The sequence below is a fragment of the Nonomuraea cavernae genome (assembly GCF_014646355.1).
Lineage (GTDB): Bacteria > Actinomycetota > Actinomycetes > Streptosporangiales > Streptosporangiaceae > Nonomuraea > Nonomuraea cavernae.
In genome coordinates, this window is sequence record NZ_BMNH01000025.1 from 1 (window position 1) to 56,892 (window position 56,892).

51 protein-coding genes and 1 riboswitch (1 of these 52 only partly in view) are annotated in these 56,892 nt (G+C 72.7%); of the genes, 32 read left to right on the plus strand and 19 right to left on the minus strand.

Features of this window, described 5'->3' with window-relative positions; translation table 11 throughout:
* The 10 genes from IEY82_RS29605 to IEY82_RS29650 all read left to right on the plus strand — a co-directional run.
* The coding region (locus IEY82_RS29605) for a CHAT domain-containing protein (RefSeq protein ID WP_189127544.1) at positions 1 to 1,456 on the plus strand (1,456 nt) is incomplete at its 5' end.
* 176 nt (positions 1,457 to 1,632) lie between these two features.
* A complete protein-coding gene (locus IEY82_RS29610; protein ID WP_189127545.1) occupies positions 1,633 to 2,484 on the plus strand; it encodes a terpene synthase family protein in 852 nt (283 codons plus the stop codon).
* 124 nt (positions 2,485 to 2,608) lie between these two features.
* Positions 2,609 to 2,814, plus strand: a riboswitch (cobalamin riboswitch).
* 128 nt (positions 2,815 to 2,942) lie between these two features.
* Entirely contained in the window at positions 2,943 to 5,336 is a 2,394-nt protein-coding gene (locus IEY82_RS29615; RefSeq protein WP_225263659.1) for a ribonucleoside-diphosphate reductase subunit alpha, read from the plus strand.
* Entirely contained in the window at positions 5,333 to 6,358 is a 1,026-nt protein-coding gene (locus IEY82_RS29620) for a ribonucleotide-diphosphate reductase subunit beta (RefSeq protein ID WP_225263662.1), read from the plus strand. Before IEY82_RS29615 ends, IEY82_RS29620 begins: the two co-directional genes overlap by 4 nt.
* 306 nt (positions 6,359 to 6,664) lie before the next feature.
* Positions 6,665 to 7,261 carry a GTP-binding protein gene (locus IEY82_RS29625; RefSeq protein WP_189127546.1) on the plus strand — a complete coding sequence of 199 codons (597 nt, stop codon included), beginning with the start codon at positions 6,665 to 6,667 and terminating at the stop codon, positions 7,259 to 7,261.
* A 23-nt stretch (positions 7,262 to 7,284) separates the two neighbouring features.
* Positions 7,285 to 7,761, plus strand: a complete 477-nt coding sequence (locus IEY82_RS29630) for an Lrp/AsnC family transcriptional regulator (protein WP_189127547.1) — start codon at positions 7,285 to 7,287, stop codon at positions 7,759 to 7,761.
* A 165-nt stretch (positions 7,762 to 7,926) separates the two neighbouring features.
* Positions 7,927 to 10,236 carry a HelD family protein gene (locus IEY82_RS29635; RefSeq protein WP_189127548.1) on the plus strand — a complete coding sequence of 770 codons (2,310 nt, stop codon included), beginning with the start codon at positions 7,927 to 7,929 and terminating at the stop codon, positions 10,234 to 10,236.
* A gap of 665 nt (positions 10,237 to 10,901) precedes the next feature.
* A complete protein-coding gene (lnt, locus tag IEY82_RS29640; RefSeq protein WP_225263664.1) occupies positions 10,902 to 12,581 on the plus strand; it encodes an apolipoprotein N-acyltransferase in 1,680 nt (559 codons plus the stop codon).
* A 2-nt stretch (positions 12,582 to 12,583) separates the two neighbouring features.
* Positions 12,584 to 13,327, plus strand: a complete 744-nt coding sequence (locus tag IEY82_RS29645; protein WP_189127549.1) for a polyprenol monophosphomannose synthase — start codon at positions 12,584 to 12,586, stop codon at positions 13,325 to 13,327.
* A 68-nt stretch (positions 13,328 to 13,395) separates the two neighbouring features.
* Positions 13,396 to 13,974 (plus strand): FxsA family protein, encoded by a 579-nt coding sequence (locus IEY82_RS29650; protein WP_189127550.1) that lies wholly within the window; start codon positions 13,396 to 13,398, stop codon positions 13,972 to 13,974.
* A gap of 82 nt (positions 13,975 to 14,056) precedes the next feature.
* Here the strand turns inward: IEY82_RS29650 and IEY82_RS29655 are convergent, their stop codons facing one another.
* From IEY82_RS29655 to IEY82_RS29700, 10 genes are all read right to left on the minus strand, one after another.
* Complete coding sequence (locus IEY82_RS29655; RefSeq protein ID WP_189127551.1) at positions 14,057 to 14,401, minus strand: RNA polymerase-binding protein RbpA; 345 nt, start codon at positions 14,399 to 14,401, stop codon at positions 14,057 to 14,059.
* A 172-nt stretch (positions 14,402 to 14,573) separates the two neighbouring features.
* Positions 14,574 to 15,173 (minus strand): hypothetical protein, encoded by a 600-nt coding sequence (locus IEY82_RS29660; RefSeq protein WP_189127552.1) that lies wholly within the window; start codon positions 15,171 to 15,173, stop codon positions 14,574 to 14,576.
* A 128-nt stretch (positions 15,174 to 15,301) separates the two neighbouring features.
* On the minus strand, positions 15,302 to 15,682 hold the full coding sequence (locus tag IEY82_RS29665; protein ID WP_189127553.1) for a winged helix-turn-helix transcriptional regulator: 381 nt from the start codon (positions 15,680 to 15,682) through the stop codon (positions 15,302 to 15,304).
* Positions 15,683 to 15,820: 138 nt separating this feature from the next.
* Positions 15,821 to 17,266 carry an MFS transporter gene (locus tag IEY82_RS29670; RefSeq protein ID WP_189127554.1) on the minus strand — a complete coding sequence of 482 codons (1,446 nt, stop codon included), beginning with the start codon at positions 17,264 to 17,266 and terminating at the stop codon, positions 15,821 to 15,823.
* Between the two features lie 15 nt (positions 17,267 to 17,281).
* Positions 17,282 to 18,082 carry a glycerophosphodiester phosphodiesterase family protein gene (locus IEY82_RS29675; RefSeq protein WP_189127555.1) on the minus strand — a complete coding sequence of 267 codons (801 nt, stop codon included), beginning with the start codon at positions 18,080 to 18,082 and terminating at the stop codon, positions 17,282 to 17,284.
* A gap of 36 nt (positions 18,083 to 18,118) precedes the next feature.
* The gene (locus IEY82_RS29680; protein ID WP_189127556.1) at positions 18,119 to 18,658 is read right to left on the minus strand and encodes a TrmH family RNA methyltransferase; all 540 of its coding nucleotides are present in this window, start codon (positions 18,656 to 18,658) and stop codon (positions 18,119 to 18,121) included.
* Positions 18,655 to 19,245, minus strand: a complete 591-nt coding sequence (locus IEY82_RS29685; protein WP_189127557.1) for a class I SAM-dependent methyltransferase — start codon at positions 19,243 to 19,245, stop codon at positions 18,655 to 18,657. The genes IEY82_RS29680 and IEY82_RS29685 overlap by 4 nt, the downstream gene beginning before the upstream one ends.
* Positions 19,246 to 19,256: 11 nt before the next feature.
* Positions 19,257 to 20,204 carry a VWA domain-containing protein gene (locus IEY82_RS29690; protein WP_189127558.1) on the minus strand — a complete coding sequence of 316 codons (948 nt, stop codon included), beginning with the start codon at positions 20,202 to 20,204 and terminating at the stop codon, positions 19,257 to 19,259.
* A 55-nt stretch (positions 20,205 to 20,259) separates the two neighbouring features.
* Complete coding sequence (locus tag IEY82_RS29695) at positions 20,260 to 21,195, minus strand: DUF58 domain-containing protein (RefSeq protein ID WP_225263665.1); 936 nt, start codon at positions 21,193 to 21,195, stop codon at positions 20,260 to 20,262.
* Positions 21,192 to 22,193 (minus strand): AAA family ATPase, encoded by a 1,002-nt coding sequence (locus IEY82_RS29700; protein ID WP_189127559.1) that lies wholly within the window; start codon positions 22,191 to 22,193, stop codon positions 21,192 to 21,194. Before IEY82_RS29700 ends, IEY82_RS29695 begins: the two co-directional genes overlap by 4 nt.
* A 56-nt stretch (positions 22,194 to 22,249) precedes the next feature.
* On the opposite strand from IEY82_RS29700, the gene IEY82_RS29705 reads away from it, so the two are divergent.
* The 7 genes from IEY82_RS29705 to IEY82_RS29735 all read left to right on the plus strand — a co-directional run bounded on the left by IEY82_RS29705 (position 22,250) and on the right by IEY82_RS29735 (position 27,086).
* Positions 22,250 to 23,020 carry a hypothetical protein gene (locus IEY82_RS29705; protein ID WP_189127560.1) on the plus strand — a complete coding sequence of 257 codons (771 nt, stop codon included), beginning with the start codon at positions 22,250 to 22,252 and terminating at the stop codon, positions 23,018 to 23,020.
* A 219-nt stretch (positions 23,021 to 23,239) separates the two neighbouring features.
* Complete coding sequence (locus IEY82_RS29710) at positions 23,240 to 23,752, plus strand: ClpP family protease (protein ID WP_229697726.1); 513 nt, start codon at positions 23,240 to 23,242, stop codon at positions 23,750 to 23,752.
* 1 nt (position 23,753) lies between these two features.
* A complete protein-coding gene (locus IEY82_RS29715) occupies positions 23,754 to 24,371 on the plus strand; it encodes an ATP-dependent Clp protease proteolytic subunit (protein WP_189127562.1) in 618 nt (205 codons plus the stop codon).
* A 154-nt stretch (positions 24,372 to 24,525) separates the two neighbouring features.
* Positions 24,526 to 25,497 (plus strand): helix-turn-helix transcriptional regulator, encoded by a 972-nt coding sequence (locus tag IEY82_RS29720; protein WP_189127563.1) that lies wholly within the window; start codon positions 24,526 to 24,528, stop codon positions 25,495 to 25,497.
* A 30-nt stretch (positions 25,498 to 25,527) separates the two neighbouring features.
* A complete protein-coding gene (locus IEY82_RS29725; protein ID WP_225263667.1) occupies positions 25,528 to 26,145 on the plus strand; it encodes a LysE family translocator in 618 nt (205 codons plus the stop codon).
* On the plus strand, positions 26,142 to 26,870 hold the full coding sequence (locus IEY82_RS29730) for an alpha/beta fold hydrolase (protein WP_189127565.1): 729 nt from the start codon (positions 26,142 to 26,144) through the stop codon (positions 26,868 to 26,870). The genes IEY82_RS29725 and IEY82_RS29730 overlap by 4 nt, the downstream gene beginning before the upstream one ends.
* Positions 26,871 to 26,873: 3 nt before the next feature.
* Positions 26,874 to 27,086, plus strand: a complete 213-nt coding sequence (locus IEY82_RS29735) for a hypothetical protein (protein WP_189127566.1) — start codon at positions 26,874 to 26,876, stop codon at positions 27,084 to 27,086.
* Between the two features lie 7 nt (positions 27,087 to 27,093).
* On the opposite strand, the gene IEY82_RS29740 is transcribed toward IEY82_RS29735, so the two are convergent.
* Both IEY82_RS29740 and IEY82_RS29745 read right to left on the minus strand, forming a co-directional pair.
* On the minus strand, positions 27,094 to 27,516 hold the full coding sequence (locus tag IEY82_RS29740) for an SRPBCC domain-containing protein (RefSeq protein WP_189127567.1): 423 nt from the start codon (positions 27,514 to 27,516) through the stop codon (positions 27,094 to 27,096).
* Positions 27,513 to 27,836 (minus strand): ArsR/SmtB family transcription factor, encoded by a 324-nt coding sequence (locus tag IEY82_RS29745; protein WP_189127568.1) that lies wholly within the window; start codon positions 27,834 to 27,836, stop codon positions 27,513 to 27,515. Before IEY82_RS29745 ends, IEY82_RS29740 begins: the two co-directional genes overlap by 4 nt.
* A 77-nt stretch (positions 27,837 to 27,913) precedes the next feature.
* On the opposite strand from IEY82_RS29745, the gene IEY82_RS29750 reads away from it, so the two are divergent.
* Positions 27,914 to 28,255, plus strand: coding sequence for a VOC family protein (locus IEY82_RS29750; RefSeq protein WP_189127569.1), 342 nt, complete (start codon positions 27,914 to 27,916; stop codon positions 28,253 to 28,255).
* A 59-nt stretch (positions 28,256 to 28,314) separates the two neighbouring features.
* Here the strand turns inward: IEY82_RS29750 and IEY82_RS29755 are convergent, their stop codons facing one another.
* Entirely contained in the window at positions 28,315 to 29,193 is an 879-nt protein-coding gene (locus tag IEY82_RS29755) for an SCO6745 family protein (RefSeq protein WP_189127570.1), read from the minus strand.
* Positions 29,194 to 29,305: 112 nt separating this feature from the next.
* Here IEY82_RS29755 and IEY82_RS29760 point away from each other — a divergent pair, with 112 nt between their 5' ends.
* The gene (locus IEY82_RS29760) at positions 29,306 to 29,806 is read left to right on the plus strand and encodes a CGNR zinc finger domain-containing protein (RefSeq protein ID WP_225263669.1); all 501 of its coding nucleotides are present in this window, start codon (positions 29,306 to 29,308) and stop codon (positions 29,804 to 29,806) included.
* Between the two features lie 9 nt (positions 29,807 to 29,815).
* Here the strand turns inward: IEY82_RS29760 and IEY82_RS29765 are convergent, their stop codons facing one another.
* From IEY82_RS29765 to IEY82_RS29775, 3 genes are all read right to left on the minus strand, one after another.
* Entirely contained in the window at positions 29,816 to 31,126 is a 1,311-nt protein-coding gene (locus IEY82_RS29765; RefSeq protein ID WP_189127571.1) for a sensor histidine kinase, read from the minus strand.
* 25 nt (positions 31,127 to 31,151) lie between these two features.
* Entirely contained in the window at positions 31,152 to 31,805 is a 654-nt protein-coding gene (locus IEY82_RS29770; RefSeq protein ID WP_189127572.1) for a response regulator transcription factor, read from the minus strand.
* A 317-nt stretch (positions 31,806 to 32,122) separates the two neighbouring features.
* Positions 32,123 to 33,160: a zinc-dependent alcohol dehydrogenase family protein gene (locus IEY82_RS29775; protein WP_189127573.1), complete on the minus strand. Its 1,038-nt coding sequence runs from the start codon at positions 33,158 to 33,160 to the stop codon at positions 32,123 to 32,125.
* Positions 33,161 to 33,444: 284 nt separating this feature from the next.
* On the opposite strand from IEY82_RS29775, the gene IEY82_RS29780 reads away from it, so the two are divergent.
* The 7 genes from IEY82_RS29780 (at position 33,445) to narI (ending at position 44,590) form a co-directional block, all read left to right on the plus strand.
* Positions 33,445 to 36,168: a multicopper oxidase domain-containing protein gene (locus tag IEY82_RS29780; RefSeq protein ID WP_189127574.1), complete on the plus strand. Its 2,724-nt coding sequence runs from the start codon at positions 33,445 to 33,447 to the stop codon at positions 36,166 to 36,168.
* Positions 36,165 to 36,599 (plus strand): hypothetical protein, encoded by a 435-nt coding sequence (locus tag IEY82_RS29785; protein WP_189127575.1) that lies wholly within the window; start codon positions 36,165 to 36,167, stop codon positions 36,597 to 36,599. Before IEY82_RS29780 ends, IEY82_RS29785 begins: the two co-directional genes overlap by 4 nt.
* Positions 36,600 to 36,747: 148 nt before the next feature.
* Positions 36,748 to 37,932 carry an MFS transporter gene (locus IEY82_RS29790; protein ID WP_189127576.1) on the plus strand — a complete coding sequence of 395 codons (1,185 nt, stop codon included), beginning with the start codon at positions 36,748 to 36,750 and terminating at the stop codon, positions 37,930 to 37,932.
* A gap of 28 nt (positions 37,933 to 37,960) precedes the next feature.
* A complete protein-coding gene (locus IEY82_RS29795) occupies positions 37,961 to 41,608 on the plus strand; it encodes a nitrate reductase subunit alpha (protein WP_189127577.1) in 3,648 nt (1,215 codons plus the stop codon).
* A complete protein-coding gene (gene narH / locus IEY82_RS29800; protein ID WP_189127578.1) occupies positions 41,608 to 43,260 on the plus strand; it encodes a nitrate reductase subunit beta in 1,653 nt (550 codons plus the stop codon). Before IEY82_RS29795 ends, narH begins: the two co-directional genes overlap by 1 nt.
* Entirely contained in the window at positions 43,257 to 43,865 is a 609-nt protein-coding gene (narJ, locus tag IEY82_RS29805) for a nitrate reductase molybdenum cofactor assembly chaperone (RefSeq protein ID WP_189127579.1), read from the plus strand. The genes narH and narJ overlap by 4 nt, the downstream gene beginning before the upstream one ends.
* The gene (gene narI / locus IEY82_RS29810) at positions 43,862 to 44,590 is read left to right on the plus strand and encodes a respiratory nitrate reductase subunit gamma (RefSeq protein ID WP_189127580.1); all 729 of its coding nucleotides are present in this window, start codon (positions 43,862 to 43,864) and stop codon (positions 44,588 to 44,590) included. The genes narJ and narI overlap by 4 nt, the downstream gene beginning before the upstream one ends.
* A 33-nt stretch (positions 44,591 to 44,623) precedes the next feature.
* On the opposite strand, the gene IEY82_RS29815 is transcribed toward narI, so the two are convergent.
* A complete protein-coding gene (locus IEY82_RS29815; protein WP_189127641.1) occupies positions 44,624 to 46,243 on the minus strand; it encodes a SulP family inorganic anion transporter in 1,620 nt (539 codons plus the stop codon).
* Positions 46,244 to 46,311: 68 nt separating this feature from the next.
* The gene (locus tag IEY82_RS29820; protein WP_189127581.1) at positions 46,312 to 46,653 is read right to left on the minus strand and encodes an ArsR/SmtB family transcription factor; all 342 of its coding nucleotides are present in this window, start codon (positions 46,651 to 46,653) and stop codon (positions 46,312 to 46,314) included.
* A gap of 172 nt (positions 46,654 to 46,825) precedes the next feature.
* Between IEY82_RS29820 and IEY82_RS29825 the strand changes: the two genes are divergently transcribed.
* The 4 genes from IEY82_RS29825 (at position 46,826) to IEY82_RS29840 (ending at position 51,358) form a co-directional block, all read left to right on the plus strand.
* Positions 46,826 to 47,692, plus strand: coding sequence for a universal stress protein (locus tag IEY82_RS29825; RefSeq protein WP_308016000.1), 867 nt, complete (start codon positions 46,826 to 46,828; stop codon positions 47,690 to 47,692).
* On the plus strand, positions 47,689 to 48,159 hold the full coding sequence (locus IEY82_RS29830) for a CBS domain-containing protein (protein ID WP_189127582.1): 471 nt from the start codon (positions 47,689 to 47,691) through the stop codon (positions 48,157 to 48,159). Before IEY82_RS29825 ends, IEY82_RS29830 begins: the two co-directional genes overlap by 4 nt.
* A 24-nt stretch (positions 48,160 to 48,183) precedes the next feature.
* Complete coding sequence (locus IEY82_RS29835; protein WP_189127583.1) at positions 48,184 to 48,699, plus strand: flavodoxin family protein; 516 nt, start codon at positions 48,184 to 48,186, stop codon at positions 48,697 to 48,699.
* Between the two features lie 202 nt (positions 48,700 to 48,901).
* Positions 48,902 to 51,358 (plus strand): cation-translocating P-type ATPase, encoded by a 2,457-nt coding sequence (locus IEY82_RS29840; RefSeq protein WP_189127584.1) that lies wholly within the window; start codon positions 48,902 to 48,904, stop codon positions 51,356 to 51,358.
* 16 nt (positions 51,359 to 51,374) lie between these two features.
* Here the strand turns inward: IEY82_RS29840 and IEY82_RS29845 are convergent, their stop codons facing one another.
* Complete coding sequence (locus tag IEY82_RS29845; protein WP_189127585.1) at positions 51,375 to 54,377, minus strand: pyridoxamine 5'-phosphate oxidase family protein; 3,003 nt, start codon at positions 54,375 to 54,377, stop codon at positions 51,375 to 51,377.
* 128 nt (positions 54,378 to 54,505) lie between these two features.
* Here IEY82_RS29845 and IEY82_RS29850 point away from each other — a divergent pair, with 128 nt between their 5' ends.
* Together IEY82_RS29850 and IEY82_RS29855 are read left to right on the plus strand one after the other, a co-directional pair.
* Positions 54,506 to 55,357: a universal stress protein gene (locus IEY82_RS29850; RefSeq protein WP_189127586.1), complete on the plus strand. Its 852-nt coding sequence runs from the start codon at positions 54,506 to 54,508 to the stop codon at positions 55,355 to 55,357.
* 100 nt (positions 55,358 to 55,457) lie between these two features.
* On the plus strand, positions 55,458 to 56,892 hold the 5' portion of the coding sequence (locus IEY82_RS29855; protein ID WP_189127587.1) for a sensor histidine kinase. It continues 254 nt past the right edge of the window; the window shows 1,435 of its 1,689 coding nt (coding positions 1-1,435); it begins with the start codon at positions 55,458 to 55,460; its stop codon lies off the right edge, out of view.

Consider the following 56,892-nt stretch of genomic DNA (forward strand, 5'->3'; position numbering starts at 1 on the left):
GGGCGTCGCCGCCAGGGCACGGCACCGCGGCCCCGCCGCGTCGCGGGCGGCCGGCTGGCTCGCCGAGGCGCTGCGCGCGCGGGCGGCGGGCCGGCCGCGGCGGCTGCTGCACGCCTGCCGCGCTGGGCTGGCGCTGATCGAGGAGCACCGGCTCACCTTCGGCTCCGCCGAGCTGCGGGCCCGGGCCACCGCGCAGGGCGCGGAGCTGGCCAGGCTCGCGCAGCGCCACTGGGTGCGCTCCGGCGGCGCCCGCGAGCTGCTCGCCTGGACCGAGCGGTGGCGGGCGACCGCGCTGGCGGTGCCGGCCGTCCGCCCGCCCGAGGATCCCGAACTGTTCGCCCGCCTGGCCGCGCTGCGCGAGACCGACCACCTGCTCGACCGGGCCCGCTCCGACGGCGCGGCGTCGGCGGCCACCCTCGAACGGGATCGCGAACGGCTGGAGGCGCAGGTCCGCGAGCTCACCCTGCGCGTGCGCGGCCCGTACGGCCGTGGCGCGGTCGCGCCGGACGCCGGCCTGATCCTGGCGGCGCTCGGCGACGGCCCGCGCGCCGGGGCGCGGCTCGTGGAGCTGGTCGTGGTCGACGGCGTCCTGCACGCGCTGCTGTGCGGCGGCGGCCGGGTCCGCAGGTTCGAGGTGGGCCCGGTGGCGGCGGCCGTCGCCGAGATCGAGTTCGCCCGGTCGAGGCTGCGCCGCCTGGCCTACCAGCGTGAGCCGGACCGGCAGGAGCTGGGCGAGCTGGGCCGCCGCCTCGACGCGAGCGTCCTGGGGCCGGTGGCCGCCCGGCTGGGCGACGGCCCGGTCGTCATCGTGCCGCCCGGCATCCTGCACGGCGCACCCTGGGCGCTGCTGTCGTCCCTGCGCCGCCGGGTGTTCGACGTCGCGCCGTCGGCCGCCGCCTGGTTGCGCGCGCGTGCGGCGGTCCCGCCCGAGGACGGCGCCGTCGTGCTGGTGCGCGGTCCCGGCATGGCCGCCGCCGACGGCGAGGTGCGCGCCATCGCCGCCCTGTACGACGAGGCCACGGTGCTGGGCGGTGGCTCGGCGACGGCCCGCGCCGTGCTGTCGGCCGTCGACGGCTGCCGGCTGGCCCACCTGGCCGCGCACGGGACGTTCCGCGCCGACAGCCCGCTGTTCTCCTCCCTGCTGGTCGACGACGGGCCGCTGACCGCGCACGACCTGGAGGGCCTGGGCCGGGCGCCGCACCGGCTGGTGCTGTCGAGCTGCGACTCCGGGCAGATGGCCCCCGTCGGGGCCGACGAGGTGCTCGGCCTGGCCACCGCGCTGCTCCGGCTGGGCACGGCCGGCATCGTGGCGAGCGTCGTCCCGGTCAACGACGAGGCCGCGGTACCGGTGATGGTGGGACTGCACGAGGGGCTGCGGCGGGGGCTCACCCTGGCCGAGGCGCTCGCGGCCGCCCGCGGAGACGACGTCTCCTTCGTCGCCATCGGGGCAGGCTGAGGTGTTCCCCTCCACCCCCAGAAGGGGAGGTCTCCGGCCTCGGCAGATTTGACGATGAGGCCGTCCAGCGCCTTGATCGGACGCCGTTGATCATGTGAGACTTCCCTACAATGGGACACTCATCCGGACAGTGGGGGTCGTCGCCCATGATCCGCGTGCCGATCGAGCGGCTCTAGATGCCGGACGACGAGCTGGACGTGGCGTTCGAGCTCGGCAGGACCTGCGCGCTGGCCGCCGAATGCGGCAGAGATCTGCGGCGTTGCGCCCAGATGTACACCGGGCTGTTCCCGGCGGCGGCCTTCGACACCGACTTCTACACCGGGATGTCCCTGGCCGGCGCGTTCACCTCGCCGTGGACCAGCGCCGAGGGGCTCAAGGTGGCCAACAGGGCCGCGATCTGGGTGCTGGCCGTCGACCGGCTGATCGACCACACCTTCACCAGGCGCGGCGAGGTCAACGCCCTGGTGCGCGAGTGCCTGGCGGTCGCCGACGGGGCGGTGCCCAGGGCGGCGGTCACCAGGTTCCTCGCCGACCTGCGCGACGAGCTCGACCGGGTCAAGGAGTTCGAGGACCTGAAGGAGCTCTGGCGAGACCAGCTGGACGCCATGCTGAGCGCGATGACCCGGGCGTGGGTCTGGCGCGACACCCGGCGGGCGCCCTCGCTGGAGGGCTACCTGGACAACGCCGACAGCCGCGGGTCGTGCTTCGTGGACCTGTCGCACTGGATCTACGCGGGTGACGACTGGGCCAGGCGGCACCTGACCGAGCTGCGCCCGGTGAGCGCGCACGTGCAGCGCTACCTGCACCTCCTCGGTGACCTCGCCTCCTACCGCAGGGACGTCTCCTGGGGCGACCTCAACGTGCTCATGCTCGGCGTCGACCGCGCGGAGGTGACCGACGCGATGGCGCGCCTGGAGCGCGAGTCGGCCGAGCTGATCGGGCCGCTGCGCGAACGGAGCCCGAGAGCGGCCGCCTACCTGCGGCGGCAGATCGGCTTCCACGCGGGCTACAACGGCGTCTCGGGCTAGCGGCCCGCCGCGCGCGGCTCTGGCCGGGGCGCCCGTCCGGCTTCGGCCTGGCGAGCCGGACGACTTCCCGTGAAGCCGGCCTCGGTACGACATGTTGGGTGTGACTTTTGATCGCCCCCTATATATGGTGTCTGCTGCAGCCGGTTCGGCCGCCTCTACAGGCGGCCGAGGCAAGAGGGAACCTGGTGAGAATCCGGGACTGCCCCGCAGCGGTGAGTGGGAACGACCGCCGTCAGACGCACTGGGCCACGAGGCCCGGGAAGCGACGGCCAGTAGGCGTGAGGGACGCGCCCACGAGTCCGAAGACCTGCCGGCGCGCCGTACACGATCATGCGTGTGCGGCTGCTCCGAGGCCGCGCGGGACGGCCGACGGCACCGGCGCCAGGGCTGTGCGGCGTCCCTGCCGCGGCCTCCCGCGCGTGTTCTCGGTTCATGACCGAGTTCGCGAGGAGAGAACAGTGACGGTCACCGGGGACGCATCGACCGACCTCACCGAGAGGGCGCCGGCGGACGGGGAGGGGCCCGCGCCGCGCAGTGTCCGGATGCGGGTGCGTAAACGCGATGGCAGGACCGAACCGGTCGATGTCAGCAAGATCGTGCGCGCGGTGGAGCGCTGGGCGGGCGATCTGACCGACGTCGACCCGCTGCGGGTCGCCACCAGGACCATCAGCGGCCTGTACGACGGTGCCACCACCGCCGAGCTGGACCGGCTGTCGATTCGGACCGCCGCCGAGATGATCGGGGAGGAACCGCAGTATTCACGCCTGGCGGCGCGGCTGCTGTCCGGCTCCATCGGCAAGGAGGTCCATGGGCAGGGGGTGGCCTCCTTCAGTCAGGCGATCCGCGTGGCCCACGCCGAAGGGCTCATCGGCGACGCCACGCTGGAGTTCGTCGACGCCAACGCCCGCAAACTCGACGACGCGATCGACCCGGCCGCGGACCTGAGGTTCGAGTACTTCGGGTTGCGCACGGTCTACGACCGCTACCTGCTGCGCCACCCGTCCACCCGGCTGACGCTGGAGACACCGCAGTACTGGCTGCTGCGCGTGGCGTGCGGACTGGCCCGGACACCCGCCGAGGCGATCGGGTTCTACCGGCTCATGTCGTCGCTGGCCTACCTGCCGAGCTCGCCGACGCTGTTCAACTCCGGCACCCGCCACACCCAGATGTCCTCGTGCTATCTGGTCGACTCGCCCCGCGACGAGCTGGGCTCCATCTATGAGCGCTACGCCCAGGTCGCCCGGCTGTCGAAGTTCGCCGGCGGGATCGGCATCGCCTGGTCGCGGGTGCGCTCACGCGGCGCCCTGATCCGTGGCACCAACGGACACTCCAACGGCATCGTCCCCTGGCTGCGGACCCTTGACGCCTCCGTGGCGGCCGTCAACCAGGGCGGTCGCCGCAAGGGCGCGGCCTGTGTCTACCTGGAGCCGTGGCATCCGGACGTCGAGGAGTTCCTGGAGCTTCGCGACAACACCGGCGAGGACGCCCGCCGCACGCACAATCTCAACCTGGCCAACTGGATCCCCGACGAGTTCATGCGCCGGGTCGAGGCCGACGGGATGTGGTCGCTGTTCGACCCCGACGAGTTGCCCGAGCTGCCCGATCTGTGGGGGGAGGCGTTCGACGAGGTCTACCGCGCCGCCGAGCGGGCGGGCCGGTACGTGCGCCAGGTCAGGGCGCGCGACCTGTACGCCAGGATGATGCGTACTCTCGCGCAGACCGGCAACGGCTGGATGACCTTCAAGGACGCCGCCAACCGCCTGTGCAACCAGGCGGCCGAGCCCGGCAACGTGGTGCATCTGTCCAACCTGTGCACGGAGATCATCGAGGTGTCCAGCGACGCCGAGACCGCCGTCTGCAACCTCGGCTCCGTCAACCTGTCCGCGCATGTGGCCGACGGGGGCATCGACTGGGAGCGGCTGCGCGCGACCGTGCGCACCGCGGTCACCTTCCTGGATCGCGTGATCGACGTCAACTACTACCCGAGTGAGCAGGCGGCGGCGAGCAACCCGCGCTGGCGGCCGGTCGGTCTGGGCGTGATGGGGCTGCAGGACGTGTTCTTCGCCCTGCGGCTGCCGTTCGACTCGGCCGAGGCCAAGGAGCTGTCCACCCGGATCGCCGAGGAGATCTACCTGTCGGCGCTGGAGACGTCGGCGGGTCTGGCCGAGCGCTTCGGCGCCCATCCCGCCTATGACCGGACCTGGGCGGCGCGGGGAAGGCTGCAGCACGACCTGTGGGGCGAAAGCGGCACCCAGGGCGAGCGCTGGGCCGAGCTGCGTGGGCGCATCGCGGCCCATGGCCTGCGCAACTCGCTGCTGATCGCGATCGCGCCCACCGCCACCATCGCGTCGATCGCCGGCTGCTACGAGTGCGTCGAGCCGCAGGTGTCCAACCTGTTCAAGCGCGAGACCCTCAGCGGCGAGTTCATGCAGGTCAACAGCGCGCTGGTGGCCGAGCTCAAGGCGCGCGGGCTGTGGACCGAACACATCAGGGCCGCCGTCAAGCAGGCCGAGGGCTCGGTGCAGGGCATCGCCGAGCTGCCGGAGGACGTGCGGAGGCTGTTCCGCACGGCCTGGGAGCTGCCCCAGCGGGCGCTGATCGACATGGCGGCCGCGCGCTCGCCGTACATCGACCAGAGCCAGTCGCTCAACCTGTTCATGAGCGCCCCGACCATCGACAAGCTCTCCTCGATGTACCTGTACGCCTGGAAGTCCGGGCTGAAGACCACCTACTACCTGCGCTCACGTCCGGCCACCCGCATCCAGCAGGCCACCGTCCCCGTCGTGAACACCTCCGAGGAGGCTCTCGCCTGCTCGCTGGAGAACCCCGAGTCCTGCGAGGCCTGCCAGTGAGCGGCACCGACCCCGAGGAGAACCTGATGTTGCTCGATCCGGGCATGAGCCTGACCCTGCGGCCCATGCGTTACCCGCTCTTCTTCGACCGCTACCGCGACGCGATCAAGAACACCTGGACCGTCGAGGAGGTGGACCTGCACTCCGACCTCAAGGACCTGCGGCGACTGTCGGAAGCCGAGCGTCATCTGATCAGCCGCCTGGTCGCCTTCTTCGCCACCGGCGACACGATCGTGGCCAACAACCTGGTGCTCAACCTCTACCAGCACGTCAACGCGCCCGAGGCGCGACTGTACCTGTCGCGGCAGCTGTTCGAGGAGGCCGTGCACGTCCAGTTCTACCTGAACCTGCTCGACACCTACGTGCCCGGCGAGCAGGAGCGCTTCGCGGCGTTCGCCGCCGTGGAGAACATCCCCTCCATCCGGCGCAAGGCGGAGTTCTGCTTCCGCTGGATCGACTCCCTGGGTGATCTTCGCCGGCTGGAGACCCGGGAGGACCGGCGGGCCTTCCTGCTCAACCTGATCTGCTTCGCCGCCTGCATCGAGGGCCTGTTCTTCTACGGCGCCTTCGCCTACGTCTACTTCCTGCGCTCGCGCGGCCTGCTCAACGGGCTGGCCTCGGGCACGAACTGGGTCTTCCGCGACGAGTCCATGCACATGGCCTTCGCCTTCGACGTGGTCGACGTCGTGCGGCAGGAGGAGCCGGACCTGTTCGACGAGGAGCTGGCCACCCAGGTCAGGGAGATGCTCGCCGAGGCCGTCGACTGTGAGGCGCGGTTCGCCGAGGACCTGCTCGGGCAGGGCGTGCCGGGCATGTCGATCGCGGACATGCGGACCTACCTGGAACACGTGGCCGACCGGCGGCTGGCCCAGCTCGGCATCGAGCCGCTGTACGGGGCGAAGAACCCGTTCGCCTTCATGGACCTGCAGGACGTCCAGGAACTGGCGAACTTCTTCGAACGCCGGGTCTCGGCCTATCAGGTGGGCGTGACCGGCTCGGTCAGCTTCGACGCCGACTTCTGATCCCGTGGTGCCCCGGGCCGCGGGCCCGGGGCACCGGCGCGCGGCGGCCCTGACAAGCCTCTTGACACTCGGGTGGGCGGCGGACGAACGGGAGGGGCGGAAGGCAACAATCGTGACATATTGAATCTTGCACTGCTTAGCGTCTTGAGTGGAATTTGTGGCATTGCTATGGTGTCTCGATGTCAGCCGTATAGATCGATCTCTTCCTGCGCCTTGACAGGTTCGCTGACCAAGGCCCTCAGGGCGGATGTGTGCACGCGTACGGGGCCGACGCCTCGCCGCGAAGCGATGTACAGGTGGTGCTCGATGGACTTTGGTCGTACTGATCTTCGATGGAGACTGCCGACCGCGATCAAGATCCTGATCGCGGGCGGATTCGGCGCGGGCAAGACCACCATGGTCGGCGCGGTCTCCGAGACCCGGCCGCTGCGCACCGAAGAGGCCCTGACCCACGTCGGCGCGCGCGTCGACGACCTGTCGGGCGTCGAGGCGAAACCCACCACGACCGTGGCCATGGACTTCGGCCGCATCACGATCCGCGACGACTACATGCTGTACCTGTTCGGCACGCCCGGCCAGGAGCGGTTCTGGTTCGTCTGGGACGACCTGACGCTGGGGGCCCTCGGCGCGGTCGTGCTGGCCGACAGTCGCCGCCTGGCCGACTGCTTTCCGGCCCTCGACTACTTCGAACGCCGCGACACGCCGTTCGTGGTGGCGCTCAACTGCTTCGACGGCGCGGGCCCCTTCACGGTCGGTGAGGTGCGGACGGCCCTCCAGTTGGAGCCCGAGATCCCGATCGTGCGCTGCGACGCGCGCAGGCGCGACTCGGGCAAGGAGGTGCTCATCACGCTCGTGGAGCATGCCATGCGCAGGGCCGCCACCCCGGTCGGGACCAGGTCGTGACCAAGAGCCGCTACTTTTGACCGATGGAGGAGATCGACCGCCGGATCGTGACACTGCTGGCCAGAGACGGCCGGATGAGCTTCACCGATCTGGCCAGGGAGACCGGGCTCTCGGTCTCGGCGGTGCACCAGCGGGTGCGCCGCCTGGAGAAGCGCGGAGTCATCCGGGGATACGCGGCGATCATCGACCACGACGCGGTCGGCCTGCCGCTCACCGCGTTCGTGTCGATCAAGCCGATCGACCCCGCCGCGCCCGACGACGCCCCCGACCGGCTGGCCCACCTGCGCGCGATCGAGGCGTGCCACAGCGTGGCGGGCGACGAGAGCTACATCCTCAAGGTGCGCGTCGCCTCACCGGTGGCGCTGGAGGACCTGCTGCAGCAGATCCGCGCCTCGGCCAACGTCTCGACCCGCACCACCGTGGTGCTGAGCACCCCCTACGAGCATCGGGCCCCCGACGTGGCCGGCGACGGCGACCTCGGCGGCCAGACCCCCGCCTGACCCGGGTTTGACCGGACCACTGCCGCCTCAAGAGGGAGGACGGGATGCGGGCGGGGGCGGCAGGCGCGAGGATGTGTGTGACTCGACCGGCATGCTAATGTCGTCGTTTGTCGCAACAACAAACAGAATGGCCCGGAGTGTCCCATTAATAACAATAATGGTCTGGTGTCAACGCGTCAAACAGAGCTCGTAAGGGAGCAGGAGTACGTCACCCGCCTCTACGAACGCCTTGACGTGCTGCGCGACCGCACCCAGCGCAGCCTCAAGGACGTGCTGGCCACCGGCGCCGTCGGCACGTTGCAGAACCGGTCCGAGCGTGACACCTTCGCCGAGATGTACGCCTCGCGGCTGGCCCGGCTGTGGGCCGTGGAGCGGGGCCTGGTGTTCGGCCGCCTCGACCACGTCGACGAGGGCCGGCTCTACATCGGCAAGCTCGGCCTCACCGACGACGAGCAGGACCGCCTGCTCATCGACTGGCGCGCACCGGTCGCGCAGCCGTTCTACCGCGCCACCCCGGCCGCGCCGATGGGCGTCACCCGTCGCCGCCACCTGCAGACCAAGGGCCGCGCGGTCATCGGCGTCGAGGACGACCTGCTCGACCTCGACGCGCTGAGCGACGACGACCGCGCCACCCTCAACGGCGAGGCCGCGCTGCTGGCGGCGCTCGACGAGCACCGCACCGGCCGGATGCGCGACATCGTCGCCACCATCCAGGCCGAGCAGGACCGCGTCATCCGCGCCGACCTGAACGGCGTGCTCGTGGTCCAGGGCGGCCCCGGCACCGGCAAGACCGTCGTGGCCCTGCACCGCGCCGCCTACCTCCTCTACACCCACAGGCAGCGGCTGGAGCGCCGAGGGGTGCTCATCCTCGGCCCCAACCCCATGTTCCTGCGCTACATCGAGCAGGTGCTGCCCTCCCTCGGCGAGACCGACGTGCTGCTGTCCACGGTCGGCGAGCTCTACCCCGGAGTGACCGCGACCGCCCGCGACCGGCCCGAGGTGGCCGCGCTCAAGGGAGACCCGCGGATGGCCGAGGTGCTCGCCCGGGCCGTCCGCGACCGGCAGCGGGTGCCGCGCAAGCCCATCGAGCTCGACCTGGGCGGCCACACCCTCACCCTCGACCGCAACCTGCTCGAAGCGGCCCGCAACAAGGCCGTGCGTACCCGCCGCCCGCACAACCAGGCGCGCGCGGTGTTCGTCAGATCCCTGCTGAACGCGCTGGCCCGGCAGGCCGCCAAGCGGCTCGGCAAGGGGCTCGTCGACGACGACGAGCTGGCCGACCTGCGCGAGGAGCTGCGCACCGAGCCCGTCGTCAAGTCCGCGCTCAACCGCCTGTGGCCCTACCTCACCCCGCAGCGCCTGCTGCTCGGCCTGTACGGCTCGCCCGAACGCCTCGGCCACGCCGCCTCCGCCCTGACCCCGGCCGAACGCGCCCTGCTCCGCCGCGACCCGGCGGCCCGCGGCGGTGAGTGGACCGAGTCCGACGTGCCGCTCCTCGACGAGGCCGCCGAGCTGCTCGGCGAGATCGACGAGCAGGTGCTGCGCGCCACGGCGCTGCAGGCGGAGGAGGAGCTGGCCGCCGCCAGGCAGGCGGAGGAGCGCGAGCGCGAGTCCGAGGTGGCCTACGCCCGCGAGGTCCTGGAGCTGACCGGCCTGTCCGACGTCATGGAGGCCGAACGGCTGGCCGAGCGCCAGCGGGGCGAGGGCCCCTACCTGACGACCGCCGAGCGGGCCGCGGCCGACCGCACCTGGGCCTACGGCCACGTCATCGTGGACGAGGCGCAGGAGCTGTCACCGATGGCCTGGCGCGCGGTCATGCGGCGGGTGCCCACCCGGTCGATGACGATCGTCGGCGACATCGCGCAGACCGGCTCGGCGGCGGGGGCGCGCTCCTGGAAGGAGGTGCTCGACCCCTACGTGGCCGGGCGCTGGCGGCAGGAGCGGCTGACCGTCAACTACCGCACGCCGGTGGAGCTGATGGCGGTCGCGGCCCGCGTGCTGGCCACCATCGACCCGTCGCTCGAGGCGCCCGCCTCGGTCCGCGAGACCGGCGCCGAGCCCTGGTCGGCGCCCATGGCCGCGCTGCCCGAGCTGGTCAAGGCCGAGATCGGCGAGGGCGGCAAGATCGCGGTCGTGGTGCCCGACGCGCTGCTGGAGCCGGTCGGCGAGACCGTCCGCGCCGCCGTGGCGGGCGCCGAGGTGATCGCGCCCGGCGCAGGTCGCGGCAGGGGCGCCGCGGCGCTCGACGCGCCCGTGGCGGTGCTTGGCGTCGCCGACGCCAAGGGGCTGGAGTTCGACTCGGTGATCGTCGCCGAGCCCGCCCTGATCGCCGCGCAGTCACCACGAGGCCGCAGCGACCTGTACGTCGCGCTGACCCGCGCCACCCAGCGGCTCGGCATCGTGTACGACCAGCCGCCGGGGGAGGCGCTGAGCGGCTTGCCAAGGCGCGGGCGGGAGGCGACTAATGGGCTATAACCGGCTTTGGACGAGGCGGCCCCGGCATGTCCTACCTGCGAAAACTTGATGTTTCTGCTGATCGGGACACGGTTGACATCTGAGGTGGAGTCGGTAGTTTGCTGCGCAGTCCAGCACGGGACTTGGCCGGTTGGCCGTCTCTGACATCGTCGGATCCTGCGTCCGTGACGGAGCGTGACTCCGTCCACACAGCCAGGTGCAGGGCCGTCGGTCCGTCGAGTCGGGGCACCCCAACCGGGCGGGGGGTTGGACCCGGGACGGGCCCGGGAGCCCAGTAGACAACGGAATTCCGCGCTCGCCGCCGACGAGACGGGTCCGGTCCGAAGGGTTTCCGGGCCCTCTTCCCGCTCTCGTGCGCCGGATCGCCATCAAGCGCCGGGTGGTCCCACGGCCTCGTCTACCGCGGGATCACCCAGTCGCCGGCCCGTCCGCCGCCCTTCACCGCGCCGCCGGGCCCCCCTGCGAAGCCCCAGAGGGCCCCCAGGCCCCGCTCGGCCGCATCCGGTCCCTGACGCTGACCCGGGCCCGCGAAGCCGTCAGAGACTCCTGTGAACGCCTGGGGCCCCTGTTTTCGATCTCGTCCCGCCGGGACGACCGATCGTCCGCCGGAGGGCGGTACCGTTTCGGCTAGCAGGCACGCGACGCGCTGAGGAGAGACCGGAGTGGTGCAGGACAGGACAGGCCTACCGTCGGGCGACGGTCGGCCTGCGCACGCCCCGGCCACTCCCGCCGCTCCCGGCCCCGCGCCGGACCCGGCCCGCCCCGGACACGGTGAGCGTGGTGGCGGGGCGCGCACGGTGGAGTCCGGCCGGGCGCTCGCCGCGCGCGTGGCGGCCGCCGTGGCCGGCGGGGCGACGCTGTTCCTGGCCTTCCCGCCGCTCGACTGGTGGGTGTGCGCGCCGCTCGGCATCGCGCTGATCGTCGCGGCTCTGCGCGGCTCCCGCCCGCGCCGTGCCGCCTGGCTCGGCTATCTGGCCGCCGCCGTGTTCCTGCTGCCCACGCTCGCCTGGGTGCGGACGATCGGCGTCGACGCCTGGATCATGCTGGTAGGCGTCGAGAGCCTGTTCTACGCGGCGCTGGCCGTGCTCGCCGCGCCGGTGTTCCGGCTGCGGCCGTGGCCGCTGTGGTTCGCCGGGCTCTGGGTGGCCATGGAGTGGGCGCGCGGCCTGGTGCCCATCGGCGGCTTTCCCTGGGCGCGGGCCGCCTTCAGCCAGGGCGAGTCGCCGTTCACCGGATACGCGGCGCTGGGCGGCGCCCCGCTGGTGTCGTTCGCCGTCGCCCTGTGCGGCGCCCTGATCGCCCGCGCGCTGCCGTGGGGACGGGCGGCCCTGGCGCCTCCGGCGCGACGGGCGGGGCCGGTGCCGGCGCGCCGGCTGGTCCCGCTCGCGCTCGCGCTGGCCGTTCCGGTGCTGGGCCTGGCCGTGCCGAGGCCGGGCGACGAGGGCCGCACCGTCAACATCGGCGTCGTGCAGGGCAACGTGCCCGGCCGTGGCATGTACATCCTGGGCGACGAGCCGGCCGTCGTCCTCAGAAACCACGCCAACGAGACCAAGAGGCTGGCGCAGGCCGTACGAGAGGGCAGGCTGCCCAAGCCCGACCTCGTGGTGCTGCCGGAGAACTCCACCGACATCGACCCCTACCGCGACGCCGGCGCGCGGGAGATCATCCACGAGTCCGTCAAGGACGTCGGCGTGCCCACGCTCGTCGGCGCCGTCGTGGCCATCGGCGACGAGCACCGCGCCACCCGCAGCCTGGTGTGGGACCCGGTGACCGGGCCCGGCGCCTACTACGACAAACGGCACCTGGTGCCGTTCGGCGAATACACCCCGTTCAAGGAGATCGTGCTGGCGCTGTGGGAGCGGGCCAACCTGGTCGGCAGGCAGTCCGTGGCGGGCACCAGGCCCGGCGACCTGAAGATGGGGCCCGTGACGATCGGCGCCGTCAACTGCTACGAGGTGGCCTACGACGGCACGGTGCGCGACACGGTGCGCACCGGCGCCACGCCGCTGGTGGTGCAGACCAACAACGCCAGCTACGCCGAGTCCAATCTGCCGCCGCAGCAACTGGCCATGTCCAAGCTGCGCGCGGTCGAGCACAACAGGGCGGTCGTGACGGCCGCCACCACGGGCATCTCCGCCTACGTCACGCCTGACGGTAAGGTCTCCTGGCAGACCCGCGAGCTCGTCGCGGACATGAACGTGGTCACGGTGCCGGTGCGCACCCAGACCACCGTCGCGACCAGGCTGGGCGCGCTGCCCGAGTGGGCCCTGGCCCTGATGGGAGTGGTGGCGGCCGGTGCCGCGTGGAGAGGCAGGCGGCAGGACGACCCGATGAGGAATGACTGATCATGGAGACTCTCGGCCGGGTGCTCGTCATCGTCCCGACCTACAACGAGCGTGACAACCTGCCGGCGATCGCCGAGCGGTTGCGGGCCGCGCTGCCGGAGGCCCACCTGCTGGTGGCCGACGACGCCAGCCCCGACGGCACCGGCGACGTCGCCGACGAGCTGGCCGCCAAGGACGACCACGTCCACGTGCTGCACCGGCCGGCCAAGCAGGGGCTGGGCGCCGCCTACATCGCGGGCTTCCGATGGGGCCTCGACGAGGGCTACACCGTGCTGGTGGAGATGGACGCCGACGGCTCCCACCAGCCCGAGGAGCTGCCCGGCCTGCTGCGGGCGCTGGAGGAGGGGGCCGACCTGGCGATCGGGTCGCGCTGGGTGCCCGGCGGCAAGGTGGTCAACTGGCCGGCCTCGCGCGAGCTGCTGTCCAGGGGCGCCAACATCTACACACGGATCATGCTCGGCCTGCCGGTGCGCGACGCGACCGCGGGTTTTCGCGCCTACCGGGCGGCGACCCTGGAGAAGGTGGGCCTGGCCGACGTCCAGTCGCAGGGTTACTGCTTCCAGGTCGACCTCACACTGCGCACCTCCCAGCACGGGTTGCGGGTGGTGGAGGTGCCGATCACGTTCGTGGAGCGGACGGTCGGCACCAGCAAGATGAACGGCCGCATCATGGCCGAGGCGTTCTGGCGGATCTTCGTGTGGGGGGTCACCGGACTGCCCGGCCGGTTGCGGGGCAGCAGGGCCTGATCCGGAACGGTTCGGCCGCGCCGGGCGTTGTTCCTGCTGTACGCACGTGTGCGGAATCGAGGGAAACGATGCGGCTGCTGCTCTTTCTGGCCTTCCTGGCCATCCCGGTGCTGGAGATCTGGCTGCTGATCCAGGTCGGCTCGGCCATCGGCGGCTGGACGACCGTGGCGGTGCTGATGGCCGTCGCCGCGTTGGGCGCGTGGCTGGTGCGCCGCGAGGGGCGCCGGGCGTGGCGGGTGCTGCAGGAGGCGCTGCAGACGGGCCGGATGCCGGACCGGGAGCTGTCCGAGGGCGGTCTCGTCCTGGTGGGCGGCATGCTGCTGATCCTGCCGGGCTTCCTCAGCGACCTCGTCGGGCTGGCGTTCGTGCTGCCGTTCACCCGGCCGGTGATGCGCCGCCTGGGCGCCTGGTTCTTCGAGCGCCGGGTCAAGCGGATGGCGGCCGCCTCGCCGTACACCCATCTGTTCCCGCCGCAGGGCGTCGGCGCGCCGGACCACGGGCCGCGCGGCGGCCGGGTGGTGCACGGTGAGGTGATCCGCGACGACCGTGGCCCCGGCGGTGACCCCGGTCGTGACTCCGGCCGCGAGGAGCGCGCCTCGGGACCGGCGGCGATCCGGTCCGACCACGGATCAGGCGACCCCCGGTAAGCGGGCGGAGCCTCGGTCGCGGCACTTCAGGCACAGCGAAACCCCCGGGCGACCGCCCGGGGGTTTCGTACCGTGAGATGTGTCAGGCGCTCTTGCGACGCTGGGCCCGCAGGACGGCCAGCCTCTCGTTGAGCACCTCTTCCAGGTCCTCGATGGACCTCCGCTCCAGGAGCATGTCCCAGTGTGTCCGCGGGGGCTTGGTCTTCTTCGACTCCGGTTGCTCGCCGTCGACGCGTACGGCGGTGACGCCGCACATCCGGCACTCCCAGGTCGAGGGAATCTCGGCCTCGGCGGCAAGCGGAACCTCGAAGCGATGGCCCTTAGGACAGGTGTAGGGCACCTCCTGGCGTGGGGCCAGATCCGTGTTACGGTCGTTCTCGTAGCTGGTTGCCCCGAGCCGGGTGCCACGAAGTGCGCGCTCGCCCATGTCTAAATGCCTCCTACAGGGCCCCCATGCGTAGGGGGTCTGTCTCCCACGGTGTCTAACGCTTGGTACCGTGATGGGATTCCCACCCGCGGCGTGATCCAATCGCTTCGGCCCCCAGGAGTTGACGCGGAAGCGGCGCCACCCTGGTAGGCGGGTCGCGAGCGCCGAAGGTTCAGGCGGCGCGTGAGCGCCACACCCCGTAGGCCAGCCACAGACCGCCGGCGGCGATCAGCGCGCCGTGCGCGATCCGCAGCGGATACGGCCCGAAGAACTGCGGGACGAACAGCACGAAGCCGAGCGCGAGCGGGGCCGCGCTCCACGCGGGCAGTACGCCGGAACGCCCGACCGCCACCGCGGCCATGACCGTCCCCACGCCGAGCAGCACGAGCCCGGCGGCGAACATGGACACGGCCACCGGCCCGTAGCGGAACTCCTGGGCCAGCTCCATCAGCGCCGGCGCGTCGTCGCGCAGGGACCGGCGGGCGATGACGCTGAGCCCGAAGTCCTCCGCGCCGTAGTAGGGCAGGGTCAGCCCCGCGCCGATCCAGGTGACCACGGCCGCCCGGAGGGACAGCCGGTCGCCGAGCAGCCCGTGCAGGCCCAGCAGGCCGAGGGCGAGCAGGATGAAACCGATCATGGCGGCCAGATGGCCGGTGATCCAGGCAGTGGAGGCCATGGCGGCGGCGTCGTCGCCGGAGGGCCGCACGGCCGGGTAGACGAGGAACAGCACGCCGCCGGCGGCGAGGGCCAGGGAGGTGAGTCGGGGGTTCATGGCGCTCCATCGGATGGAAATCATCGCTCTGATATGTGAGCAATGCTCTCGCCGGAGAGTGTCGATGTCAAGAGCGGTGCTCTCTCTTTAGAGCTGTGACCACTCGACCCCGGGCGTCCTCCGAGTCGTCAGGCGTCGAAGCGGCGGCGGGCGCCCTCGATGTGACCGAAGTGCTGGTGGGTCCAGTCGCAGATCAGATCGACCATCGCTCGCAGGGCTCGGCCCGGCTCGGTGAGGGTGTACTCGACCCGCGGCGGCACGGTGGGGTACACCTTTCGCTCGGCCAGACCGTTGCGCTCCAGCATGCGCAGGTTCTGGGTGAGCATCTTGTGGCTGATGCCCTCGACCTCGTTCCGCAGCTCACTGAAGCGCAGGGTGCGCTCACCGAGGACCTCGATGATCAGCAACGCCCACTTGTTGGCGACATCCGAGAAGATCTCCCGCGCCAGGGAGTCGGCGCGCCTCAGGTCCGCTTCGTCGGACGAGCCGGTGAACTGCTTGGTCGCCATCGCGTTCCCCCGTCACTGAAAGTGCGTTCTGCCACGTCAGCGAACACTCTTCTATGGTTTCTGAGTCACCACAAGAGAGTAGCGGTCTCTCCGGGGCCCGGCTCGGACAGTGCGCGGCCGGGCCCCTCCGGCGGTGAGTCAGATGCGCTCGGGCACCTCGTTGCCGGCGGCGCGGATCGCCTTGGGCAGATTGACCAGCGCCAGCAGCACGAACCCCAGGACGAAGAAAATGATCATCGAGACGATGGCGATGCGGTAGCTGTTGGTCAGCTGCAGCGCGATCGTCACCGTCAGCGCGCCGATGAAGGCCGAGCCCTTGTCGCTGATCTGCAGCAGGCTGAAGTACTCCGCCTCCCGGCCCTTCGGGATCACCTGCGAGAACAGCGAGCGCGACAGCGCCTGGGTGCCGCCCAGCACGATGGCGATCGCCAGCGCCAGCAGGTAGAACTGGACCGGCTCGCCCTCCTCGACGAACAGGGCGCTGACCACGATCACCGTCCACACGACCAGGCTGCCGAGCACGGTGCGCTTGGTGCCGAACCGGCGGGCCAGCAGGCCGAGCAGCAGCGCGCCGAAGAACGCCACGAACTGCACCATCAGGATCGCGCTGATCTGCACGGTCCGGTCCAGCTTGAGGGCCTCGGAGGCGAAGGCCGCGCTGTTGCCGATGACCGTCTGGATGCCGTCGTTGTAGACCAGGTACGCCACCAGGAACAGCAGCGTCAGCGGATAGCGGCGCAGCTCCCTCAGCGTGCGGCCGAGCTGGCGGAAGCTGCCGCCGACCGAGCGCAGCGCGGTGGTCTCGTGCGGCGGGACCGGCCGGTTGCGCAGGCGCAGCAGCGGGATCAGGGTGAACGTCGCCCACCACAGCCCGGCCGACATCATGCAGATCCGCACCGCCATGCCCTCGGACAGGCCCAGGCTCTCGTGCTGCAGGTAGAGCACCAGATTGAGGGCCAGCAGCAGCCCGCCGCCCAGATAGCCGATCGCCCATCCGCGCGAGGAGACGCCGTCGCGCTCGTCGGGCGTGGAGATCTGCGGCAGGAACGAGTCGTAGACCACGACCGAGGCCCCGTAGGCCAGGTTGGCCAGCACGAACAGCACGCCGCCCAGCAGGTAGCGGTCGCCCTCGACGAAGAACAGGCCGAGCGTGGCCAGCGCGCCGAGGTAGGCGAACCCGCCGAGCAGCTCGCGCTTGCGGCCGGTGTGGTCGGCCAGCGCGCCGACGATCGGCAGGAAGACGATCTGCAGGAACACCGCCACGGTCAGCGTGAGCCCGAAGAACGCGGCGGGCCGGATGTCGGCGCCGAGCACGTCGACGTAGCCGAGCCCCGGGTCGGCGGCGACCAGCGCGTCGAAGTCGTCCGCACAGGTGGCGGCGGCGACCGAGGGGAAGTCGGTGGCGCACGCGGAGGTCTTGGCCACGGCGATCAGGTAGGGGCCGAGGAAGACCGAGACGATCGTGGTGTAGAAGGCGGAGTTGGCCCAGTCGTAGAAGTACCAGGCCCGCTGCTCGCGCCTGCGGGCGACGGGGGAGTCGTGGGCGGGGTCGTCAGGAACCGCGGGGGGTGCGGGTACGGGCATGGTGTCCAGTCGCTCCTAGGCGGCCAGGTGGCCGGGATGCCACAGCCCGCGACGGTCGAGGACGTCGCGCAGGCCGGTGACGTTGTCGGTCATGATGCCGTCGACGCCGAGATCGAGCAGGTGCTCCATGCGGGTGGCGTCGTTGATGGTCCAGACGTGCACCTGCATGCCGATGGCGTGGGCGGTGCGGATCAGGCTGCGGGTGGTGACGCGCAGCCCGCGAAACCCCACCGGCACCTGCGCGCACGGGACGCCGGCGCGCGACAGGCGGGTGAGCAGCCGGCCGTAGCCGGAGGTGGAGGCGGCGGCGCGCAGCGTGGCGACGCCGCGCGGGCCGAGCGCGGAGCAGACCTCCCGGCCGACCGCGGCCCTGGCCAGCATCAGCCGCTCCTCGGAGAAGGAGGTCAGGCACACGCGGTCGTGGGCGCCCGTGCGCCTGATCGCGTCGGCCAGCGGGGCGATGGCGCCCGCCTCCTTCACGTCGATGTTGAAGCGGTGCTCCGGCCAGGTGCCGAGCAGGTCCTCCAGCAGCGGGATCTCGTGGACGCCGCCGATGCGGGCCCGCCTGACGGCGCTGTAGGGCAGCTCGGAGATCCGGCCGCGCCGGTCGGTGACGCGGTCGAGCGTGTGGTCGTGGAAGGCGAGCAGCACGCCGTCGGAGGTGGCGTGGGCGTCGGTCTCCAGGTAGCTGTAGCCCAGCCGCACGGATCGCTCGAAGGCCTCGGCGGAGTTCTCGGCGCCCTCGGCGGAGCCTCCGCGATGGGCGAAGGCCAGCGGGCCCGGATGGTCGAGGAACGCGAAGCGGCGGCTCAGCACGTCCTGAAGTATGCCTTTCGTGGATGCACGATGAGGTTACGAATCGGGGAGATTCTGCCATTCCTGGCGTCGGGCCTCGGCCAGCGCGATCGCGGCGGCCACCGAGACGTTGAACGAGCCGACCCGTCCGACCTGGGGGATGTAACAGACCCCGTCGGCCGCGTCGAGCAGGGCCGGTGAGCAGCCGTGGTCCTCGCTGCCGACCACCAGGCACACGTCACGGCCGAGGTCGGCCCGGTGCAGCGGCACCGCCTCGGAGGTCAGCTCGATGGCCAGCACGGTGTAGCCGTCGGCCTTGGCGGCCTTGACCGCCTCGCCGGCGGGCACCGCTTCGTGCCAGGTGACCAGGCGTTCGGTGCCGAGCGCGGTCTTGCCCGCCTTGGGATTGGTCGGCGGGGTGGCGTTGCCGGCCAGCCAGATCTGGTCGACGCCGAAGGCGGCGGCGGTGCGGAAGATCGAGCCCACGTTGAAGGGGCCGGTCACCGACTCCAGGATCAGGGCCAGCCGGTTGCCGGTCTGGCGGCGCCAGGTGCGGTTGAGGCGCTTGACATCGGTGGGGCGCAGCTGCCGTCTCATCGCTTCACTCTCAGAATCCGGTAGGCGGCCCGGGAGGCCTCGCGGGAGGCCTGCCAGCCCTGCTCGCCGAGCCAGCGCTGCAGGGAGTCGGAGCCGAGGTGTTTCTGCACGACCAGGTAGGCGACCCCGCCGGGCGCCAGCCGCGTCAGCCAGCGGGTGAGCATCTCGTGCAGCGCCGGCTTGCCGATGCGGATGGCCGGGTTGGACCAGATGGCGTCGAACGTCACATCGTCGGGGACCTCGTCGGCGTGCATCGCTCTTACTTTGTAAAGGCCCGCGGCCCGGGCGTTGCGCTCCGTGAGCTCCACGCTGCGCCGGTTGACGTCGACGGCCCACACGGTCGCCTCCGGAGCGCGCGAGGCCATGGTGAGGGCGATCGGGCCGTAGCCGCAGCCGAGGTCGAGCAGGTCGCCCTCGGCGGGCGGCGGCGGGACCGTCTCCAGCAGGACGCGGGTGCCGAGGTCGATCCGCTCGGGGCTGAACACGCCCCTGTCGGTCTCCAGCCGAAGGTGCAGGTCGGGCAGCACGAGGTCGACGACGCCCGGCCGGCTCGACGCCCCCGGTCGCTCGGAGAAGTAGTGGGCCACGGGCCGCAACGTTACGGGATCCGGGCACCGAACAGGACCGCGGCACCGGCCACCAGCAGCCCGCACAGGATCGCGGCCACGATGAACCACTGGGTGATCTCCTGGTCGACCAGCTTGAAACCGAGCGAGGTGCCGATCTGCTCGTAGACGTCGCGCAGCTCGTTGCCGGACTCCGCCGAGTAGGCCCGGCCGCTGGTGCCGTCGGACAGCGACTGCAGGGTCTGCTTGTTGACCGGCACGTTGACCGGGCGGCCGTCGATGGAGACCGTGCCCTCCTGCGTGCCGTACGCGATCGTGGAGACCGGCACCGCCGCCTGCTTGGCGGCGTCGATGGCCTCGTTGACCGAGCGGCCGGAGGTGTTGTCGCCGTCGGACAGCAGCACGATCGCCGCGGGCGGCGGGTCGGTGGCGGCGTCCTGGTCGAAGGAGCGCACCGAGTCGAGCGCGTTGAACACCGCCTCGCCGATCGCGGTGCCGGGGCGGGTCGACAGGTTGCCGATGGCGGTGACCACGGCCTGGTGGTCGGTCGTGGGGGAGATGACGACGTTGGCCGAGCGGGCGAAGGAGACCACGCCCACGTTGAACCGGTCGGGCAGCTCGCTGACGAACGCCTGGGCGGCGGCCTTGGCGGCGGTGATGCGGTCGGGCTGGACGTCGTCGGCGTCCATCGACAGCGACACGTCCAGCGCGACCATGATGGTGGCGCGGTCGCGCGGCACCTTGACCTGGTCGGCGGGTTTGGCCGCGCCGATGACCAGCAGCGCCATCATGGCCAGGAACAGCAGCGGGGCCACGTGCCGCCGCCAGCCGGGCCCGGCGGGGGCGACCAGGTCGAGCAGGGCCAGGTTGGTGAAGCGGACGGTGTAGCGGCGCCGCGCCAGCTGCGCGGCCACGTAGCCCGCGATCAGCAGGGCCAGCAGGAGGAACAACCACAGCCAGGCGGGGGCGAGGAACGTCATGACGCCTCCTTCGTGGCCACGTCGCCGGGTCCGGTGGTCGCCTCGGCGCCCTCGGTCACGTCACCCTCCGGCGGGCGAGGTGGCCGATGCGGCGCTGGCGTAGCACGAACTGTGCCACATCGAACACCCAGTCCCGGTCGGTGCGCAGCACGAGGTGCGCCACGCCGGCCCGGCGCAGCGCGGCCCTGGTGCCCTCCCGCTGCAGGGCGGCCGCCTCGGCGTAGTCACGGCGGACTTTGGGCGAAAGATGCACTTCGCGTACTTTCCCGGTCTCGGGGTCGGCGAACGCGACCCGGCCCACGTCCGGCAGTTCGAGCTCGCGGGGGTCGATCACCTCGACCGCCAGCACCTGGTGGCGGGACGCGAGCCGGCGGATCGGCCGCTCCCACGGGCGTTCGGCGTCGGGGTCGAGCTCCGGCCGGGCGTCGAGGAAGTCCGACACGATCACCCGCATGCCGCGCCTGCGCCGGGTCGCCGCCAGCACCTCGATGCCCTCGGCCAGGTCGGGAGGGTCGGGCACGGGCCGGCCGCGCGGCGCGTCCATCAACGAGTGGAGCAGCCCGTACAGCGCGGGACGGCCGGTGCGCGCGGGCATCCGGTGCAGGAACTCGTCGTGGATCACCAGCGCGCCGAACCGGTCGGCCATCCGGCTGGACAGGAACCCGATCGCGCCGACCGCCGACACCACCAGATCGCGCTTGTCGGTGTCGGCGGTGCCGAAGTCCATGCTCGGCGACAGGTCCGCCAGCGCCCACGTCTCCAGCTCCCGGTCGGCGATCAGATCCCGCACGTGCGGCACGGTCGTGCGCGCGGTCACCGCCCAGTCCATCCGGCGCACGTCGTCCTCGCCCGGCACGTACACGCGGCTGTCGCCCGACTCGCTGCCCGTCCCGGGCAGCAACCCCTGGTGCGCGCCGTGCAGCAGGCCGTCCAGCTTCCTGGTGACCAGCAGCTCCAGCCGGCGCAGCGCCTGCTCCGCGGTGGCCGTCAACGGCTCTGGTTCCAGACGACGAGAGGCGGCGGCACGGCCTGCAGGATCTGCCGGACGACCTGCTCGGGATCGACGCCGTCGGCCAGCGCGTCGAAGGTGAGCATCAGACGGTGCCCCATCACGTCGACGGCCACGTCCCGTACGTCGTCGGGCAGCAGGTAGTCGCGGCCGCGCAGCAGCGCCAGCGCCCGCCCGGCGGCGACCAGGCCGAGCGTCGCGCGCGGGCTGACGCCGATCTCGATGGTCTCGGCCAGGTCGGGCACGCCGTACTCGGCCGGGGCGCGGGTGGACATCACCAGCCGCACCACGTAGTCGGCGACCAGCGGGTGGATCGAGACCTGCTCGGCGGCCTCCTGCAGGGCCATCAACCGCTGCGGGTCGAGCACCCGCTCCGGCGAGGGCGGGGTGACGCTCATCCGGTGCAGGATCTCCAGCTCCTCGTGGGCGCTGGGATGCGGCACCCGGACGCGGAACAGGAACCGGTCGCGCTGCACCTCGGGCAGCGGGTAGACGCCCTCGGACTCGATCGGGTTCTGGGTGGCCAGCACGATGAACGGCCTGGGCAGCTCGTGCGTCACGCCCGCCAGCGTGACCTGGCGCTCGGCCATGACCTCCAGCAGCGCCGACTGCACCTTGGCCGGGGCGCGGTTGATCTCGTCGGCGAGCAGGAAGTTCACGAACACCGGGCCCAGCTCGACGTCGAACTTCTCGTTGGACGGGTGGAACACCCGGGTGCCGACGATGTCGCTCGGCACCAGATCGGGGGTGAACTGGATGCGGGCGAACGTGCCGCCCACCACGGTGGCCAGGGTGGAGGCGGCAAGGGTCTTGGCGACGCCCGGGACTCCCTCCAGCAGGCAGTGCCCGCGCGCGAGCAGGGCCACGATCAGCCTCTCGACCATGTGGTCCTGCCCGACGATGACCCGCCGGACCTCGTCGAGGGTCTGACGCAGCACGGCCGCGTCGGTTCCGCCTGGCAACTCTTCGGCGACGCTCATGACGCCCATTCCACCAAACGTGCCGCAAACGTGCACGACGCCACGTCTGTGCTTTCATGGCAAACGTGGCAGTTCCGCTGCAGTACGGCGATCCGCCCCGGCTGGGGCCCTTCCAGGTGCAGGCGCGTCTGCACACCGGCTCGGCCGGCTTCGTGTACCTCGCCCATGCGGCCGACGGGCGCGCGGTCTCGCTGGCGGTGCTCACCCGGGGGGCGGCGCTGGACGCGGCGGCGCGCGAGCGGTTCGTCACCGCGATCCGGGAGGCCACCGCGCACGGCGGCGTGCGGGGCTGGCTCGAACGGGCCACCCGGTCACGGGCCGCCGTGCTCGACGGGGCGCCCCAAGTGCTCGCCATGGACACCGGCCGGGCGCCCTGGGTGGCGGTGCCGTACGTGCCGGGCCGGCCGGGAGCCGAGCGGTTCCTGGAGCCGGTCATGGTCGGCGGGACGTTCATCGGCCTGGCGCACGGCCCCGACTTCGTCCCCTACTGGCTGACCGACCGCTCGCCCGCGCTGCCCGCCCCGCCGCCGGGCCGGCGCCCGCTGACCGAGACCGCGCGGCGGGTGCTGTTCGCCGCGCTGGCGCTCGCCGTGCTGGTGCTCCTGCTCGTGACGATCCTGCTGTTGCTGCTGCTGGGCCGGCAGGACGCCGACCCGATGCCCAGGCCGCTGCCGCCCACCAACTTCGAGCCGTCGCCGCCGCCGAGCCCCGCCAGCCCGGAGCCGCGCCAGCCTTCGCCCAGCCCCACGCCGTCGCCCACCGACAGCGGCGGGGGCACCCCCGGCCGCTCTCCCGGCGACGATCAGGGCGACGAGCCGCCGCTCTGACCCTCACCTTTTCGATGGGCGCCTTTCTCACATTCGTCTTCGCCTGTCGACGGTTATTCGCTCACGGAAGAATGCGCCTTTAGAGAAATGCGCCCCCAGCGAAAAGGCGGGGTCACGCGTACGGCCCGGGTCTAGCGTCGGAGAAATAGTCCGGGAGAAAGGCGATCCGTGAGCGAAACCACCCGCACCCAGTGGCCCGACCAGCTCAGTCAGCGGCTCATGAGGGAACGAATCCTCGTTCTCGGCCAGGAGGTCGACGACGACATTTGCAACCGGCTCTGCGGCGAGCTGCTATTGCTCGCGGCCGAGGATCCCAAGCGTGACATAACGCTTTACATCAATTCGCCGGGCGGTTCGGTGTCGGCCGGCCTGGCACTGTACGACATGATGCAGTTCATCCCGTGCGACGTGGCGACGGTGGCGATGGGCTTCGCCGCCTCCATGGGCCAGATGCTGCTGTGCGCCGGCGCGCCGGGCAAGCGCTACGCCCTGCCCAACTCCCGGATCGTCATGCACCAGCCGCTCGGCGGCATCGGCGGCTCGGCGGCCGACATCCAGATCCAGGCCGAGAATCTGCTCTACACCAAGCGCCGGCTGGCCGAGCTGATCGCCCGTCACACCGGCCAGCCGCTGGAGCGCATCCAGGCCGACTCCGACCGCGACCGCTGGTTCACCGCCCAGGAGGCGCTGGAGTACGGCTTCGTCGACCACATCGCCGAAGGGCTCAACTGAGATGAGCGGACGTTACGTGCTGCCCTCCTTCACGGAGCGCACCTCCTACGGGATCAAGGAGATGAACCCGTACAACAAGCTGTTCGAGGACCGGGTCATCTTCCTCGGCACCCCGATCGACGACACGTCCGCCAACGACGTGATGGCGCAGCTGCTCACGCTGGAGTCGATCGACCCCGACCAGGACATCAACATCTACATCAACTCGCCGGGCGGGTCGTTCACCGCGATGGCCGCTATCTACGACACCATGCAGTTCGTCCGGCCGGAGATCCACACCGTCTGCATCGGGGAGGCCGCCTCGGCGGCGGCGGTCCTGCTGGCGGCGGGCACCCCGGGCAAGCGGGCCGCGCTGCCGCACGCGCGGGTGCTGCTCCACCAGCCGGCCACCGAGGGCGCGCGCGGCCAGTCGAGCGACCTGGAGATCCACGCCCGCGAGATCCTGCGCATGCGCGACCAGCAGGAGGAGATCCTGGCCCGGCACACCGGGCGCACGACGCTGGAGATCAGGCACGACCTCGAGCGCGACCGCATCTTCACCGCCGAGCAGGCCCGCTCCTACCGGCTGATCGACGACATCTACGCGTCGAGAAAGCGCACCCTGGTCCCGGCCCGCTGACGACCTGAGGTGGCGCGCCGGGGTTCCACCGGCGCGCCACCGTCGGCCGTCCGCCTGACGGACGGATCCCCGCGGTCGCCGGCCGTTCGGCTGACGGACGGATCCCCGTGACCGCCGGCCGTTCGGTCGACCGCGGGATCCCTACAATGGCGGCATGCGCGCCAGCCGCCTGCTCTCGCTCCTGCTGCTCCTGCAGACGCGCGGTCGCATGACGGCACCCGACCTGGCCGAGGAGCTGGAGGTGTCGGTCCGCACCGTCTACCGCGACGTGGAGGCGCTGTCGGCGGCCGGGGTGCCCGTCTACGCCGACCGCGGTCCGGCCGGCGGCTACCGGCTGCTCGACGGCTACCGCACCCGGCTCAACGGGCTGACGGCCGAGGAGGCGTCCTCGCTGTTCCTGGCCGCGCTGCCCGGCCCGGCCGCCGAGCTGGGGCTGGCCGAGGTGGCGGCCAACGCCGAGCTGAAGCTGCTGGCCGCGTTGCCGCCCGAGCCGCGCTCCCACGTCTCCCGGCTGCGCGAGCGGTTCCTGCTGGACGTGCCGGGCTGGTATCGCGAGGCCGACGACGTGCCGCGCCTCGGCGAGGTCTCCGAGGCGGTGTGGGAGCGGCGGCCGCTCCGGATGACCTACCGCCGCTGGGGCGGCAAGGTGGTCGAGCGGGTGGTCCACCCCTACGGCCTGGTCCTCAAGGGCGGCTCGTGGTATCTGGTCGCCACGCCCGTGGGACAGAACCCGCGCACCTACCGGGTCTCGCGCGTCCTGACGCTCGAGACGCTGCCCGGCCGCTTCGACCGGCCCGAGGATTTCGACCTGGCCCGGTTCTGGCGCTCCTACTCCCAGGAGTTCCGCGAGCGCATGTACACCGCCGAGGCCGTCATCAGGCTGGCCCCCGGCCGCGACGGCCTGCTCGCCTACACCATGGGCAACGACGTGGTGGCCGCGGCTCTGGCCGCCGCCGGCGAGGCCGACGCCGAGGGGTGGCGCACGCTGACCGTGCCGATCGAGTCGGTCACCCACGCCCGCTGGCTGCTGCTGCGCATGGGGGCCGGCGTGGAGGTGCTCGGGCCGCCCGAGCTGCGCGAGGCGATGGCGGAGACGGTCGCCGAGCTCGGGAAAATGTACGGGTGATCGCGGCAGACTTCTGCCACCATGCCGGTCATGTACCTCATAGCGTTCATCGGTGCCTGTGTCCTGGTGGCCATGGCCCCGGGCGTGAGCACCGCGGTCATCCTGCGCCAGACCGTCCGGGCGGGCAGGGGATCCGGCATGGCGGCCACGCTCGGCAACGAGACCGGCATCCTGGCGTGGGCACTGGCGGCCGCCTTCGGTCTGTCCGCGATGGTGCTGGCCTCGCAGCTGGCCTACGACGTGATGCGGATCGCCGGCGCGGTCGTCCTGGTGGTGATGGGCGCGCAGTCGCTCTGGCAGTCCCGCCAGAGCGCGCCCCGGATCGAGCCGGCGGACGCGGGCGTCGACGGGTGGCGCCGCTCCTACCTCACCGGGCTCGGCACCTGCCTGGCCAACCCGAAAGCCGCGGTGTTCGCGATGTCCTTCCTGCCGCAGTTCGTGCCGCCTGGGCAGAACATTCCGCTGACGCTGGTCGTGCTCGCCGTCGTCTGGGTGCTGGTCGACACGCTCTGGTACGGCCTGCTCGTCTGGGCGGCCGGCGCGGCCAAGGCGTTCCTAGCGAGGCCACGGGTGCGGAGACGGCTGGAGCGGATCTCCGGCGTCGTCCTCATCGGCCTGGGCGTCCGGCTGGCGGTGGAGTCCCGATGACGATCTGGTACGAAGAGGCAGGCTCGGGCGATCCGGTGGTGCTGCTGGCGTCGAGCGCGGCCGACGCCGGCATGTGGGACGGCCAGTGGGAGGCGCTGGCCGGGCGGTTCCGGGTCATCCGGGCCGACTACCGGGGCTTCGGCCGCACCCCGTACGAGGCGGCGGAGCCGTACAGTGACGCGGGCGACGTGCGGGAGGTGCTCCGCCTGCTGGGCGTGCGCCGGGCGGCGCTGGTCGGCTCCTCCTACGGGTGCCGGGTCGCGCTGCGGCTGTCGAGTCTGGCCGACCGGCTGGTGCTGCTCAACCCCGGTTCGGACCTGCCGGCGACGCCCGACCTGAAGGAGTTCGGGGCGGAGGAGAACCGGCTGCTGGAGGCGGGTGACGTGGCCGCCGCCGCCGAGCTCAACGCCCGCACCTGGCTCGGGCCCGAGGCCGACGCGGCCACCCGGGAGCGGCTGGTGGCCATGCAGGCCCACGCGTTCGCGATGCAGCTGGCCGCCGACCCGGAGCCGTCGCAGTTCGCGCCCGACTACACCCTGGCCGCCGTCGAGGCGCCCGCGCTGGTCGTCGGCGGCGCGCACGACCTGCCGTACTTCCAGCGCAGCGCCCGCCACGTCGCCGCCGGACTGCCGCGGGCCGAGCTGCTGGAGCTCGGCTGGGCCGGGCACCTGCCGGCTCTCGAACGTCCGAGGGAGATCGCCGCCCTGCTGCTGGACTACCTTTGACCCATGACGAACGACCTGGCGACCCTCATGCGGCAGGCTCAGGACGACGATCCGCTGCGGGCTCTGGAGGCCACCACGGCGCTGCGCCGCGAGCTGGAGCGGATGGAGGCGGTGCAGGTGCGCCGGGCCCGGGTGGCGGGGCTGCCCTGGGCGCAGATCGCCCACGCCATCGGAGTGAGCAAGCAGGCCGTGCACAAGAAGTACGGGCGGGGCTGAGCGAGGCTCAGGACCACTGGCGGGCGTACCATCCGAGCGCGATGTTCCACGAGTAGCCGCGCCTGATCCGCCCGGCCACGCCGGGCGGCAGCGTGTCGAGGCCGCGGTGCTCCAGCAGCACCTCGGTGCCGTCGTCGACGGGCGAGAAGGCCACCTCGATCTCCATCCGGCCGGTCGGGTTGAGCAGGTCGGCCCAGACGAGGCGACGCGGCGGGTCCCAGATGAGGATCCGGCCGGTGTCGACGTGACCGCCGTCGGACCACAGCTCGCGCAGGTAGCCGTCCTGGAACCGGATGCCGGACGCGCGGGCGGGGTCGACCCAGCTGTGCGGTCCGCGCACGTACCAGCTGTCGATCTCATCGGTGAAGATCCGGAACGCGGTGGCGGGGTCGACCGGCACCGTGACGCCGGCCCGCACGGAGGAGCTCACCGGCCGCGCTCCACGTGGTTCTTGAACGAGCCGAGCTGCTCGGCCCAGAACGCCTGCACCTGGTCGAGCCAGGCCTGAAGGGCGGTGAACGGCTCGGGGCGCAGGGTGTAGAGCCGCAGGCGGGCGTCCTCGCCGCCCGCCTCGGCCTGGACCAGCCCGCCGGCCCTCAGCACCCGGAGGTGCCTGCTCAGCGCGGGCGGGCTCATCTGGACGGCCTGGGCCAGCTCGCCGGCCGGCCGGGGCCCGTCGCGCAGCAGGTCGATCACCTTGCGCCGGGTGGGGTCGGCGAGCGCGGCCAGTGTCGCGTCCACATCGTTCATGTTGGCGTTAATCTTTAACCGCTTTCGTTATACTCTGACTCGTTAACGATAGCGCTGATTATTGCGGAGGTTCGCCGATGGTTGTCCAGCTGGGTTACTACACGCTGTCCGTCCAGGACCTCGACCGGGCGGCCGCCTTTTACGGCGCGCTGTTCGGCTGGGAGTTCAGGCGCGAGCACAAGAGCTCCCTGCACGTCACCAACACCGCCGTGCCGATGGGCCTCACCTCGACCGGGCCGTCGTCGCAGCCCAACCTCTACTACCGCGTCGACGACATCGACGCCGCCGTCAAGCAGGTGCGCGAGCTGGGCGGCACGACCGGGGAGGTGATGGACAGCAAGTCGGGACGCAGCTGTGCCTGCGTCGACGACCAGGGCACCGAGCTGAGCCTGTGGGAGCCCGCTCCCGGCTTCGACTGACCGTGTTCGCCGAGGCCTGACCGTGGCGGTGCCGTCGCCTCCCTTCCGGCGGGCGCCTGTCAGTCGGGGGCCTTGACGGTGGCGATGCCGAGGGTGCTGGTCATCGGCAGCAGGCCCGCCTCGAAGACCGCGCCCATGAACGGCAGGACGAGCCGCGCCAGCAGCTCCGCGCGCTCCTCGCCGAGCTTCCGCCACGGCTCGGCGGCCAGCTCGTCGGTCATCCGCTCCACCTGGTCGCGCAGCTCGCGGCCCGCCTGTGTGGCCTGGCCGTCGGCGCCGACCAGGCCGCGCGAGGCCAGCCGGTCCCGGGCGGCCGCCCACTCCTGCTCGCTCCACTCGCGTCCGGCGAAGCTCGCCACCGGAGCGGCGCCGACGGCGGCGAACGACACCAGAGACTCGCACGGGTCGAGCCCCGCGGCCAGCAGCGCCGTCAGGTGCCCGTCGCCGCGGTGCTCGCGCAGCACGGTGGCGGCCTGCCAGAGCGCCAGGTGCGGCTCGTCGGGCCAGGGCAGGTCGAGGTTGGCGGCGGCGAACGGCCGGTGCGCCACGGTTACGCTCTCCGCGGCGCGCTTGGCGAGCTCGGCCGCCTCGCTCACCTCGGGGGCCGCCACCTTCTCCCCGAGCAGGTCACGATAGGTCCGGTCGACCGCCCGCGACCGGGCCGCCAGCACCTGCTCGGGGGAGGCGGTGTCCCAGATCGCCGGAATGTGCTCGGCGATCATTCCGGGCGCGAAGCTGTAGTAGGTGGCGGTGGCCAGGCGCGAGCCCACCGCGCCCAGCGGGGCGGTGCGGTAGGCGAAGTAGCTCGGCCAGCGTGACTCCACGTCGTAGCCGAGCGCCGCGGCCTCCTCGAACCCCTGGGGCGAGAAGTACAGCGCGGCGTGGATGGGCTCAAGGTGGTGCCACAGGTGACGGGCAAGCTTGCGATAGGTGGACATGTCGTCGAGATCCTCACTGCCTAGATAAGGTATGACGGTGACGATAGACCCATGGCGCATCACTGGTCAATCCCAAATAGACAGTTATGTCGGGCGGTGGGTGGAGTTCGCCGTGCTGCTGGTGAACACACTGGCCGTGGACCGTGCCCACGGCCGTCCCGTATCTCCGCCCGCGGACGGCGCCGACCGGCTCAGCCACCTGCTCGCCGCCCTCCCCCCACCCGCCGGGCCGGTGACCGCCGACGACGCCGACCGGCTGGCCGAGGTGGCGGCCGAGCTCCGGCCGCTGTTCGCCGACGGGCCGCCGCCGGTCACCGGCCTGAACGAGTCGCTGGTACGGCACGGCGCGGTCCCCACCCTGTACGGCGATCCGCCCAAGCTGGGCTTCCACCGGCCGGAGGCCGGCCTGGTCGACGCCTGGGCGGCCGACGCCGGCACGGCCCTGGCCATGGTGATCGGGGTGGGGCAGGGGACGCGGCTCCGGTCCTGCCAGGCGGACGGCTGTGACCTGGTGTTCTTCGACGTCACCCGCAACGCCTCGCGCAGGTTCTGCGGGCTGTCGTGCCAGAACCGCGCCAAGGCCAGCGCCTACCGAGCCCGCCGCCGCGGCTGACCCCCCGGGTCACAGGGTGACGGTCACCTCAAGGCCGCCCTCCGGGAGCGGACGGACGTTCAGAGCGCCGTCGTGGGCCTGGACGATGGCGGCCACGATCGACAGGCCCAGCCCCAGACCGTCGCCGTCGGCCCTGCGGCGCGTTTCCAGGCGCTGGAAGGGCTGCAGGAGCGTGCCGGCCCTGTCGGGCGGGATCACCGGGCCGCTGTTGGCGACCCTGAGAGTGGGACGGCCGGACCGCACGGCGGTCGACACCGAGATCCAGCCGCCGGGCACGTTGTGCCGCACGGCGTTGTCCAGCAGGTTCGAGACCAGCCGCTCCAGCAGGGCGCGATCTCCCGAGGCGGGGGCGGGGCCGAGTGCGCGCTCGACCCGCACCCGCCGCCCGCCGGGGCCGCCGACGCTCCGGCGCAGCCGTGGGTCCGGGTGGTCGTCGTGGGCTTCGTCCCGGTCTCCGCTCCCGGCTCTGCTCTGGGCTTCATCCGGGTAGTCGTCCTGGTCTCTGTTCGGGTCCTCGTTCGGGTCCTCGTTCCCGTCCTCGGGCGGGGGCTCCCGTTGATCGAGGGCCTGCGCTGTGATCAGTGCCAGGTCCAGGGGCTCCCGGTGCTGGAGGCCCTGCTGGCTCCGGGCCAGGGTGAGCAGCGCCTCGATCAGCCGTTCCTGGTGCCGCCCGGCGGCCAGCAGCCGTTCCAGGACGGCCCGCAGTGCTCCGGCGTCGGCCTCCGGATCGCCGAGCGCGACCTCGGCCATGGCCCGCTGCAACGTCAGCGGCGTGCGCAGCTCGTGGGAGGCGTTGGCGACGAACCGCCGCTGCGCCGTGAACGCGGCCTCCAGCCGGTCCAGCAGCTCGTCGAAGGTGTCGGCCAGCTCCTTCAGCTCGTCGTCCGGCCCCGGCGCGGCCAGCCGCCGGTCGAGCCGGTCGGCCGTGATGCGCCGTACGGTGGCGGTCATGTCGCCCAGCGGCCGCAGCACCCGCCCGGCCATCAGCCAGCCCAGGAGCATCGATGCGAAGGCCATGACCACCAGTGCGATCAGGGAGTTGACCAGCAGCCGGCGCAGGCTCGCGGCCTGCTCCGCCTCGATCCCCGGCGTCGTGACCGGAGGTTCGAGCCCGTCGGGCGGGCTGAGCGGGCTGAGCGGGCTGAGCGGGCTGGGCGGGCTGAGCGGGTCGGGCAGGTCGGGCGGGTCGGGGGCGGTCGGCGGGCCGGGGAAGGGGGAGTGCTCGACGAGGAGATAGATGAGGGCGACCAGCAGCGCCCCGGCGACCAGGAACAGCCCGCTGTAGAGCAGGGTCAGCCGCAGCCGGACCGTCCACCTCATGGAGACTCCTTGACCGGGGCGGGCATCAGATCCGGTATCCGGCCTGGGGGACCGTCTCGATCAGCGGCGGGTCGCCGAGTTTGCGGCGTAACCGGCTGACCGTCACCTTCACGGTCTGCGTGAACGGGTCGGCGAACTCGTCCCAGCCCCGTTCCAGGAGCTGTTCGGCGGAGACCACGGCCCCCCGGGCGGACAGCAGCAACTCCAGCACGGCGAACTCCTTGGGGCTCAACGGCAGCCGCTGCCCGTCGCGGGTGGCGATCCGGGTGGCCGGGTCGAGCCGCAGGTCGCCGTGGACCAGCACCGGAGGCAGGGCCGGCCGTGAGCGCCTGGCCAGCGCCCGGATCCGGGCGACCAGCTCGGCGAACGCGAACGGCTTGGGCAAGTAGTCGTCGGCGCCCAGGCCCAGCCCGGTCACCTTGTCGTCGATGGTCGCGGCGGCGGTGAGCATGAGCACCCGCGCCGGGTAGCCCGCCCTGGTCAGCGCCCCGCACACGTCGTCACCGTGCAGGCCCGGCAGGTCGCGGTCGAGGACGACGACGTCGTAGTCGTTGACCGCCGTGCGATCGAGCGCGGCCTCACCGTCCAGCGCCACGTCCACGGCCATGCCCTCGCGGCGCAGCCCCATGGCCACGGTCTGGGCCAGCTCCTCGTGGTCCTCGACCACCAGCACTCTCACGATCCCCCAGAATGCCCCGCGCCCGGTAACAGCGGGGTAACCACCGCCGTTCCCGCCCCGTAACCGGCTCCCGGCTTGTCTGGCTGCCACGACGACCTGTCGGCAGAGAAGGAGAATCACCATGGCAACCGGAAAGATCAGCAGGGCGATTCTCGCCGCCACGGTGCTCATCGTGGCGGTGGGGGCGGCCGGATCGGCGGATGTGCGGGCTCCGTCGCCCCCGGTGCCGCCCTCGGCTCCGGCGGCGCCTCCGGTTCCAGAGGCGCCCCCAGCTCCAGAGGCGCCCCCGGCCCCGGAGCTCCCTTCCTGACGCGCGGTCAGCGGGTCAGGACGACCTTGAGCGCGCCCGTCGCCTCCGGGGCGGAGAAGGTGTCATAGGCGGCGGACATCTCGTCCAGGGGGAAGCGGTGCGTGACGAACTTCCCCGGGTCCAGCCGCCTGGCGGTGATCATGTCGAGCAGCGCCGGCGTGGAGTAGGTGTCGACCAGGCCGGTGGTGATCGTGACGTTGCGGATCCACAGATCCTGCAGACGCAGGGGCACCGACTCGCCGTGCACGCCGACGTTGGCCACGTGGCCACCGGCCCGGATCAGCCGGGTGCACTGCTCGAAGGTCTCGGGCACGCCGACCGCCTCGATGGCGACGTCGGCGCCCAGCCCGCCGGTCAGCTCGGCCACCGCCGCGGACGCGTCGTCACCGGCGCCGACGACCACGTCCGCGCCGAACTGCTTGGCGGCCTCCAGCCGGGACTGCGCGAGGTCGACGGCCACGATGTGGCTCGGTGTGAACAGCTGCGCGGTGGCGATCGCGGCCAGGCCGATGGGGCCGGCGCCCACGACGACCACCGTGTCGCCGGGCCGCACCCGGCCGTTGAGCACGCCGACCTCGTAGGCGGTCGGCAGGATGTCGGCCAGCATCAGCGCGGCCTCGTCCTCCACCCCTTCGGGCAGCAGGTAGGTCGAGGTGTCGGCGAACGGCACGCGTACGTACTCGGCCTGGGTGCCGTCGATCAGGTGCCCCAGGATCCAGCCGCCGCCGCCCAGGCACTGCCCGTACATGCTCTCGCGGCAGTAGCGGCAGCGCCCGCACGCCGAGACGCACGAGACCAGCACCCGGTCGCCCTCCTTGACGGTGGTGACGGCGTCGCCGGTCGCCGTCACGGTGCCGACCGCCTCGTGGCCGAGGATCCGGCCCGGTGTCACGGCCGGCACGTCGCCCTTGAGGATGTGCAGGTCGGTGCCGCAGATGGTGACCGCGTCCACGCGAACGACCGCGTCCGTCGGCGCGGTGAGCCGCGGCTCGGGAACCTCTTCCCAGGAGCGTCGCCCCGGTCCGTGATAGATGAGTGCCTTCATCGTGGCCTCCTCGTGGTTCTCCTCCTTCCCACGCTGTCCGCTGCCGGCCGGGGCAGGGTAGGGGCGAAGGTCCCACCGCACGGGTACCTTCGCCTCGGGGCGGGCGGGCCCGAGCCGCGGCGACCGAGGACTTTGGTCCCACCGATCACGGACTTTGCGCCCCTGCGCGGGGCGGGAGGCGGGGCCTAGCCTGTCGTGGCCGTTCCGTCCATGAGCGGGCTGTCACATGCCCGCCGGACCAGCCAGGCCGGACGAGATTCGCCGGGCCGGAAGAGAGGCGCTGGATGCCACCCGTCGAGGTGAAGATCGGAGCCAGACCGGAGAACCGGCCGCCCGTCCCGCCCGCGCGTTCCCGTGCCTCGTGGCACGTCCGGGCGAACGCCGTCGTGCTCGCCTGGCTGGCCTTGACCATCGTGGCCGCGCTCGCCCAGGGCGAACTGCCCGCGCCCCGCTGGCTGGTGGTCCACGTCTTCCTGCTCGGCGCGATCAGCACCGCCATCCTCATCTGGAGCGAGCACTTCGCCACGGTGCTGCTCCGCGCCCGGACCCCGGAGCCACCGCGGGGCGGCGTCGCCCGGCTCGGCGCCCTCAACGCCGGGACCGTGGCCGTGCTGTACGGCGTGGCCGTGGGGCCGTGGCCGGTGGCGGCGGCCGGGGCCGCCCTGGTCGTGGCCGCCGTGACCTGGCACGCGGTCGTGCTCGCCGGAATGGTCAGGCGGGCACTGCCCGGCCGGTTCGGTCATGTCGTCGGCTGGTACCTCGCCGCGGCTGGCGCGCTGGTGGCGGGCGGCGTGCTGGGCGGCCTGCTCGCGGCGCAGCCCGGTGGCGGAGCCCTGCACGAGCGGGCGCAGGCCGCGCACGCCCAGGCGAACCTGCTCGGCTGGGTGGGGCTGACCGTGCTCGGCACGTTGTTCACGCTGTGGCCGACGGTGCTGCGCACGCGGATCTCCGAGTTGACCCGGCGCTGGTCGCGCGCCGCGCTGTGGCTGTCGGTGGCGGGGCTCGCGGTGACGGTGGCCGGACTCCTTCCCGGCCTGCGCTGGGTCGCCGTCGCCGGGCTCGTGACGTACGCCGTGGCCGTGGCCGTGGCGCTGGCCCCGCCGGTCGAGACCCTGCGGCGGCGCCGTCCGCACACGGCGGCGTCCTGGACGCTGGCGGCCGGCGTGGTCTGGTTCGAGGTCGCGCTCGTGGCCGAGGTGGTCGTGGTCGCCACGCGTCCCGTCGAGCGGGTGGCGGCCGGGCTGGAGCCGTTGCTGCCGCTGATCCTCGCCGGGTTCGCCGGCCAGGTGCTGGTCGGCTCGCTCACGCACCTGCTGCCGGCGGTGCTCGGCGGCGGGCCGCCCCGGTTCAAGCGCAACGCCGCCCTGGTCGAGCGCGGCTGGGCGTACCGGCTGGCGGCGACCAACCTCGGCGTCCCGCTGCTGGCGCTGCCGGTGCCCGGACCGCTCCGCCTGCTCGGCTGGGCGCTCGTCCTCGCCCCGGCGGCGGCCTTCGTCGTCCTGGCCGTGACCGCGCTCGCCAGAACCGTGTCGGCCGGTACGGGACCCGCCGGGACCGGACCCGCCGGTACGGGGCCGGCCGCGAGCGGAGCGGTCGGTACCGGGCCCGCCAGGGCCGCGGCGGTCGGTACGGGGCCGGCCGCGAGCGGAGCGGACGCGGGCCCGCCGAGCGACGGCCGCCGGTCGCGGGTGTCGCCCGCCCACGTCGGCGTGCTGATCGGATGCCTGCTGACCGCGCTGGCCGTGGTGGGCGCGATGTCCGGCGCGGGCGGCCCGGCCCGCACGCGGGTCGCGCCCGGCGCCGAGCAGACGGTGGAGGTCACGCTCAGGGGCATGCGCGTGCAACCCGGGGTGATCGAGGCCGAGCCGGGCACCGTGCTGACGCTGAAGGTCGTCAACGCCGACGCCCAGCGGCACGACCTGAGGCTGTCCACCGGAGAGCGCACCCCGGAGCTGGCGCCCGGCGAGAGCGCGGTGCTCAAGCTGGCCCCGCTCGCCGGGCCGGTGGACGGCTGGTGCACGCTCGCCGGGCACCGGGCCGCGGGCATGACCATGCGGATCGTGCCCACGACCGCGGCGGCGGCCGCGCATTCCGCACAGTCCTCGCCGCCCGGCGGCGACCACGCGCATACCCCGGGCGCGCGGCTGGATCCGGCCGCGCCGATGCCGTCCGGCTGGAAGCCGTTCGAGGCCGCCCTGGCACCCGCGCCCTCCGGGGCCGAGCACCACGTCGAGATCCGGGTGCAGGAGACCGACCTGGACGTGGCCCCCGGGGTCCGGCAGCGGATGTGGACGTTCAACGGCACGCTCCCCGGCCCGGTCCTGCGCGGCCGGGTGGGCGACCTGTTCGTGGTGACGTTCGTCAACGACGGGGCGATGGGGCACGGCGTCGACTTCCACGCGGGCGCCCTCGCTCCCGACGAGCCGATGCGCACGATCGACCCGGGGGAGCGGCTCACCTACCGCTTCCGCGCCGCCCACGCCGGAGCGTGGCTCTACCACTGCTCGACGATGCCGATGAGCCAGCACATCGCCAACGGCATGTACGGCGCGGTGATCATCGATCCGCCGGGCCTGCCGCCCGTGGACCGCGAGTACGTGCTCGTCCAGGGCGAGCTCTACCTCGGCACGCCGGACGCCAGGGCCGCCGCGGTCACCGAGGGCCGCCCGGACGGCTGGATGTTCAACGGCGCCGTGGCGGGCTACAGGCACGCCCCGCTCACCGCCGAGGCCGGTGAGCGGGCCCGGATCTGGGTGGTGACCGCCGGGCCGGGCACGGGCACCGCGTTCCACGTGGTGGGCGCCCCGTTCGACACCGTCTACAAGGAGGGCGCCTACCTGCTGCGCGAGGACGACCCGGGCGGCGCCCAGGTGCTGGACCTGGCGCCCGCGCAGGGCGGCTTCGCCGAGCTGGTGTTCCCCGAGGCCGGGCACTATCCGTTCGTGGACCACCACATGCGCAGAGCGGAGACGGGCGCCTCCGGGATCTTCAAGGTGAGCGCGCCATGACGTGGTGGTCGGTCGTCAGGTTCCTGCATGTGCTGTCGGCGGCCCTGTGGGTCGGCGGGCAGCTCACGGTGTCGCTCGTGGTGCTGCCGCTGGCCCGCCGGATGCTCGACACCGACCGGCGCGCGGACGTGCTGCGGGCGGTCGGCAGGCGGTTCGGCATGTTCACCGGCGCGGTGTTCCTGCCGGTGCAACTCGCCACCGGTGTCGCCATCGCCGTCCACAAGGGCGTCACCTGGGCGTCGCTGGCCGAGCCCGGCTACGGCCGGACCCTCGCCGCCAAGCTGCTGCTGTTCTGCGTGGTCATGGCCGCCGCCGCGCTGCACGGGTGGGCCACGGGGCGGCGGCCTGGCGTCGCCCGGGCACTGGCCGTGATCTCCCTGGTGGGGTCCGTGGGGATCGTCCTGCTGGCGACCGCTCTGCCCGCCACCTGAGCCCGATCTTCGGGCACCCGGCGGTTCAGGGCTCCGAGGGAACGGTTTAGGACCCAGAAAGAGGGGACCAAAGACCCTTAAAGGATCACCCTGATCCCCACAAAGCTGGCAGGGCCCCACGTACGGCACGAAGGGATAGGACCTGACGATGGCTGCCGTTCCCCTGACCCGCGAGCAGACCCGTGGCCGGACCACGGCACTCGCCCTGGCGACCGCGGCTTTCGCGGTGAACTTCTGGGCCTGGGCGCTGCTGAGCCCCCTGGGCCCGGTCTACAAGGAACTGCTGGGGTTGAGCGCGTTCGCCGTCTCCCTCCTGGTCGCGGTCCCGGTGATCGTCGGCTCGCTCGGCCGGATGGTGCTCGGCGCGCTGACCGACAGGTACGGCGGACGGCTGGTGTTCGGCGTCTGCAGCCTGATCGGCGTGCTGCCCGTGCTCTTCCTGGCCTTCGCCGAGAGCTACCCGGCGCTGCTGGCCGGCGGCCTGCTGCTGGGCATCACCGGCGCGACCTTCGCCATCGGCGTGCCGTACGTCAACGGCTGGTTCCCGCCGGAGCGGCGCGGCCTGGCGCTGGGCATCTTCGGGATGGGCAACATCGGCACGGCCGTCTCCGGGTTCGCCACCCCGTGGCTGGCCACCGAGTTCGGCCGGCCCGCCCCCTTCTTCGCGGTCGCGGTGGCCCTGGTGGCCGTCGGGCTGGCCTTCCTCACGATGGGCCGCAACGCCCCCGGCACGCAGGCGGCCACGGAGCCGTTCCTGACCAGGTTCACCGCCGCCGCCCGGCTGCGCGTCACCCGCGAACTGGCCGCGATGTACGCGCTGACCTTCGGCGGTTTCGTCGCGTTCGGCGTCTATCTGCCGTTGTATCTGGGCGCCGTCTACGACCTGACCGTCGCCGACGCGGCGGCAAGGACCGCCGGATTCGTGGTGCTGGCCACCCTGGCCCGCCCGGCCGGCGGCTGGCTGGCCGACCGGGTGGGCGGGCCGCTGGTGCTGAGCTGGGTGCTCGCCGCGGTCTTCGGCTGCGCGATCGTCGTCTCGTTCGCCCCGGGCATGCTCCTGGCCACGGTCGGCTTCCTGGCCATGGCCGCCGCGCTCGGCCTCGGCAACGGCGCGGTCTTCGCCATCCTGGGCCGGTCCGTGCCCGGCACGATGGTGGGCAGCGCCACCGGCGTGGTGGGAGCCGCCGGCGGCCTGGGCGGGTTCCTGCCGCCCATCGTGATGGGGCTCATCTTCCAGGCCACCGGCTCCTACTCCATCGGCCTGATGCTGCTGGCGGCCATGGCGCTCGGCGCCTTCGTTTACTGCTGGTTCGTCCTGCGCGCACGCGACTGAACCACCGATCGAGAAAGAAGGACCCCACATGTCGGGTATGGACGGACCGGTCAGTGACGCACTGCTCCAACTGGGCAGGCACCTGCGTCCCGGCCGGGTCTCGGACGACCTGCGCACCCTGCACCAGATCGGCGGCCGGCAGGGCGACGCTTTTTACCGCGACCGGTGGAGCCACGACAAGGTGGTGCGCTCCACCCACGGCGTCAACTGCACCGGCTCCTGCTCCTGGAAGGTGTACGTCAAGGACGGCGTGATCACCTGGGAGGCGCAGCAGACCGACTATCCCAGCGTGGGCGGTGACCGGCCGGAGTACGAGCCGCGCGGCTGCCCGCGAGGGGCCGCCTTCTCCTGGTACACCTACTCGCCCACCCGGGTGCGCTTCCCCTACGCGCGCGGCGTGCTGGTGGAGATGTACCGGGAGGCCAAGGCCAGGCTGGGTGACCCGGTCGCGGCCTGGGCGGAGATCACCTCCGACCCGGTCAGGCGGCGGCGCTACCAGTCGGCCCGAGGCAAGGGCGGGCTGGTCCGGATCACCTGGGACGAGGCGACCGAGATCATCGCGGCGGCGCACGTGCACACCATCAAGGAGTACGGGCCCGACCGGGTGGCGGGCTTCTCGCCGATCCCGGCCATGTCGATGGCCTCGCACGCCGCCGGCTCCCGCTTCGTCTCGCTGATCGGCGGGGCGATGCTGTCGTTCTACGACTGGTACGCCGACCTGCCGGTGGCCTCCCCGCAGGTGTTCGGCGACCAGACCGACGTCCCGGAGTCGGCCGACTGGTGGGACGCGTCCTACCTCATGCTGTGGGGCTCGAACGTGCCGGTCACCCGCACCCCCGACGCGCACTTCATGGCCGAGGCCCGCTACCGGGGTCAGAAGGTCGTGGTGCTCTCGCCCGACTACAGCGACGCGGCCAAGTTCGCCGACGAGTGGCTGGCCCCGCGTCCGGGCACCGACGGCGCGCTGGCCATGGCGATGGGCCAGGTGATCCTCAAGGAGTTCTTCACCGACCGCCCGACGCCCTACTTCACCGACTACGTCAAGCGTCACACCGACCTGCCGTTCCTGGTGCGGCTGCGCGAGCACGAGGGCGGCTCGTACCTGCCGGACAAGTTCCTCACCGCGGCCGACCTGGGGCAGGAGGGCAAGGAGGAGGCGTTCAAGACGGTCGTGCTGGACTCACGGACCGGCGAGGCGGCGGTGCCCAACGGCTCGCTCGGCTTCCGCTTCGCCGAGCAGGGGCAGGGCCGCTGGAACCTCGACCTGGGCGATCTCGACCCGGCCCTGACCGTCTACGGCGGCGAGGCCGTCACGGTCGCGCTGCCCCGCTTCGACACCGGCGACGACGGCGGCGTGCTGGAGCGCGGCGTCCCGGTCCGGCGGATCGGCGGCCACCTGGTCACCACCGTGTACGACCTGATGCTCGCCCAGTACGGCGTGGCCCGCGAGGGCCTGCCCGGCAGGTGGCCGGCCGGCTACGACGACGCGGACGAGCCGTACACTCCGGCCTGGCAGGAGCGCGTCACCTCGGTCCCGGCGGCCCAGGCGATCCGGGTCGCGCGCGAGTGGGCCCGCAACGCCGAGGAGTCCAACGGCCGCTCCATGATCATCATGGGGGCGGGGACCAACCACTGGTTCCACTCCGACACGATCTACCGCTCCTTCCTGGCGCTGACCACGCTGACCGGCTGCCAGGGCGTCAACGGCGGCGGCTGGGCCCACTACGTCGGCCAGGAGAAGTGCCGGCCGGTCACCGGCTGGGCGCAGCTGGCCGGCGGCCTCGACTGGTCGCGCCCGCCCCGGCAGATGATCGGCACCGCCTACTGGTACCTGCACACCGACCAGTGGCGCTACGACACCTACTCCGCCGACGTCGTCTCCTCCCCGCTCGGCGGCGGCGCGTTCGCCGGCAAGGCCACCGCGGACCTGCTGTCGCAGTCGGCGCGGATGGGCTGGATGCCGTCCTACCCCACGTTCGACCGCAACCCGCTCGACCTGGCCGACGAGGCCGCCGCCGCGGGGCGCGAGGTCGGGCCGTACATCACCGAGCAGGTCGCCTCCGGCGGCCTCGGCTGGGCCTGCGAGGATCCCGACGCGCCCGCCAACTGGCCGCGCGTGCTGACCGTGTGGCGGGCCAACCTGCTGGGCTCGTCGGCCAAGGGCAACGAGTACTTCCTGCGCCACCTGCTGGGCACCGACTCGTCGGTGCGGGCCGAGGAGGCGGGGCCGGAGCAGCGGCCCGAGAGCCTCGCCTGGCCGGAGGAGGCGCCGAGGGGCAAGCTCGACCTGCTGCTGTCACTGGACTTCCGGATGACCTCCACCACGCTGTTCTCCGACATCGTGCTGCCCGCCGCCACCTGGTACGAGAAGCACGACCTGTCGTCCACCGACATGCACCCGTTCGTGCACGCCTTCTCCCCGGCCATCGACCCGCCCTGGCAGACCCGCACCGACTTCGCCGCGTTCCACGCCATCGCCGCGGCCTTCAGCGCGCTGGCCGAGACGCACCTCGGCACCCGCACGGACGTCGTGGCCGTGCCGCTGCTGCACGACACGCCCGACGAGCTGGCCACCCCGCACGGGCGGGTGCGCGACTGGCGGACCATGGGCACGCGGCCGACCCCCGGCGTCGACTTCCCCAAGCTCGTCACCGTCGAACGCGACTACGGCGCCGTCGCGGCGAAGATGGCCTCGCTCGGGCCGCTGACCGAACGGCTCGGCGCCACCACCAAGGGCCTCACCTTCGACCTGGCCGCCGAGGTCGAACGGCTGGGCCGGACCAACGGCACGACGGCGGACGGGCGGCCGTCGCTGGCGACCGACATCGCGATGTGCGAGGCCATCCTGGCCCTGTCGGGCACCACGAACGGCCGGCTGGCCGCCCAGGGCTTCGCCACGCTGGGCCGCCGTACCGGGACGTCCTTCGACGGCCTGGCCGACGAGCACCGGCGCATCACGTTCGCCGACACCCAGGCGCGGCCGGTGCCGGTGATCACCTCGCCCGAGTGGTCGGGCAGCGAGACGGGCGGGCGGCGCTACTCGGCGTTCACCACCAACGTCGAGCATCGCAAACCCTGGCACACCCTCACCGGCCGCCAGCACTTCTACCTCGACCACGACTGGATGCAGGAGGCGGGTGAGGCGCTGCCGGTCTACCGGCCGCCGTTGAACATGACCGCGATGTTCGGCGAGCCGGGCGTCGGCGAGTCGGGGGTGGACGGGATCACGGTGCGCTACCTCACCCCGCACTCCAAGTGGTCCATCCACTCGGAGTACCAGGACAACCTGCTCATGCTCACCCTGTCACGCGGCGGGCCGACCATCTGGATGAGCCCGGCGGACGCGGCCAAGGCGGGCATCGACGACAACGACTGGATCGAGGCGGTCAACCGCAACGGGGTCGTCGTCGCCCGCGCCGTCGTCTCGCACCGCATGCCCGAGGGCACCGTGTACATGTACCACGCGCAGGAACGCGTGGTGGACGTGCCCAAGACCGAGGCGTCCGGGCGGCGCGGCGGCATCCACAACTCGCTCACCCGCCTGCTGGTCAAACCCACCCACCTGATCGGCGGCTACGCCCAGCTGTCGTTCGCCTTCAACTACCTCGGGCCCACGGGAAACCAGCGCGACGAGGTCACCGTCATCCGGCGCCGTTCCCAGGAGGTCGACTACTGATGAGAGTCATGGGCCAGCTGGCCATGGTGATGAACCTGGACAAGTGCATCGGCTGCCACACCTGCTCGGTCACCTGCAAGCAGGCCTGGACCAACCGGGCCGGCACCGAGTACGTCTGGTTCAACAACGTCGAGACCCGTCCCGGGCAGGGCTACCCCCGCACCTACCAGGACCAGAAGAAGTGGAAGGGCGGCTGGGAGCTGAACGGGCGCGGCCGGCTGAAGCTGCGCGCCGGAGGCCGGCTGCACAAGCTCCTCACCATCTTCGCCAACCCGCTCATGCCGTCCATCGGCGACTACTACGAGCCGTGGACCTACGACTACGACCGGCTCTTCTCCGCCCCCGCCACCGAGGACACGCCGGTCGCCCGGCCCAGATCGCTCATCAGCGGCCTGCCGACGAAGATCACCTGGAGTGCCAACTGGGACGACAACCTGGCCGGCTCCCCGCAGCTGGCCTCCGCCGACCCGGTGCTGCGCAAGCTGTCGGACCAGGTGAAGCTGGAGTTCGAGCAGGCGTTCATGTTCTACCTGCCGCGCATCTGCGAGCACTGCCTCAACCCGTCGTGCGTGGCCTCCTGCCCGTCCGGCGCGATGTACAAGCGCGCCGAGGACGGCATCGTGCTGGTCGACCAGGACCGCTGCCGGGGCTGGCGCATGTGCGTGACCGGCTGCCCGTACAAGAAGGTGTACTTCAACCACCGCACCGGCAAGGCCGAGAAGTGCACCTTCTGCTATCCCCGGGTCGAGGTGGGCATCCCGACCGTCTGCTCCGAGACGTGCGTGGGCCGGCTGCGCTACATCGGCCTGATCCTGTACGACGCCGACCGCGTCATGGACGCGGCCTCGGTGCCCGACGAGAAGGACCTGTACGAGGCGCAGAAGAGCGTGCTGCTGGACCCGGACGACCCCGAGGTGATCGCGGGCGCGCGCGCCTCCGGCATCCCCGAGGACTGGCTGGACGCGGCGCGCCGCTCGCCCATCCACAAACTGATCTTCGAGTACGGCGTCGCGCTCCCGCTGCATCCCGAATACCGCACGATGCCGATGGTCTGGTACATCCCGCCCCTGTCGCCGATGGTCGACGCGCTGGCCGGCACCGGCCACGACGGCGAGGACGCGGGCAACCTGTTCGGCGCGATCGACTCCCTGCGCATCCCGGTCGAGTACCTGGCCGAGCTGTTCACGGCCGGCGACCCCGAGCCGGTGCGGGCCTCGTTGCGCCGCCTGGCCGCCATGCGCTCCTACATGCGCCGCCTCAACCTCGGCCAGAGCCCCGACGAGAGCATCGCCGCGTCGGCCGGCCTGACCGGCGAGCAGGTCGAGGGCATGCACCGGCTGCTCGCCCTGGCCCCCTACGCCGAGCGTTACGTGATCCCCAAGGCACACGCCGAGCAGGCCGGGGAGCTGGAGGAGTCGTTCGCCGGGTGCAGCCTCGACTACGAGGGCGGCCCCGGCATGGGCGGCCCGTTCGGCGAGGCGAGCGGCGTGCCCGCGCCGGTGGCGGTGGAGAACTTCCACGCGCTCAAGGACCGCCAGGGGAGCGGCGCCCTGGTCGATCCGGCCGACCGTTCCGGCCGCGTCAACCTGCTCAACTGGGACGGCAAGGGGATGCCCGACGGCCTGTTCCCCAAGCGCGAGGAGAAGTCATGAGCGACCGCGCGGTGCACCTGACGGCCTCGGTGCTGCTCGGCTACCCCGACGAGCGGCTGGCCGGGGCGGTGCCGCTGCTGGCCGAGACCGTGGCCGGGCTGCCGGCGGGCGAGCCGGCCAGGCGCCTGACCGCCTTCCTCGACCACCTGGCCGTCACCCCGGTGGCCGAGCTGGCCGAGCACTACGTGGCGACGTTCGACCTCAAGCGCCGCTGCTGCCTGTACCTCAGCTATTACGCCTACGGCGACACCCGCAAGCGCGGGATGGCGCTGCTGCGGTTCAAGCACGCCTTCCGGGAGGCCGGGTTCGAGCTCGCCGACGGTGAGCTGCCCGACCACCTGGCCGCCGTCTGCGAGCTGTCCGGCCGGGGCGCGACCGAGCAGGCGACGCGGCTGCTCCGCGAGCACCGGGCGGGCCTGGAGACGCTGCTGGCCGCCCTGCGGGACGAACGCTCGCCCTACCAGGACGTGGTCGCCGCCGTCCTGGCCACCCTGCCGCCGCCGACCGCGCGCGAGCGCGCCGCCGTGGCCCGGCTGGCGGCCGAGGGGCCGCCGGTCGAAGAGGTCGGCCTGCAACCCTTCACGATCCCCGGAGACCCCCGATGAACGCGCTGGACCTGCTCCTGTGGGTGGCCGCCCCGTACGTGGCCCTCACCGTGTTCGTGCTCGGCCACGTGTGGCGCTACCGCTACGACAAGTTCGGCTGGACGACGCGCTCCTCCCAGATGTACGAGTCGCGGCTGCTGCGCGTCGGCAGCCCGTTGTTCCACTTCGGTCTCCTGGTGGTGATCCTCGGCCACGTCGGCGGCCTGGTGATCCCGAAGTCCTGGACGGAGGCGGTGGGCGTCACCGAGGAGGCCTACCATCTGGTGGCCGTCGTGCTCGGCACCGTCGCGGGCGTGTGCACGCTGGCCGGCCTCGCCATTCTCGTCTACCGCCGCCGCACCGTGGGCCCCGTCTTCACCGCCACCACCCGCAACGACAAGCTCATGTACGCCGTCCTGGTCCTGGTGATCGTGCTGGGCCTGGCCGCGACCGTCGCCGCCAACGTCATCGGCGGCGGCTACGACTACCGTTCCACCATCTCGCCCTGGTTCCGGTCGGTCTTCGCCTTCCAGCCGAAGGCGGAGCTCATGGCCGGGGCGCCGCCGCTCTTCCAGGCCCACGCGCTCAGCGCGCTCCTGCTCTTCGCGATCTGGCCGTTCACCCGGCTGGTGCACATGCTGACCGCGCCGATCGGCTACCTCACGCGCCCGTACATCGTCTACCGCTCCCGCGACGACCGGCCGGGCCGCCCGGCGCGAGGCTGGGAGCCGAGCAACCGGCCCTGAGCCCCGCCCCGCCCGCCGCACCCCGCCGCGCGGTCAGGCCCTTGCGGGCGCGGGCGGCAGCACCCCGGCCCGCCGCAGGTGCGCGCGGGCGTGCTCGATGGCCTCCGGGGTGCCGGGGTGCCTGCCGCCTGCCTGGTCCAGGGCGCCGACCGAGTCGAACACCGGCACCTGGCCGGGCCGCAGGCCGGAGACCAGCACGAGGATGCCCCGCCGGTGCAGCCGGTCGACGGCGTCCTTGAGCACGAGCGCCCCCGTGGCGTCCACGGTGGTCACCCGGGACATCCGCAGGATGACCACGCGCACGTCGGCGACCTCGGACAGCTCCAGCAGGAACCGGTGGGCGGCGGCGAAGAACAGCGGGCCGTCGATCCGGTAGGCGACGATGTGCTCGGCGAGCAGGGCGTGCTCCTCGTCGCCGTGCTCGCCGGGCAGGTCGGGCTTGAAGTCGACCTGGTCCAGCCGGGCCTGACGGGCCACGGCCCGCAGCGCGAGCGCCCCGGCGATGACGAGGCCGATGATGACCGCGTAGACCAGGTCGAGGACCACCGTGGCCACGGCGGTCAGCACCAGCACGAGAGCGTCTGAGCGGGTGGCTCGGACGATCGCGCGCAGCGAGCCGACCTCGACCATCCGGATCGCGGTGGCCAGCAGGACCCCCGCCAGCGCGGCCAGCGGGATGTGCGAGACCAGCGGCGCGGCGGTGTAGACGATGGCGGCCAGCACGGCGGCGTGGGTCAGCGAGGCCAGCCGGGAGGAGGCGCCGCTGCGGACGTTGACGGCGGTGCGGGCGATGGCCGCGGTCGCCGGAACGCCGCCGAACAGCGGCGCGGCGATGTTGGCCAGGCCCTGCCCGAACAGCTCGCGGTCGGGGTCGTGCCGTTCGCCCACGGTCATGCCGTCGGCCACCGACGCCGACAGCAGCGACTCCAGCGCGGCCAGCGCCGCCACCGCGATGGCGGGCGCCAGCAGCGAGCCGATCGCGGACAGGTCCAGGAAGGCCAGCGAGGGGGCGGCCAGACCCGCCGGCAGGGCGCCGATCGGGGTCGCGTCCAGGTCGAGCAGCCGCGCCGCGACGGTCGCCGCGACCACGGCGACGATGGAGAACGGGACGGTCGGCCGCAGCCGGGCTCCGCCCAGCATGATCACGGCCACTCCGGCGGCCAGCGCGATCGCCGTCCAGTCGGGCGCCGCGGCGAAGTCCAGCACGGCCTGCCAGGCCACGGCCACCGCCTTGTCGCCCTCGGGTGGGGGAACGCCCAGAGCGGAGGGGACCTGCTGCAGGGCGATCACGCAGGCGATGCCCAGGGTGAAGCCCTCCACCACGGGCGCGGGGACATAACGCATGTATCGCCCGACCCGGGCCACGGCCAGGGCCAGCAGGATGACGCCGGCCATCAGGCCGACCGTCAGCACGCCCCCGGGACCGTACTGGGCGACGATCGGCACCAGCACCACGGTCATGGCGCCGGTGGGGCCGGAGACCTGCAGGTTGGAGCCGCCGAACACGGCGGCGACGGCGCCCGCGACGACCGCGGTGGCCAGCCCCGCCTCCGCGCCCAGCCCCGAGGAGACGCCGAAACCGAGCGCCAGCGGCAGCGCCACGATCGCGACCGTGAGCCCGGCCAGCAGGTCGCGGCGCGGGTGGCGGCGCATCGCGGCCAGGTCGCTCCGGGCGGGCAGCAGCGAGCCGGCCGAGCCCCAGGCCCGGTGGAGCCACCGGCTCACGGGGTGCCGACGTCCGACGAGCGCAGCTCCTCGAGCAGGTCGTGCTGGTCGGTGAGCATGGCGGTCAGGATCCGGCGCGCGGCGCGCATCAGGTCGGCCACGTCGCCGCCGGCCAGCTGGTAGACCACGCTGGAGCCCTCGCGGGCCGACGTGACGATGCCCGAGCGCCGCAGCACCGCCAGATGCTGCGACAGGTTGGGCGGCTCGACGTCGATCGCCGCCAGCAGGTCGCGCACCGGCACCGGGCCGTCCTGCAGGAGCTCCAGCACGCGGATGCGGACCGGGTGCCCCAGCATCCGGAAGAACTCGGCTTTCGCCTGGTACAGGGGGACCGGCACGCCGTCTCCGCCTTCCGTGAGAGCCCGTCGCGGTCGGCCGGCCGGCTTCCCGCGAGCTGATGGCTCAACTATGTAGGCAATTGCGAATATTCGCAAATCCATAGGGACCAACGGCACCCGGATCGGGGACTTCGTCCTCCGGATTCCGGCCGTCCATTTCGGAAAGGTGGAGGTGGAAGGGCCCATCGTGGAGGAGAGCGTGATGGCCGGACGGATCGTGGTGGGGGTGGACGGCTCCGCGCCCGCGACGGCGGCGGTGGAGTGGGCCGCCGCCGACGCGCGGCACCGGGCGCTGGGACTGCGGATCGTGCACGTGTGCGAGCCCTGGCACGCCGACGGCGCGACCGAGCACTGCGCCCGCACCCTGGAGACGGCCGCCGCCCACGCCGGCGACCTGGCGCCGGACGTCGAGCTGAGCACCGAGTTGCTGCACGGGGGAGTGGCCGGCGCGCTCGTCGCCGAGTCCGCGACCGCCGACAGCGTGGTGCTCGGCAGCAGAGGACACGGCGGGTTCACCGGAATGGTGCTCGGGTCGATCGGCATGGCCGTCGCCGGGCACGCCGCGGGACCGGTCGTGATCGTGCGCGGACCCGCCGTGGTGACGCACGGCCGGATCGTCATCGGCTATGACGGGTCCGAGCCGTCCGTGGCGGCCATGGCGTACGCCATCGAGCAGACCCGCAGCCGCGACGCGCAACTGCACGTCGTCTACGCCTGGCAGCTGCCGGTCTACTCGCCGTACGCCGTCGCCTTCAGCGACCTGCTGCAGGAGGCCTTCCAGCAGCAGGCCCAGGCGGCCCGCGAACGGCTGATCCCCTGGCGGGAGGCGAACCCCGACGTCCTGATCACCGACGAACAGCTCTGCGAGCACCCCGTGTCCGCGCTCATCAAGGCCGCCGCGACCGCCGACCTCGTGGTGGTCGGCTCGCGTGGCCTGGGCGGGTTCGCCTCGGCGGTGCTCGGCTCGGTCAGCCACGGCGTGCTGCACCACGTGAGCCGCCCGGTCGCCGTGGTCCGGCCGCGAGAGGAGGCCTCATGAAGATCGAGACTTTGACCGCCCGGCACGTGATGAGCCGGGTCCTGGTGGCGATCAGGGCGGACGAGTCGCCGCTGATGGCCTGGGAGCTGATGCGCCGGTCCGGTGTCCACCACCTGCCGGTCGTCGAGGGGAGGCAAGTCGTGGGCGTCCTCACCCGCGAGGACGTGGCCGTCACCTGGTCCGGCGGGCCGCAGGAGCAGTCCGACCGCCAGGTCGGCTCCCTGCTGGGACGCGAGCCCCGGCCGCGCGTGGGGCCCGACACCCCGCTCACCCGCGTCGCGGCCGTCATGGTCGACAGCGGCTGCGACGCCGTGCCCGTGGTGTCCCGCAGCGGCCTCGTCGGGCTGGTTACGGCCCGCGACGTCCTGTCCGCCGTGGCCGGCCGCACCGACCTCCGGAACGAGGGGCCGGGCGAGATCGTCACCGGGATGTTCCACCTTGAGCCCGTCCTGCCGGGCGACGGCTGACCCCGACACGGGAAGAGGTGCGAGATGTACGCGCTGATCGTCTACGAGTCCATGTACGGCAACACCGGGCAGGTCGCGCAGGCCGTGGCGGAGGGACTCGCCAGGGCGATGAGGACCGAGGTCGTCGAGGTCGCCGCCGCGCCGGTGTCACCACCGGAGGAGGTGGCGCTGCTGGTGGTCGGCGGCCCCACCCACGCCTTCAGCATGAGCCGGGAGTCCACCCGCAGGTCCGCCGCCGAGCAGGCCCGGGAACCTCTGGTGTCGCAGGGGCCCGGCATCCGCGAATGGCTGGCCGCCCTGCGGGTGGCGCGCGGCACGCCCGTCGCCGCCTTCGACACCCGCGTCGCCAAGCCGCACCTGCCGGGCTCGGCCGCCCGCGCCGCCGCCAAACGGCTGCGCCGCCTCGGCCTGCGGCTCGTCGCCCCCGCCCAGAGCTTCTTCGTCACCGACTCCCGGGGCCCGCTGGCGGACGGCGAGCTGGACCGCGCCCGCCGCTGGGGCGAAACCCTCGCCGGCCACTTCGCCGTCCCCACGAGCTGACACCCGCGCGGCCGGTCTCGCGCCCCGAGGCGACGATCGGCGCGGCCGGTCTCGCGTCCCGCAGGTGAGGATCGGCGCGGCCGGTCTCGCGTCCCGCAGGTGACGGTCGGCGCCGTCGCCGATCGGAGTGGGACGAAGGTCACAGCGGACAACGGCCTTTCGGCTCCCGCGACGCGGGTGTCGTGGATGATCTGATGGGGCCATGGACGCGATCACGGATGTCCGGCGGGGGCTCGGCGACGACGAGGCGGCCCGCCTGCTGACCGAACACGGGCCGAACCGGATACCGGAGCCCAGGCAGCCGTCGATCCCGCTCAGAGCGGTCCGCCAGCTGGCCGATCCGCTGTCGATCCTGCTGCTGGTCGCCGGCCTCGTCACCCTGGTCGTGCTGGGCGAGGCGCCCGAGGGCGCGGCCATCATGGCGATCCTGGCGGTCAACGTGGTCATCGGCGTCACCCAGGAGGTCAAGGCCGAGCGGGCCGTCCGCGCCCTGCGGACGCTGTCGGCGCCGATGGCCAAGGTCCGCCGTGACGGCGTGGTCCGGCGGATCGCGGCCGCGGAGGTGGTGCCCGGCGACCTGATCGAGGTGGCGGCCGGAGACCGGGTGCCCGCCGACGCCCGCGTGCTGGAGGCGGTCTCGCTGGCCGTGAACGAGTCCATGCTGACGGGCGAGTCGAACTCGGCCGGCAAACGGGCGGAGGGCACGACGCGGGGACCCCTGGGAGACCGTGACGGGCAGCTGTTCTCCGGCAGCATGGTGGTGCGCGGCTCGGGCGTGGCGGTGGTGGAGAGCACCGGCGCCGCCACCGAGATGGGCCACATCGCCTCCGCTCTGCAGGGCAAGGTCAAGGGGCCGCTGGAGGTGGAGCTCGCCACCGTCTCCAAGCGCATCGGCCTGCTGGCCCTCGCCGCGGGCGTGGTGATGGTGGCGCTCGGGCTGGCCCGGGGCGGCATCGAGCCGCTCGACCTGGCGCTCGCCGGGGTGGCGCTGGCCATCGCGGCGGTGCCCGAGAGCATGGCGGCCGCCGTCACCACCGCCCTGGCGCTCGGCTCGCAGCGGATGGCCCGGCGCGGGGTCATCGTCCGGCGGTTGCCGGCCATCCAGGCGCTCGGCGCCACCACCGTGATCGCCTCGGACAAGACCGGCACCCTGACCACCGGGCGGCTGACCGTCGCCGACCACGTCGCGGTGCCGGGCGCGGACGTCTGGCGGGCCGCCGTACGCTGCAACGACGCCCACGACGGCGTGGGCGACGCGGTGGACGTGGCGCTGCTGGCCGCCGCCGCCCGCCACGGGACGACGCCCCTCGACGGCGGGGCCAGGCTGTCGACCAGGCCCTTCGACGCCGACGTACGGTCGATGGCGGTCGTCACCGAGGGGCCGGTGCTGACCGTGAAGGGCGCGCCGGAGGTGGTGCTGGCCCGGTGCGCCCCCGGCCCGGAGGCCGACCGGCTGGAGCGGGCCGTGCCCGAGCTGGCCGGCCGGGGGCTGCGCGTGCTGGCGCTGGCCGAGCGCGACACCGATGACCTCGACGCGACCGGGCTGCGGCCGGTCGCGTTGCTCGCGCTGAGCGACGAGATCCGCGAGTCGGCGCGGCAGGCCGTCGCCGACTGCCGGCGGGGCGGCATCCGGGTGATCATGGTGACCGGCGACCACGCCGGCACCGCCCGGGCCGTGGCCGAGCAGGTCGGCATCGAGCCCGACCCGGTGGTGACCGGCGCAGCGCTGGACGGCGAGGACCGTGAGGAGCGGCTGCGCGAGGCGAACGTGCTGGCCCGCGTCGACCCGGCGACCAAGCTGGACCTGGTCCGCTCGCTGCGCGCGGGCGGCGAGGTCGTCGCGATGACCGGCGACGGCGTCAACGACGCGCCCGCGCTGCGGCACGCCGACGTCGGCATCGCCATGGCCGGCGACGAGGGCACCGACGTGGCCAGGGAGGCCGCCGCCGTGGTGGTCACCAACGGCGAGCTGGGCACCATCGTCACCGGGGTGCGGCAGGGCCGCCGCCTGCACCACAACGTCGAATCCATGATCGGCTACCTGCTGGCCGGCAACCTGGCCGAGATCTTCCTCGTGCTCGTGGGCCTGTTCGCCTGGCCCGACCTGGTCATCCCGCTGCTGCCGGTGCAACTGCTCTGGATCAACCTGGTCCTCGACGGCATCCCGGCCATCGCCCTGGGCGTCGACCGGCCGGCCGGCGACCCGCTGACGGCCAGACCGCGCCGCGACGGGCTGCTGTCCGGCGCCGTGCTGGCCCGCATCGGGATCCGCTCGCTCATCGTCGGGCTGCTGGTCTTCGCCGCGGTGGAGGTCGCCCGGCGGCTCGGCTGGGACGAGGCGCAGGTGCGGACCCAGGCCGTGCTCGCCCTCGTCTTCGCCCGGCTGACCCTGGCCTACGTCGCCCGGGCCCGGCGCTGGACCTTCGAGCGCGGCTGGTGGCACGGCCGGGCGGTGCTGCTCGCCGTCGCGGCCGCGGCCGCGCTGCAGGCGCTGGTGACGCTGGTGCCGGCCCTCGGCACGTTCCTCGCGCTCGCGCCGGTGCCGCCGCTGGGCTGGGCGATGGCCGCGGGCGCCGCGCTGCTGACGCCGGTGCTCTGCGACGCGGCGCGGGCCCTGCTCCGGCTCGGCGCGGGGCGGGCTCGCCGGGAGCGGGAGTGACTCCGCGCGCGGATCGTCAGAGCCCGTGGACGCGGCGGCCGGTGATCCGCTGCGGCACGATGCGGATGTACAGCTCGCGCTCACCGCCCGCCCAGGGGGTCACGCCGGAGCCGACCACCCGCTCGATCTCGTCGGGCGGCACATGGTGGGCCGGCCCCTGGATGAGCACGCTCCAGCCCTCGCGCCTGGCCTCGTCGATCCGGTCGACCTCGAAGCCGATCTTGATGTCCATGCCCTCCACGCCGGTGCGCAGGTCGCGGTCCATCGGGCCGCCGTGGGCCGTGCGGAAGACGATCGCGCCCTCGTGCAGCCGGTAGTTGACGGGCAGCACGGTGGGCCCGTACAGGCCGCTGAAGGCGACCCGGCCGACGCCGCCGGGCGCGACCAGGCGCAGGCACTCGTCACGGTCGAGGGACTCGAGCATCGGATGGGCGGCCGCCGGGCCGCGTCCCGGCGGCCGGTCGAGGCCGCCGCCGAGCAGGCTCTCGACGGTCGTCTCCAGGGCGGCCGCGAGCCGCCCCAGTGTGCCCGTGGCGAGCGTCTCGGGGTTCTCCTCCAGGTACTTGACGTAGCCGGCGGCCATGCCGGTGCGCTCGGCGAGCTGCTCGCGGGTCAGCCCGAGGCGTTCGCGGTGGTAGATGATGCGGCGTCCGAGGTCGCCCGTCGCGGCCATGCTGGTCCCCCCTTGATCGCTCGTGAACGTACGGCTGGCGCCGCACCTGAGCATGTTCTCGTTGATCCACGCGCTCTCGCGGTCGGCGTCGATGAAGAACCGCGCGCCCCGGTAGCGGATCGTCAGCGACATCGTGCCCAGCCGGTCGGGCAGCACCGGGTTGAGACGCAGCCCGTCGCGGCGCAGCTCCATCCCCAGGTAGCAGCGCTGCAGCAGGTCGAGCGTGCCCGCCATGGCGCCGAGGTGGACGCCTTCGGCGGTGGTGCCGTGCTGGACGTCCTGGATGTCACTGATCAGGGCCTCGTGGAAGAACCGCCAGGATCCGGCCCGGTCCGATCGGGCGAGCACCCAGGCGTGCACCAGGGCGCTCAGGGTGGAACCGTGGCTGGTGCGCGCGAGGTAGTAGTGGATCGTGCGGTGGATGAGGCCGGGCTCGCACGGATAGCCGAGCCGCAGCAGCAGCGCCAGCAGCTCGTCGGCCGTCAGCAGGTAGAAGAGCATCAGCGTGTCGGCCTGCTTGGACGCCCGGTAGCGGTTGACGTCGTCGCCGGCGGCCTCCAGCGCCCGGTCGAGCCGCCGCACGCCGCGATAGCGCTCCCAGTCGAGCTCCTCCAGGCCGGCGTAGCCGGTGAACTGGCTGATCACGCCGTCGTGGAAGTCGACCCGCATCCGCCGGGTGATGTCGTGCCAGCGCTCGGCCTCCTCGGCCGTGCCCTGGAACTCGGGGAACAGCTCCAGCGTGTCGGCGGCCCGCAGCAGCAGCCAGACGGTCATCACGTTGGTGTAGGCGTTGTTGTCCAGGCCGGGGGACTCGGCCCCGGGGTAACCGTCGTGATACTCGTCGGGGCCCATGACGCCCCGGATCTCGTAGCGGCCCGACTCCGGGTCCGCCTCGGCCAGCGAGGAGAAGAACCTGGCGATGTCGATCAGCAGCTCCGCGCACCACGGCCGCATCGTGCCGGTCGCCAGGTAGTGCTGCCAGATGTTGTAGGCGATGGCCAGGCCGGCGTGCCGCTGCAGGTGGGAGTGGTCGGGCAGCCAGCGGCCGGAGTCGGGGTTGAGATGCAGGGTCTGGGTCTGCTCGGTGCCGTCGCTCGCGCTCTGCCAGGGGAACATCGCGCCGGCGAACCCCGCGGCGCGGGCCGCCGCCCTGGCCTCGGGCAGCCGCCGCCACCGGTAACGCAGCAGGCCGAGGGAGATGTCGGGAAAGCGGAGGTTCAGCCATGGCATCACGAACAGCTCGTCCCAGAACACGTGCCCCCGGTACGCCTCGCCGTGCAGGCCCCGCGCGGGCACGCCCGCGTCGATGTCGGCCGTGTGCGGGGAGAGCGTCTGCAACAGGTGGAAGACGTGCAGGTGGACGATCTGTGAGGTCTCCGGCCCGTCGACGTCGAGCCGGGCGCGCTCCCACAGGCGGTCCCAGGCGGCCCGGTGCCGGGCCAGCAGCGTGTCGAAGCCCGGCGCCAGCCGCACGGCCCGCACCGCGGTGGAGCGGGCGTCGCTGATCGCGGGATCGCGTGAGGTCACCAGGGCGACGACCTTGGACAGCGTCACCGGCTCGCCCTCGACCAGGTCGAGCCGGTACTCCGCGGTGATCCGGTCGGGTTCGCGGGTCGCCTCGCGGGCGGGGACGGCGCAGTCGGCGCGGGCCGCGAAGGCGACCGTGATGCCGGAGGAGCGGGTGGTGGCGGTCAGCCAGGCCAGGTCGTCCTCGATGCCGGTGGCGTGGCCGGTCAGATGGTCGCCGCGCAGCTCGCGGTAGCGGGCGACCCCCCGGTTGGCCACCCGGCCGTCGAGTACGGTCCGCACCCGCATCGGGCCCGACCAGTTCTCCGGGACGAACTCGGTCTCCAGCGCGGCCAGGCGCGGGTCGGCCATGGACACCAGGCGGCGCTGCCGCACCCGCGTGACGCGGCCCGCCGCGTCACGCCAGCGCAGCAGCCGCAGCAGCACCCCGTGACGCAGGTCCAGTTCGTGCCGGTAGTCGAGCAGGCCGTCCGTCGCCGGGTCGAACCAGTCGGAGCCGGGCGTGGCGAAGGCCACCGGCAGCCAGTCGGGCAGGTTGACCATGTCCTCGTTGGACACCACGCGCCCGGCGACAGTGGAGTCGAGGCGGTTGAAGCAGCCCGCCGCGTAGGTGCCGGGCGTCCGGCCGGCGCCGTCGGGCGTCGCCCCCCGGGTGGCGAACCGGCCGTTGCCCAGCGTGCACAGCGCCTCCCGGAGCCCTTCGGCCGCCGGGTCGAAGCCCTCGAAGTCCAGGGTCCACGGGTTCACCGGCGGCTCACCGGGACGGCTCGCGCGCGGCGGCGCGTACTCCGGGCGGGTCCAGGGATCGATGACGGCCATGCGCACGAGCTACCCCCAGGTCACCAGGGCAGACATGGCCCTTGGCCCTGCCCGGACGGGACCTACGGCCCTGCAGGCGACCCGGTGCGAGGAGGTCCCATAGAGGTGACGAAGGAGGAGGAGACATCATGATCATCGTGGGTGTGGACGGCTCGGTGGCCTCGCGGGCGGCGGTGGAGTGGGCGGCGAACGACGCGTTCCGCGCGCACCAGCCGTTGCGGATCGTGCACGCGGTGGACCACTCGCCCTATCAGATCGCCAGGTTCCCCAGCGACGACTGGCCGGACGCGCTCGTGCGCACCGGGCACCGGTTCCTGGCCGAGGCGGTCGCGCTGGCCCACGAGCGCCAGCCGGACGTCGAGGTGACGACCGAGCTGATCGAAGGTCCCGCCGCCGTGGTGCTGCGCGAGCAGTCCAAGGACGCCACGGAGGTCGTGGTCGGCAGCCGCGGGCTGGGCGGATTCGCCGGCGCGTTGCTGGGCTCGGTCAGCGTGAACGTCGCCGGGCACACGCGGTGCCCCGTGGTGGTCGTGCGCGGCGAGCGCCGCGAGACCTTCGGCGAGGTCACCGTGGGCGTCGACGACTCTCCCGAGTGCGAACCGGCCCTGGCCTACGCCTTCGAGCAGGCCAGACGGCGGGGCGGCACGCTGCGGGTGGTGCACGCCTGGCAGCTGCCGGTGCACGCCTTCGCGCCCGACATCCCGTACGACATGGACGAGGTCCGTACGGCACAGCACCGGCTCGTCACGGACCGGCTGGCGGCGTTCCGCGAGGAGTACCCGCAGGTGACGGTCGTCGAGGACGTGCTGTCCGCGCACCCCGTGAACGCGCTCGCCGACGCCTCGGACCGGTCCGACCTGGTCGTGGTGGGCTCACACGGCCGCGGCGTCATGGGATCGGTGCTGCTCGGCTCGGTCAGCCGGGGCATCCTCCACCACGCCCGCTGCGCGGTCGCCGTCGTCCGCTCGGGCCCCGCGTAGCCGGCCCGCCCGCCCGGCGGCCGGACGAAGATCCGGAACCGGGCGGGCGAACCTCGAACCTGGGTAGGCGAGCGGTCTCCGCTGATGCGAGACTGCTCGTATGACGCAAGGCGAGCGCAACCCGTTGATGCCCAACATGCGGCTCGACGAGTTGCTGGCTGAACTGCAGGTCCGCCTGAACGCCGTGCTCGCCACGCGGGACCGGGTGCACGCGCTGCTCGAGGCCGTGGTCTTGGTGGGCAGCGACCTCGATCTGGAGACGGTGCTCGGCCGCATCGTGGAGACCGCCACCAAGCTGGTCGACGCCAGCTACGGCGCGCTCGGCGTGATCGGCCAGGAGCGCACCCTCATCCAGTTCATCCCGGTCGGGCTGACCGAGGAGGAGATCGCCAAGATCGAGCACTGGCCGCACGGTCTCGGCCTGCTCGGCCTGCTCATCAAGGACGCCCGGCCACTGCGCCTCGGCCGCATCGCCGACCATCCCGAGTCCTACGGCTTCCCGCCGGGGCACCCGCCCATGGGCACCTTCCTCGGCGTCCCGCTCCGGGTGCGCGACGAGGTGTTCGGCAACCTCTACCTGACCGAGAAACGCGGCGGCGGCGAGTTCGACGAGGAGGACGAGGCGATCGTCATCGCGCTGGCCACCGCCGCCGGCGTGGCCATCGAGAACGCCCGCCTGTTCGAGGAGTCACGACGGCGCGAGACCTGGCTGCACGCCTCCTCCGAGGTGACCACGAGCCTGCTGTCCGGCGCCGACCGGAGCGAGGTGCTCACCATGATGGCCGGGCGGGCCCGGCAGATGGCCGACGCCGACCTGGCCAAGGTCCTGCTGCCGGACCGGTCGGGTGAGTGGCTGACGGTGGAGTTCGCCGAGGGCGAGCACGCCGACGACGTGAGCGGCCTGGTCTTCCAGGTGGGCGCCACCGCCGTCGGGCAGGTGTTCAGCCGGGGTGAGGCGATGTCCGAGCGTGACCTGCCGGCCGCCGACTCCCCGCTGCGCGAGCTGGGCTTCGGCCCCGAGCTGCTGCTGCCGCTGGGCGCCGGGCATTCCGTGCGCGGTGTGCTGGCCCTGGCCAAGAGATCGGGCCGGCTCCCGTTCAGCCTGGCCGACATGCGGATGCTGGAGTCGTTCGCCGGCCAGGCCGCGATCGCGCTGGAGCTGGCCGACACCCGCAAGGACGCCGAACGCCTCGGTCTGCTCGAAGACCGCGACCGGATCGCCAAGGACCTGCACGACGTCGTCATCCAGCGGTTGTTCGCCATCGCGATGACGCTGATGAGCACGGTCCGGCTGGTCGAGCACCCCGAGGCCTCGGGGCGGCTGCAGCACGCGATCGACGAGCTCGACGAGACGATCCGGCAGATCCGCTCGACCATCTTCGCCCTGCAGGGCGCCCACCAGGCCAGCGGCCCCAGCCTGCGCGCCCAGGTCGTCGAGCTGGTCGAGGGGGCCCGCGGCCACCTCGGCTTCATGCCCGGCCTGCGGATGGAGGGGCAGCTCGACAACCGCGTCCCCGAGGCCATCGCCGAGCACC

Coding starts and splice junctions, on each gene's coding strand:
- IEY82_RS29720 (WP_189127563.1), top strand. CDS start 24,526: ATGCGCGCCAGCCGCCTGCTCTCGCTCCTGCTGCTCCTGCAGACGCGC.
- IEY82_RS29655 (WP_189127551.1), bottom strand. CDS start 14,401: ATGGGCGAGCGCGCACTTCGTGGCACCCGGCTCGGGGCAACCAGCTAC.
- IEY82_RS29715 (WP_189127562.1), top strand. CDS start 23,754: ATGAGCGGACGTTACGTGCTGCCCTCCTTCACGGAGCGCACCTCCTAC.
- IEY82_RS29700 (WP_189127559.1), bottom strand. CDS start 22,193: ATGAGCGTCGCCGAAGAGTTGCCAGGCGGAACCGACGCGGCCGTGCTG.
- IEY82_RS29775 (WP_189127573.1), bottom strand. CDS start 33,160: ATGAAGGCACTCATCTATCACGGACCGGGGCGACGCTCCTGGGAAGAG.
- IEY82_RS29745 (WP_189127568.1), bottom strand. CDS start 27,836: ATGAACGATGTGGACGCGACACTGGCCGCGCTCGCCGACCCCACCCGG.
- IEY82_RS29650 (WP_189127550.1), top strand. CDS start 13,396: ATGCGGCTGCTGCTCTTTCTGGCCTTCCTGGCCATCCCGGTGCTGGAG.
- IEY82_RS29755 (WP_189127570.1), bottom strand. CDS start 29,193: ATGTCCACCTATCGCAAGCTTGCCCGTCACCTGTGGCACCACCTTGAG.
- narH (WP_189127578.1), top strand. CDS start 41,608: ATGAGAGTCATGGGCCAGCTGGCCATGGTGATGAACCTGGACAAGTGC.
- IEY82_RS29765 (WP_189127571.1), bottom strand. CDS start 31,126: ATGAGGTGGACGGTCCGGCTGCGGCTGACCCTGCTCTACAGCGGGCTG.
- IEY82_RS29630 (WP_189127547.1), top strand. CDS start 7,285: ATGGAGGAGATCGACCGCCGGATCGTGACACTGCTGGCCAGAGACGGC.
- IEY82_RS29815 (WP_189127641.1), bottom strand. CDS start 46,243: ATGCGCCGCCACCCGCGCCGCGACCTGCTGGCCGGGCTCACGGTCGCG.
- IEY82_RS29840 (WP_189127584.1), top strand. CDS start 48,902: ATGGACGCGATCACGGATGTCCGGCGGGGGCTCGGCGACGACGAGGCG.
- IEY82_RS29645 (WP_189127549.1), top strand. CDS start 12,584: ATGGAGACTCTCGGCCGGGTGCTCGTCATCGTCCCGACCTACAACGAG.
- IEY82_RS29785 (WP_189127575.1), top strand. CDS start 36,165: ATGACGTGGTGGTCGGTCGTCAGGTTCCTGCATGTGCTGTCGGCGGCC.
- IEY82_RS29835 (WP_189127583.1), top strand. CDS start 48,184: ATGTACGCGCTGATCGTCTACGAGTCCATGTACGGCAACACCGGGCAG.
- IEY82_RS29665 (WP_189127553.1), bottom strand. CDS start 15,682: ATGGCGACCAAGCAGTTCACCGGCTCGTCCGACGAAGCGGACCTGAGG.
- IEY82_RS29670 (WP_189127554.1), bottom strand. CDS start 17,266: ATGCCCGTACCCGCACCCCCCGCGGTTCCTGACGACCCCGCCCACGAC.
- IEY82_RS29795 (WP_189127577.1), top strand. CDS start 37,961: ATGTCGGGTATGGACGGACCGGTCAGTGACGCACTGCTCCAACTGGGC.
- IEY82_RS29735 (WP_189127566.1), top strand. CDS start 26,874: ATGACGAACGACCTGGCGACCCTCATGCGGCAGGCTCAGGACGACGAT.
- IEY82_RS29850 (WP_189127586.1), top strand. CDS start 54,506: ATGATCATCGTGGGTGTGGACGGCTCGGTGGCCTCGCGGGCGGCGGTG.
- IEY82_RS29830 (WP_189127582.1), top strand. CDS start 47,689: ATGAAGATCGAGACTTTGACCGCCCGGCACGTGATGAGCCGGGTCCTG.
- narJ (WP_189127579.1), top strand. CDS start 43,257: ATGAGCGACCGCGCGGTGCACCTGACGGCCTCGGTGCTGCTCGGCTAC.
- IEY82_RS29790 (WP_189127576.1), top strand. CDS start 36,748: ATGGCTGCCGTTCCCCTGACCCGCGAGCAGACCCGTGGCCGGACCACG.
- IEY82_RS29845 (WP_189127585.1), bottom strand. CDS start 54,377: ATGGCCGTCATCGATCCCTGGACCCGCCCGGAGTACGCGCCGCCGCGC.
- IEY82_RS29730 (WP_189127565.1), top strand. CDS start 26,142: ATGACGATCTGGTACGAAGAGGCAGGCTCGGGCGATCCGGTGGTGCTG.
- IEY82_RS29625 (WP_189127546.1), top strand. CDS start 6,665: ATGGACTTTGGTCGTACTGATCTTCGATGGAGACTGCCGACCGCGATC.
- narI (WP_189127580.1), top strand. CDS start 43,862: ATGAACGCGCTGGACCTGCTCCTGTGGGTGGCCGCCCCGTACGTGGCC.
- IEY82_RS29705 (WP_189127560.1), top strand. CDS start 22,250: ATGGCAAACGTGGCAGTTCCGCTGCAGTACGGCGATCCGCCCCGGCTG.
- IEY82_RS29780 (WP_189127574.1), top strand. CDS start 33,445: ATGCCACCCGTCGAGGTGAAGATCGGAGCCAGACCGGAGAACCGGCCG.
- IEY82_RS29610 (WP_189127545.1), top strand. CDS start 1,633: ATGCCGGACGACGAGCTGGACGTGGCGTTCGAGCTCGGCAGGACCTGC.
- IEY82_RS29660 (WP_189127552.1), bottom strand. CDS start 15,173: ATGAACCCCCGACTCACCTCCCTGGCCCTCGCCGCCGGCGGCGTGCTG.
- IEY82_RS29680 (WP_189127556.1), bottom strand. CDS start 18,658: ATGAGACGGCAGCTGCGCCCCACCGATGTCAAGCGCCTCAACCGCACC.
- IEY82_RS29710 (WP_229697726.1), top strand. CDS start 23,240: ATGAGGGAACGAATCCTCGTTCTCGGCCAGGAGGTCGACGACGACATT.
- IEY82_RS29750 (WP_189127569.1), top strand. CDS start 27,914: ATGGTTGTCCAGCTGGGTTACTACACGCTGTCCGTCCAGGACCTCGAC.
- IEY82_RS29690 (WP_189127558.1), bottom strand. CDS start 20,204: ATGACGTTCCTCGCCCCCGCCTGGCTGTGGTTGTTCCTCCTGCTGGCC.
- IEY82_RS29725 (WP_225263667.1), top strand. CDS start 25,528: ATGTACCTCATAGCGTTCATCGGTGCCTGTGTCCTGGTGGCCATGGCC.